This is a genomic window from Streptomyces sp. Ru72 (genome assembly GCF_002920635.1).
Taxonomy (GTDB): domain Bacteria; phylum Actinomycetota; class Actinomycetes; order Streptomycetales; family Streptomycetaceae; genus Streptomyces.
In genome coordinates this window covers 1-54,168 of record NZ_PQSR01000047.1, presented here as the reverse complement: position 1 = coordinate 54,168, position 54,168 = coordinate 1, and the positions used below count along the sequence as shown (strand labels likewise).

The following is a 54,168-nucleotide window of genomic DNA, read 5'->3' as shown; positions in this document are numbered from 1 at the left end:
CTTCCGCCAAGGAGACACCCGGTGAGCGCATCCGACACCTCAGACATCCGCCGGCACATGGAGCGGCTCGCCGCCGAGGGCGTCGACGTGGTCCGGGTGGTTTACCCCGACCTGATCGGCACGGACCGCGCCCGCGAGGTGCTGCTGGACCATCTGCCGTCGGCCTGCGAGCACGGCCTCGCCTTCTGCCGCGCCGTCTACCACACCACACCGCAGGGCGACGTCGTCGCGGTCGCCGGCGGTCTGGACGCCGGTCTGCCGGACGTGACCGTACGCCCCGACCTGTCCACCCTGGCCGTCCTGCCCTGGGAGCCGGGTGTCGCCGCCTGTCTCGGCGAGGTCACCGACCCGGCGACCTCCGCGCCCGCCCCCGAGTCCCCCCGCGACCTGCTGCGCACCGTCCTGGCCCGCTGCGCCGAGCAGGGCCTGCGCCCCGTCGTCGGCCCCGAGCTGGAGTACTTCCTGCTGGAACCCGCCCCCGGCTCGCCCACCGGCTGGCGCCGCTCACCGGAGACCACCGGCGCCGTCTACACCGCGGGCCTGCGCGCCGACCCCGACAACCACCTGCTGCGCACCCTGCGCGCGCTGCGCGACCTGGGGCTGGGTGTCGTCACCGGCAACCACGAGTTCGACGGCGGCCAGTACGAGATCAACCTGACCCACTCCGCCGCCCTCGACGCCGCCGACCGCGCCTTCCGCTTCAAGGCGGCCGTCAAGGAACTGGCCCGCAAGGAGGGCAACCTCGCCACCTTCATGGCCAAGCCTTTCGGCGACGCGGGCGGCTCCGGCTTCCACCTCCACCTGTCGTGCAACGACGCCGATGGTCAGAACGCCTTCGACGACCCGGCGGGCTCGTACGGCCTGTCCGCCACGGCCCGGCACGCCATCGCGGGCATTCTCGCCCACGCGCCCGCGCTCGCAGCCCTGGCCAACCCGACCGTGAACTCGTACAAGCGCTTCGGCCCGGACACCCTCGCGCCCTGGCTGATCGACTGGGGGCTCGACAACCGCAGCGCCATGGTCCGCATCCCGCCGGAGCGCGGTGGCGGGGCGCGGCTGGAGCTGCGGCTGGGGGACGCAAGCGCCAACCCGTACCTGCTGATCGCCGGCACGATCGCCGCCGCTTCGCTCGGCGTCCAGGCCGGCGAGGAACCGCCCGCCCCGCTGGAGGGCTACGGCTACGACACCTCCCGTGCCGCCCTGCTGCCCCAGAGCCTGTCGGCCGCGCTCGACGCGCTGGAGTCGGACACCGCCCTGACCGACCTGCTCGGCAAGGACTTCACCACGTCCTTCCTCACCTACAAGCGGGACGAGCTCGAACGCTTCGGGCGGCACGTCACCGACTGGGAGTTCACCGAGTACGCCTACCACCTGTAAGCCCGCCCCGAAACCCTCGCCCGAAGGACCGCCACATGACCAGCCCCACCGTTCCCGCCGTCCCCACCACCCGGGCCGAGCTGCGCGCAGCCCTCGACGAGCCCCTGCCGCTCGACCGGGTGGACCTCGCCGACCTCGACAACTTCGCCGACGGCATCACCCCGTGGCGCATGTTCCACACCCTGCGCCACCAGGACCCGGTCCACTGGCAGCCCGAAGAGGCCCCCAACTCCGGCTTCTGGGCGGTCACCAGGCACGCCGACATCGCCACCGTCGACCGCGACCCCGAGACCTTCACCTCCACGAGGTTCGTCAATCTCGAAGAACTCGACGACGACCAGATCAAGAAGCGCGCCTCCATCCTGGAGATGGACGGCGTCCGCCACCGCGCCCTGCGCAGCGTGATCCAGCGGCAGTTCGGCGCGAGCGTCATCAACAGCTACAGCGACTTCCTGCGCGGTCTGACCGCCAAGACGCTGGACGCGGCCCTCGCCAAGGGCACCTTCGACTTCGTCGCCGACGTCTCCGCCGACTTCCCGATCAACGTCCTGGCCCGGCTCCTCGACGTCCCGCCGGAGGACAACCAGCAGCTCATCGACTGGGGCAACCGGATCATCGGCAACACCGACCCCGACTATGCGGATGTCCTGCTGCACAGCGAGGAGAGTGAGAAGTACCGCGACCTGCCCTTCCGCTCCCCCGCCTCGATCGAAGTCTTCGAGTACGGCAGGGAGTTGGCGCGGCAGCGGCGCGGCGGCGACGGTACGGACCTGGTCTCGAAGCTGGTCAACACCACGCCGCGCGACGGCGTCCCGCTCTCGGCCCAGGACTTCGACAACTACTTCCTTCTCCTGGTGGTGGCCGGAAACGAGACCACCCGCCACACCATCTCCCACTCCATGCTGGCCCTCCTCCAGCACCCCGAGCAGCTGGCGAAGCTGAAGGACGACCCGTCCCTGATCCCCACGGCGGTCGAGGAGTTCCTGCGCTGGGCCTCCCCCGTCTACCACTTCCGCCGCACCGCCACCCGCGACGTCGAACTCGGCGGCAAGCACATCAAGGAAGGCGACAAGGTCGTCATGTGGTACGCCTCCGGCAACCGCGACGAGGAGGTCTTCGGCAACCCGTACGACTTCGACGTCACCCGGCAGAACAACGACCACGTCACCTTCGGCAAGGGCAGCCCCCACCTGTGCCTGGGCAACCTGCTCGCCCGCACCGAGATCCGCATCATGTTCGAGGAGCTCATCCCGCGCATCGCCGACATCAAGCTCGCCGGCGACGTCCCCCGCGTCCGCTCCAACTTCGTCAACGGCATCAAGAAGCTGCCGGTCGAGGTCACCCTCGCCTGACCGCCGGCCGCAGCCGTCCAGACGGCTGCGGCCACCCCGGGCGCCCCGGCCAGAACGAGCGGCCGCCCCTCACGTCTGCCCACAAACAGGCCCGCCTTGAGGATCGCCACGATGACCACTCCCCGCATGCAGCTCGTCCTGAGCGAGAACTGGACCATGACCGGAGGCCGCGCGGATCTGCCGACCGTGATCCGCTGGGCCCGCGAGGCCGAGGACGCGGGATTCGACTCCGTCATGATCAGCGAACACATCGTGCTCGGCCCCGACGCCGGAGCAGGCGGCGTGATGGGTAACCCCCGCGACTACGCCTGCCGGGCAACCAGGACCCCCACGCCCCGTGGCCCCACTCGCTCATGCTGCTCAGCGCGATCGCCACTGTCACCGAGCGCCTGCGTCTCGCCGCGTCGGCGGTCATCGCTCCCCTGCGCCGTCCCCTGCTCCTGGCTCGCGAGCTCGGCACCCTCGACCTTCTCTCCGAGGGCGTCTGATCGTGCTGCCCAACGTCGGCTGGAGCCGGGACGAGTACGCGGCACTCGGCGTCCCGTTCTCCCGGCGTGGCAAGCTCCTCGACGAGTACCTGGAGATCTGGGCGAAGTTGTGGGGCCCCTCTCCCGTGTCCCACGAGAGCGAGTACTACACCTTCCAGGACGTCTACTTCGAGCCAAGGCATACCGCCCGGACGGCCCCCGACTGTGCTTCGGCGGCGCGGGCATGCACGACGCGATGGTCCGCAGGATCGTCCGGTACGGCCATGCCTTCCAACCCGCTGGGCAAGGTGAAGTCCGAGCACCTGCAGACGCTGAAGACCGCGATGGCCGCCGCGGGCCGCGACATCGCCGACCTGGAGATGATCGGCAGCACTCGCGCCGTGTTCCCCGACGACAACTCCTGCGCGGACCTCGCCAAGGCCCTCGAACCCATCCCCGAGCAGATGGCCCAAGGATTCACCACCTTCTGCGTCAAGCCCTCGCAGTTCACCGGCGACCCGAACGGGGTGGGCGCGTTCTGCCGCGAGGTGATGCGTCGCGTGGAGTTCCTGACCGCCTGACGGCGGCGACCGCTCTCCCGCATCGCGGCCCGAGCAACCCGCCAGCGACGAACGGCACCGGACCACGGAAGAACGAACCGAACGAGCCAAGGACCACAGCATCACGACTCTCGACGGTCAACCATCCGGCCCGGGCACGGCTCGCTGGGATCTGACCTGTGGGAATAAAGCGGCAGACGAGTCGGGCTGTACGCCGGGTTCTGTCCCGAAGGGCCCTCGCGGCCCCCTCGGTGACGGCCATCCATCTAGGACCGGCGTTGCCGCCGGCCTCGTGCGGTCTACCCGCGGACTCGGGCGGGCCGCCCTCGATCGTCCGCGCAGAGCGCCTTTCACAGCGCTCCTTTTGACCTTGCTCCGGGTGGGGTTTACCTAGCTGCCCAGGTCACCCTGGGCACTGGTGGTCTCTTACACCGCCGTTTCACCCTTACCCGGCGCCTGAGCGCCGGGCGGTCTGTTTTCTGTGGCACTGTCCCGCGGGTCACCCCGGGTGGCCGTTAGCCACCACCCTGCCCTGTGGAGCCCGGACGTTCCTCGGGGAGCACCCCGTCAGGGGGACTCCACGCGGCCGTCCGCCCGGCTCGTCTGCCGTGTGGACCATGGTACCGGGCGCGGCGCCCGCTTCGGCGCCGTGGCCGCGGCCGGGCCCGCCGTCGCGAGCACCGAGCCCGCCAGGATCAGGGTGAAGGCGATCAGGATGCCCGCCGTCAGTCGCTCGTCGAGGAACGCCGCGCCCGCCGCGACCGCGACCGCCGGGTTGACGTACGTGATCACCGTCGCACGGGTCGGGCCCGCCTCCTTGATCAGCTCCAGGAAGGCGACGAAGGCGACCGCCGTGCACAGGACGCCCAGGCCGGCCAGCGCGGCCAGGACCTGGGTGGAGGTGACGGTGGTCGGCCAGGTCGCCGCCGCGGCGGGGGCGTAGACCAGCGTCGAGAGCGTCAGGCAGGGTGCGATGAGCTGGAGCGTGGGGACGTCCTTGAGGTGGCGGGCCGCTATCAGCGGTGCGGTCGCGTAGCCGACGACCGTCAGCAGCACCTCCGCCAGGGAACGCGCGTCGCCGCCGGTCAGGTGGGGGGCCGTGAGGACGCCGACGCCGGCCAGGCCCAGCGCCAGTCCCGTCAGCCGTCGTATGCCCAGGCGCTCCGTGTCGCCGAAGAGCCGGGCCGCGACCACGCCCACGATCGGAACGCCCGCGATCAGCAGGCCCGCCGTGGAGCTGGACAGGTGCCGTTCGGCGTCGGTGAGCGTGAACCAGGGGCCGATGATCTCGATGCACGCGAAGGCCAGCATGGGGCGCCAGTGGGTCCGTACGACCTGGGTCAGGTTCCCTTGGCGTATCGCGAACGGGAGCAGGAGCGCGGCGCCCAGTGCGCAGCGCGTGAACACCACCATGGTGGGGGACACCGCGTCCACCGCCACTTTGATCATCAGGTAGGGGATGCCCCAGATCACTCCCATGAGGGAGAAGAGGAACCAGCCGCGTGCAGTCATGCGGTCAGTGTGGGGCCGCCCTCAGGCTGCGTCTTGAACGCTGTTGCGGTACGCCGCCGGGGTCACCCCGAGCACGCGCCGGAACCAGCGTGTGAGGTGGGCCTGGTCGGCGAAGCCGACGAGAGAGGCCACTTGCGCCGGGCGCAGTCCGCTCTCCAGCAGCCCGCGGGCCCGGGTCACGCGGTACTGGGCGAGCCAGGCGTACGGCGGCATGCCCGTCGTCGTGCGGAAGGCGCGCAGGAGTTGGTAACGGGACATGCCGAGGTCGGCGGCCAGGGCGGCCAGGGAGGGCGGGGTGAGTAGTTCGTCGGCGAGCCGGTCTCGGACGGCGCGGGCGACCGTGGCGGCGCCGGGGATCGTGTCGGGCGTCGGGCGGGCCGTGGAGTGGCGGCGGGCCAGCGCCGTCAGCAGCCACGGGAGGCGGGACTCGGCCTCGAGGGGGTCGGGGCAGGCGCTGAGTTCGGTGTGGGTGACGCACAGGGCGGCGACCAGTTCGGGGTCGTCGAGGAGCGGTTCGCGGAAGTGGGGCGGGCCGCCGAGGATGCCGTCGGAGAGGAGGGCGGGGTCCGCGTACAGGGCGCGGTAGGCGTAGCCGTCGGTGGTGGTGGCGGGAGCGCCGGTGTGGGTCTCGCCGGGGTCGAGGACGACGATGGTGCCGGGGCCGGTGCGGATGTGGCCGCCGCGGTAGTCGATGACCTCGGAGCCGCCGACGCAGACGCCGATGGTGAACTCCTCGTGCGCGTGCGGGGCGTAGCGGTGCTGGTCGAACCGGGCGGTGAGGAGGTCTAGGGGCGGGCCGCCGGCGCCGAGCCGTGCCCTGGTCCACGTGGCCTGTTCCCGTACGCCCATCCCGCACCCCCTGGAGTCCCAAGGGGTGCAACGCCGAGTTGCTCAGAGAAAGTCCTCGGTCTCCAGGCTGAAGGCGAAAGGCTCGGGGAGAGGCAGAGGATCAGGCGCCGGACCGCTCGCCCGGCCCTTCCGCGACGTCAGCGCTGCAAAGCCTGGAGGCCCCGCTTCCATGCCGCCTCCAGGGCCGCGTCCTGAGGAAAGCGGCCGTGGATCTCCAGGATCACCATGCCGTGGGCGAAGGCCCAGGTGGCGCGGGCGAGGTCGAGGTCGCCGCCGCAGGCGCGCAGCAGGGGCAGGGCGGCCCGGTCCTCCAGGCCGGGGGGCAGTGCGGCGCGGGGCAGGGGGCGCTCGGTGGTCAGGCAGTACAGGTGGGGGTGGGCGAGGGCGTACGTCCGGTACGCCTCCGCGAGGGTCTGGAGCGAGCCGGGGGCGCGGGTCTCGGCGGCCTCCAGGGCCTCGGCCGTCTCGTCGAGCATCTGGGCGATCAGCTCGACCTCGACGGCGTGTTTGTCGGGGAAGTGCTTGTAGAGGGAGGGGGCCTTGATGCCGAGGTGGTCTGCGAGGGTGCGCATGGTGAGCGCGGTGGGACCGGATTCCTCCAGAAGGGTCCGGGCCGCCGCGACGATCTCGCGGGCGCGGGGCGACAGGTGCGCCCCGGCTGTGGGGGCCGGACGGTCAGCCACGCTGGAAGCCCTCCTTGGTGCGCAGTCCGTAGCCGAAGGCGCGATCGTACGAGATGTGGGCGAGCCAGCCGCACAGGGCCGCGAAGGCGGGGGCCCAGGCGACGGGCGCGACCGTGTACAGCGCCATGAGGGCGAGCGGGACCAGCGCCCGGTGCATGGCGTTGTAGTACGGCACCGCGCGAGGCGCGAGCTGCCCCTTGGCCATGCGGGGCGCCTCGTCGAGGGCGACCAGGAAGGTCAGGTCGGGCAAGACGAGGAAGACCAGGGCGAGGGTGGCGGCGGTCCAGCCGTGGTTCACGGCTTCGAGGACGGCGAAGGCGGACCAGAAGATCGCGTTCGCGAGCCAGGCCGTACGGCGGACGACGGTGACGGCGGAGCGGGTGGAGCGGGTCGATGCGGTGGTGGCCGTACTCATGACTGCCTCCTGGGGCGGGTGGGGCGTATCAGCTAACACCGTTAGCCATGACATGACGGTAAGGCTAACGGTGTTAGCCGTCAAGGCCCCGGTGTGGCAACGGTCTTGACCCTGCCGCGACGTCAACGTCTGCACTGATCTCATGCGGATCGGAGAACTCGCCGCGGTCGCCGGCGTCACCACGCGGACCGTGTGACCCCGCGACCTTGTGACCCCGTAACCTGGCGCAGGCCCCCACCACCCGGTTCAAGGAGAAACCCGTGCTCGTCCTGCTGCCGCCCTCCGAAGGCAAGGCGCCCTCCGGACGCGGTGCCCCGCTGAAGCTGGAGTCGCTGTCCCTGCCGGGGCTGACCGCGGCGCGGGAGGCCGTGCTGGACGAGCTGGTCGAGCTTTGCTCCGGGGACGACGACAAGGCGCGCGAGGTGCTCGGACTGAGCGAGGGGCTGCGCGGGGAGGTCGCGAAGAACGCCGGGCTGCGCAGCGCGGGGGCGCGGCCCGCCGGGGAGATCTACACCGGTGTGCTCTACGACGCCCTGGACCTGGCCTCGCTGGACGCTGCCGCCAAGCGGCGCGCCGCCAGGTCGCTGCTCGTGTTCTCCGGGCTGTGGGGTGCCGTCCGCGTCACGGACCGGATCCCCTCCTACCGCTGCTCGATGGGCGTGAAGCTGCCCGGGCTCGGGGCGCTCGGCTCGTACTGGCGGACGCCGATGGCCTCCGCCCTCCCCGAGGCGGCCGGTGACGGGCTGGTGCTCGATCTGCGGTCCTCCGCCTACGCGGCCGCGTGGAAGCCGAAGGGCGAGGTCGCCGGGCGTACGGCGACCGTGCGGGTACTGCACTCCCAGGTCGTGAACGGGGTGGAGAAGCGGTCGGTCGTGAGCCACTTCAACAAGGCGACCAAGGGGCGGATCGTCCGCGCCCTGCTGGCGGCGGGGGCCGCGCCGAAGGATCCGGCGGAACTGGTGAAGGCGCTGCGGGACCTGGGGTACACGGTGGAGGCCGAGACGCCCGGGCGGACAGGGAAGGCGTGGTCGTTGGATGTGGTGGTGACGGAGATCCACTGATCCCTGACGGGTTCCAGCGAGGCGTTGCATCATATGCAACGACCTTTGCGCAGGGTGTGGTTCATGGGCAGGATGACGGCCATGACCTCGCCCCTGTCCTCGCCGTCCGTCGCGCCCTCCGCCCACCCGGTGCTCGATCTCGCGCCCGTCATCCCCGTGGTCGTCGTCAAGAACGCCGCCGACGCCCTCCCGCTCGCTCGGGCGCTGGTGGCCGGTGGGCTGCCCGCGATCGAGGTGACGCTGCGCACCCCGGCCGGGCTGGAAGCCATCCACGCGATCTCGGCCCAGGTCGCGGGCGCGGTCGTGGGGGCCGGGACCGTCATCACGCCGGAGCAGGTGGCCGACTGCGTGGCGGCGGGGGCGCGTTTCCTGGTCAGCCCCGGGTGGACGGATGGGCTGCTGGCGGCGATGCGGGGCTCCGGAATACCGTTCCTGCCGGGGGTGTCGACGGCCTCGGAGGTCGTGGCGCTCCTCGAGCGCGGCGTGCGGGAGATGAAGTTCTTTCCGGCGCAGGCGGCGGGTGGCACGGCGTTCCTGAAGTCGCTCGCCGGACCGCTCCCCCAGGCCCGCTTCTGCCCGACGGGCGGCATCGGACCGGCGAACGCCCCTGAGTACCTGGCCCTGCCCAACGTCGGCTGCGTCGGCGGTACGTGGATGGTCCCCGAGGACGCGATCGCCGGGCGGGACTGGGCGCGGATCGAGCGCCTTGCCCGGGAGGCGGCGGGACTGAGGCGCCCGGTCAGCGCAGGTGCGACGTGTCGTTGAGGAGGCGGAGGGCGGTGTTGCCGTCGGCGTAGTACGCCACCGCGGACAGGGACGCGGCGGAGAGCTCCATGCGGAACAGGGCCTCGGGCGGTGCGCCGAGAGCGAGCCGGACCAGGGTCTTGATGGGCGTCACGTGGGAGACGACCAGGACGGTGCGGCCCGCGTGGGAGGCGAGCAGCTTGTCCCGCGCCACGGCGACCCGGCGGGCGACGGCCGCGAAGCTCTCGCCGCCGCCGGTGGGTGCGGCCTCGGGATCGGTCAGCCAGGCGTTCATGTCGTCCGGGTACCGCTCGCGGACCTCGCCGAAGGTGAGGCCCTCCCAGGCACCGAAGTCCGTCTCGCGCAGTCCCTCCTCGACACCGACCTCCAGCCCGAGGCGGGCTGCGACGACACCGGCCGTCTCGCGACAGCGGGCGAGGGGTGAGGAGACGACGGTCTGCACGGTTCCGCGCGCGGCCAGCACGCCGGCGACCAGTTCGGCCTGCCGTCGGCCGGCCTCGGAGAGACCCGGGTCGCCGCCCCCACTGCCGGAGAACCGCTTCTGGGGGGTCAGCGGGGTCTCACCGTGCCGCAGCAGTACGAAGGTGGTGGGGGCACCGAGGTCCGGCGGCGCCGAGGCGACGTTGCGAGCGGCCCGGATGTCGGCCGCCTCCCGCACCACCGCGGCTGCGGGACCCTTCGCCGCGGGAGTCTTCGCCGTCCCCGCAGAAGCCTTCTCCGACCCCGCACGAGCCTTCGCCGTCCCCGCTGAGGCCAGGGCCGCCCTCGCCCGCGCCGCGCCCGCGTCCCCCGGCGGACCCGCCGGTTCGGGGACCGTGGTGCCGGCAGCCGGCTCAGCCGTCGACCGGGACGGTTCCCACCGCTCCCCCCGCGCCCCCGCGTCCATCGCCTCGTTGGCGAGACGGTCCGCGTGCTTGTTCTGCTCGCGCGGGATCCACTCGTAGGTGACCTGCCCGGGCGGGAAGACCGCTGCCGCCTCCATCGCCAGGGGTCTCATCGCCGGGTGCTTGATCTTCCAGCGGCCCGACATCTGCTCGACGACCAGCTTGGAGTCCATCCGCACCCGTACCCGCGCACCCGCGTCGAGCTCGCGGGCCGCGCGCAGCCCGGCCAGCAGTCCGCGGTACTCGGCGACGTTGTTCGTGGCCGTGCCGATGTACTCCGCCCGTTCCACGAGCGTCTCGCCGCTCGCCGCGTCGCGCACCACGGAGCCGTAGCCCGCGGGCCCCGGGTTGCCCCGGGAACCGCCGTCCGCCTCGACGATGAACTCCCGCACGCCGTACGCCTCTTGTCGCCTCTGTCGCCTTCAGGGCCTTGGGAAGTCGCCTCTTACAGGCCGGACTCGGCCGTGCGCACGAGGATCCGGCGGCAGTTCTCGCAGCGCACCACCGTGTCGGGCGCCGCCTTGCGGATCTCGTTCAGCTCGGTGATCGCCAGCTCCTGCCGGCAGCCCTGGCAGGTGCGCTGGTACAGCTTGGCCGCGCCGATGCCGCCCTGCTGCTCGCGCAGCTTGTCGTAGAGCTTGAGCAGGTCCGCCGGCACCGACGCCGCGACGACCTCGCGCTCCTTGGTCACCGACGCGACCTCGCCGTCGATCTCCTCGAAGGCGGCGTCCCGGCGGGCCGTGGCGTCGTCGATCTTCGACTGGACGGAGGCGACGCGCTCGGTCAGTTCGTTCACCCGCTCCTGCGCGGACTCGCGGCGCTCCATGACCTCCAGGACGACGTCCTCCAGGTCGCCCTGCCGCTTGGCGAGCGAGGCGATCTCGTGCTGGAGGCTCTCCAGGTCCCTGGGCGAGGTGATCGCACCGGAGTCGAGGCGCTGCTGGTCGCGGGCGGCACGCTGGCGCACCTGGTCCACGTCCTGCTCCGCCTTGGTCTGCTCACGGGCGCAGTCGCTCTCCTCCGTCTGCGCGGCCACCAGCAGGTCGCGCAGCTGGACGTGGTCCTTGGCGAGGGACTCGATCTCGGCGTGCTCGGGCAGGGACCTCCGCCTGTGCGCGAGCTGCTGCAGGCGTACGTCGAGGTCCTGGACGTCGAGGAGGCGGATCTGGTCGGCGGGCGCGGCGTTCAGTTTGGGGCTCCCGTTGAGCTAGAGGTGGTGGTGGACGCCGCGTGGGCGGTCCAGGGGTCGGTGACCGTCTTGGAGACGTGGACGCGCAGGTCCCATCCGTGCCGGTCGGAGATCTCGTCGAGCTGGGCTGCGGCCAGCTCGCACCAGGGCCACTCGGTGGCCCAGTGCGCCGCGTCGAGCAGCGCGAGAGGACTGTGGGCGCGGGCCTCTGAGGCCGGGTGGTGGCGCAGGTCCGCGGTGAGGAAGGCGTCGACACCGGCCGCGCGGACCGCCTCGAAGAGGCTGTCGCCGGAGCCGCCGCTGACGGCGACCGTGTGGACCACGGCCTCGGGGTCGCCGGCGACGCGGATGCCCTGCGCGGTGGCGGGCAGCCGCTCGGCGGCGCGGGCGGCCAGCTCGCGGACGGTGAGCGGGTGGTCCAGCTCGCAGACGCGGCCGAGGCCCCGGCGGCCCTCCGGGTCGGTGGCGTCCGGCACCAGGGGGCGTACGACCCTGAGGTCCAGCGCGCCGGCCAGCGCGTCGCTGACGCCGGGGTCGGCGGTGTCGGCGTTGGTGTGGGCGACGTGCAGCGCGATGTCGTTCTTGATCAGGGTGTGCACGACACGGCCCTTGAAGGTGGAGGCCGCCACCGTCGTCGTACCGCGCAGGTAGAGCGGGTGGTGGCTGACCAGCAGGTCGGCGCCCAGCTTCACCGCCTCGTCGACGATCTCCTGGACCGGGTCGACCGCGAAGAGGACCCGGGAGACGTCCTGGTCGGGGTCGCCGACGACCGTGCCGACCGCGTCCCAGGACTCGGCCCGCTCGGCGGGCCACAGGCTCTCCAGCGCGGCGATGACTTCAGACAGACGGGGCACGGGGAAAAGGCTACCTGGCCCGGGGCGGTGCCCCATCGGTCGCGGGTCGTTCCGGCGGACGGCGGGAGCGGCCCGTACCGGCCGGCTCGCCCGACCGGTACGAGCCGGCTCGCCGTCCAGACGTCGTCCGATTGCCGTCCGGACGTTTTTCCGGTCGTCGTCCGGTCGTCGTCCGGTCGTGCCGAGGTGGTGAGTTGGCCGCACGCGCGCCCCTCGCGCAGCACAGACGCCCCCGTTTATTCACAGGAATCCCGACACCGACACCCTTACGTGTGAAGCGACGGCCCGGGGATGTCACGCCCGTGCGTACGAAAACTAGCTTCTTCGCCGGAGGTGACCGAATGATGACGGCCTGTGCCTTCACATCCGCCACGGCGAACGGCCCCGAAGGGGCGCCCGCGCCCGGATGCGTGATCACCGCGGACGGTTCCTACGCGGCGCGTCTCGCTCTGGACGGCGCGTCCTGGTACCCGGAGCGCTGGACCCTGGACGGCCCGGAACCGTACGCCGTACCGCTGCCCGTCAACCAGCCCGAGGAGCCCGGCACCGAGGTGCAGCCGTTGGCCGACGGGCGGGTGCTCGTCCACCGCGTCGCGGCCGGGCGGCGGCACACGTTCTCGCTGCTGTACCCGACCGGGCCTGGGACCGGGGAGCGGTTGCTGGGCACGGTGGAGTGCCCCACCGGGGAGCCCCGGCTGCGGCTGTTGCCGCCCGCGCCGACGGGGGACCGCGCGTTCGCCCTGGAGGTGGGTGAGGGGGCGAGCGCGGTATGGCTGGTGGCGGGTGGCGCCAGGGGGCCCGAGCGGGTGGCTCAGGTGCCGGGCCGGTGCTCGGGCGGGGTGTGGCTGGACCGCACGTGCCGGCTGCTGGCCGTCGACCGCACGCCGCCGGACGGGGGTCCCACCAAGACGGTGGTGGTCGATCTGGAGCGGGACGGCGAGGTGTCGCCGCTGCTGCAGATCGCGGACGGCAGCAACGACCGGCTGCTGCTCGCCGATCCGGACAGCGGCCTGCTGCTCATCCGCTCGGACGCCCCCTCCCCGGGACAGGAGCGGCTCGGCTGGGGCGTGTTGGGGAGCACCCTGCCGGTACGTTTCCCCGAGTGCCTGCGGCTCGACCGCCCGGTGACGCCGTTCGCCGTTCAGCCGGGGCAGGCGCTGACGCCGGAGAGCTGCGCGGTGGCACTGCGCATCGACGGACCGGCCGGCAGCTGGGTCGGGGTGTGGCGCCCCGCTGACCGCAGGGTGCACCAACTCACCGCGCCGGCCGGCTGGTTGGCGGGGGCCGGGCTGTGGACCCGGGACGGGGTGCTGCGGCTGCCGTACGCGACGGGTGCCGTGCGGTGCGGGGTGGCGCGACTGGAGGTGCCCGGGCCGGCGGCCGCCGCGCCGGCCGTGGAGCCGAAGGAACGGCCGATTCCGCAGCCCCCGGAACCGTCGGTGACGCGACCGGTCACGTTGCAGCAGGCGCTGTCGCCGCGGCGCGCCGAGGCGGCAGCGACCCCCCTCGTGTGGATCCGCAAGAGACAGGCACCGGTGGGGAGTAGGGACGGATTTCCCGGGCACGCGCAGGGCCAGGGCGGCAGCCGCAGCACGACACCACCGGCCCCCGGCACGACTGTCGTTGCCGCCCGTTAGACTCGCCCGGCTGTACGAAGGATCATGTTTTGACGGGGTGGACACTTCCGATGAGCGACACCAGCACCACACAGCCTCTGTCTGCCGAGGCCCAGGAGATCCCGGGGCACGGCAAGCACCGCGGTCCGGTCTCCGCCGAGGACCACGAGGCGGCGCCGCACGGCCGGCACCGCAAGCCGTCCGGCCAGCAGCAACAGACCGGCACGGCGGCCTGAACGGCGTCCGCCGCACCACGTGACGGTCCGTCAGTCGACGTACCCCGTCGGCTGCCGCGTCTCTTCGGCCCCGCCCGCCCCCGCGACGGGCGGGGCCGTCGCACAGAGCCCAGCCTCCCGTGCCGTTTCAGCGATTCCTCAGCCGCCTCCCCGTGCCGTTCCAGCGGCCCCCGGGGCCCCCTCGTGCCGCAGCCGCAGGACCTCCACCGCCGCGAACGTCTCGCCCCGCGGTCGTTCGGCGTAGTGCGGGGTGAGCAGTGCGTCGAGTTCGTCGTACGTGAAAACGTCCTGCTCGGTGTCGAACTTCGCCCGCACCCGTGGCCGTTCGACGATCGCCACCATGCCGCCGTGGACGACGAGGAGCTGCCCGTTGACCTGCGCGGCCGCGGGTGAGGCCAGATAGCCGACGAGGGAGGCGACATGCTCGGGCGCGAGGGGGTCCACGCCGTCGTCGGGTGGTTCGAAGCCGGCGAACACGTCCTCGGTCATACGGGTCCGGGCGCGCGGACAGATCACGTTCGCGGTGACGCCGTACTTGGCGAGCGCGAGCGCCGTCGACGTGGTGAGGCCGACGATGCCGCCCTTGGCCGCCGCGTAGTTGGGCTGTCCGGCCGAGCCCGCCAGGAACGCCTCCGAGGACGTGTTCACGATCCGCCCGTACACCGGTCCGCCCTCCGCCTTCGAGCGGGCCCGCCAGTGCGCGGCGGCGAAGCGGGTGGTGTTGAAGTGGCCTTTGAGGTGGACCCGGATCACCGCGTCCCACTCCTCCTCCGACATCGAGAAGACCATGCGGTCGCGCAGGATGCCCGCGTTGTTGACGAGGATGTCCAGCTTGCCGAACTCCTCGACGGCCGACTCGACCAGCGCACGGGCCTGCTGGAAGTCGGACACGTCCCCGGTTGGGCCGAGGCCCGGCCGCCGGCCGCGCGGATCTCGGCGGCGACCGCCTCGGCGGCAGCCGTGGATTCTTCCCGGTGCCCCCCGGGCTCCCGGCCCCCCTCGAGCAGGGGGTACCCGCATCGCCCCGGCTGCCCGTAGTCGTTGACGACGACGGCCGCGCCGAGCCGGGCGAGTTCCCGTGCCTCGGCCCGGCCGAGTCCGCGTCCGGCGCCGGTGACGATGGCGGACAGCCCCTCGAGTGGCAGTGACATGCGCCGCGTCCTCAGATCTCGATACAGGTACGCAGCGCCGTCCCCGTCCGCATCTGATCCAGCGCTTCGTTGATCTCGGTCAGCGGCACCCGGTGGGTGATCAGCCCCTCCAGGTCGATGCGGCCCGCCCGCCACAGGGCGATGGTGCGCTCGTAGGAACGCAGCACGTCGCCGCCGCCGTACAGGGACGGCAGGATCCGCTTCTCGTCGAAGAACAGCTCGAACATGTTGAGCTGCAGGAAGTCGTCCATGGCGCCCGCGCCTACGATCACGAGCGTGCCGCCGCGCCGGGTGTTCTCGTACGCCGTGCGGGCCGTGGCCGACCTCCCGACGACCTCGAAGACGTAGTCGAAGCCCTCACCGCCGGTGACCTGCTGTTTGGCGTCGGGCAGTTCGTCCGGTGACACGGCCCTGGTGGCGCCGAACCTCAGCGCCGCCTCCCGGCGCGAGGCGACCGGGTCGACGGCGACGATCTCGGCGGCGCCCTTCAGCCGTGCCCCCTGGATCGCGGAGATGCCGACGCCCCCGCAGCCGATGACCGCCACCGACGAACCGGCCTGAAGATCGGCGGTGTTGAGCGCCGCGCCCAGCCCGGTCGTCACCCCGCAGCCGATGAGCGCGGCGATGTCGAACGGCACGTCGTCGGGGATCGGCACCGCGCAGCCCGCGTCGACGACCACCTCCTCGGCGAAGGTGCCGGTGCCCGCGAAGCCGAAGACGTCACCGCCGGGGCGCCTGAAGTTGGGGGTGCCGGCGTTCATGAACCCGGCCAGGCACAGCTCGGTCCGGCCGCGCCGGCAGGCGGGACAGGCCCCGCAGGCCGGCAGCCAGCACACGACCACCCTGTCCCCCGGCTTCACACGGCTCACCCCCTCGCCGACCTCGAGGATCTCCCCCGCGCCCTCGTGGCCGGGCACGAACGGCCCCGGCTGCGGCAGCACGCCGCTCATCGCGGACAGGTCCGAGTGGCACAACCCGGTGGCGCGCACCCGGATCCTGACCCTGCCGGGGCCGAAGCCGGTCCCCTCGACGTCGTCGAGGACCTCCAGCTTGTCCTGGCCGATCTCGTGCAGTACGGCTGCGCGCATGGTGCGGCTCCCCTCGCAGGCTCGGTGACTCAGGAGTGCTTGGACGGCTCGGTCGCCCGGGAGTGCTCGGACGGCTGGGTGGCTCAGGAGTGTTCGACGATCGTGTCGGCGAGGACCGGCGCATCGCCCCGCTCGACCGCGCCCACGGTCACCCGCACCACCCCCTGTGACCCCTGCGCCCCCTGGCGCCACATGCGGATGCGCAGGGTCTCGCCCGGGTACACCACCCCGGCGAACCGCGTGGCGTACGCGCGCACACGGGTCACGTCGCCGCCGAGCAGCGTGTCGACGACCGTCTTGAGCGTCATCCCGTAGGTGCACAGACCGTGCAGGATGGGCCGCTCGAACCCGGCGAGCTTGGCGAACTCCGGGTCGGCGTGCAGGGGGTTCCAGTCGCCGGAGAGGCGGTAGAGGAGGGCCTGGTCCTCACGGATCGGCCGTTCGACGACTCTCGCCGGCTCGCCGGTGGGCGCGGCCGGCCGGGCGGAGGGGCCGCGGTCGCCGCCCCAGCCGCCCTCTCCTCGTACGAAGATCTGTGCGTCGTTGGTCCACAGCGGGCCGTCGGAGTCGGCCGCCTCGGTGCGCATGACGAGGACGGCCGCCTTGCCCTTGTCGTACACGGCGGCGATGCGGGAGGTCGACGTGGCTCTGCCTTCGGCCGGGATCGGGCGGTGGATCGTCAGTGCCTGGCCGCCGTGCAGGACGCGGGCGAGGTCGACGTCCACGCCGGGCATGGACAGACCGCTGATCACGCCCGGGGAGCCCGCGCCGGCGACGGTGGCGAAGCTGGGCAGGACGTGCAGCCGGGACTCGAGGGTGTAGCGCAGTTCGTCGGGGTCGGTGGCGGGGATGCCGGCGCCGATGCCGAGGTGGTAGAGCTGCACGTCCTTGGCGGTCCAGGTGATCTCGCCGGTCCGGGGTTCGGCCGCGAGGGCCGATGCTTCGTCGATGGGCATGGGGCTCCTGACGGTCGAGACCTCGGTGCGGCCGTCCGCACCGTCGGCCGCACCGAGGTCGTCACGGGCAGAACAGGAACGCGTTCCAGTCCGGCGGACCCTGTATAGCCGAGCGGTCCCGCGTTGTGAAGGCTCCTGACGTCGCGTTCTGACGTGACGTCAGCTCGGTCGGCCGGCGACGGGAGCGGGACATTTGTCCTGCCGGATCGCTGACAAACGCATCTGCCGGGCAGTACCGCGCCCCCCATAGCGTCGTACGCATGACGAAGACGGCTGGGACACCACCGGCGGTGTCCTTCACGGGGGCGGTCAGGACCTACGGCGCCGTGCTCCCCCAATCTCTCGGCTCCGCTCGAGCAGGGGCCCCCGCGGCCACCCCGACCCACCGCTTCACCGAGCCGGGCACGGCCGTCGCCGACGGTCACGCCCCGGCCGTCGGCGCGATCCTCGTCCTGGCGGTCTGGCTGCTGGCGTTCGGTTCCTACGCTGTGCTGTCCTACCGCAGGACCGCGGGGAACATCTGATCGGGGGGAACGGGGGAAAGAGGGACATGTCCTGCGTGCGAAACGTCTCGTGCCGTCTCAGTGCCTGGCAGCAGGCGCGGCAGACGTGGAAAGAGGACAAGGAGCGGTTCAAGGCCGAGCAGAAGGCCGCCCGGAAGGCCGGGAGGATGCCCGAGAACCCGGGGCCGCCGCCCACCGGGTTCTCCCTGCTGCCCTGGCTGCTGATGGGGATGGGCGCCTTCTCGAACCTCTTCCAGGGCAGGACCCCCAACCCGTGGATCGGCGGTCTGGGCCTGCTCACCTTCAACTCCTGCTACATCTACGTGGTGTTCCGGGCCTTCCACAAGCGGACCCGTCAGGCCAGGTCCACGCGGGCGGCACTGGTCGTGATGGGTGTGGTGACCTTCGGCCTGGCCATCGGGTACGGCGGCAGCTGGCTGCTGTTCTTCCCGCTGCTCGGCCTCGCGACGGGAGCGGTCGTGCGAGGCCCTCGGCTCGGCAGGACGGGCCTCGCCCTGACCGCGGTCGCGGGTGTCGTCTCCTGCCTGCGCGACGGCTGGGACGGGCTGAACGTCGCCTACGGCACGTTCCTGTCGACGATGGTGACCGCGGCGATCCTGTCCCTCTCCGAGGCCGTACGGGAACTGCGCGCCGCCCGCGAGGAGCTGGCCCACCGCGCCGTGGAGCAGGAGCGCCTGCGCTTCTCCCGCGACCTGCACGACCTGCTCGGCCACACGCTCTCGGTGATCGTGGTGAAGTCGGAGGCGGCCCGCAGGCTGGCGCCGCGTGACATGGAGGCGGCGCTGGCCCAGGTGACGGACATCGAGTCGGTCGGCAGGCAGGCGCTCACCGAGATACGCGAGGCGGTGACCGGCTACCGCGAGGGCAGTCTCGCCACGGAACTGGACCGGGCCCGCTCGGCCATGACCGCCGCCGGCATCGAGCCCGTGGTACGCCGCTCCGGTCCTCCCCTGGCCTCGCAGACCGAGGCCCTGCTCGGCTGGGTGGTGCGCGAGGCGGTCACCAACGCCGTACGGCACAGCGGCGCGACCCGGTGTGAGATCACCGTCGACGGGACCTCGGAGCGCGTCCGGCTGACGGTCACGGACAACGGGAGCGGCGCGCCCGCCGTGCCGGCTCCGGCGGGAATCGGCGGGACCGGTCTGAAGGGCCTGACCGAACGGCTCGCGACGGCGGGCGGCTCCCTGCGGGCCGGCCCGTCGCCGCGGGGCGGATTCACGGTCACCGCCGAACTGCCGGTGGAGTCCGCATCTTCCGCTCAGCCGCTGTCCCCGGCGGTTACGGCGCCCCGGGCCGACTGACCACCCGGCTCACGTCGTTCGCCCATGACGTGGAGCTGTCCCTTGCCGAGCCGACTGGACGGTCGGCCCCACGCCCGGGCCCGGTCAGCGCCCGTACTCTTGGCTCGTGGACGAGATGCCCAGAAGTCACCGGCCGGCGCGATGCATCCGGGTACTGCTTGCCGAGGACCAGGGCATGATGCGCGGCGCCCTCGCCCTGCTGCTCGGCATGGAGGAGGACATCGAGGTCGTCGCGCAGGTCGCGGCGGGTGACGCGATCGTGGACGCCGTGCTCACCCATCGCCCGGACGTGGCGCTGCTGGACATCGAGCTGCCCGGGAAGAGCGGTCTGGACGCGGCGGCCGAGCTGCGGGAGGAGGCTCCCGGCTGCCGGGTGCTGATCCTCACCACCTTCGGGCGCCCCGGCTATCTGCGCCGCGCCCTGGAGGCGGGCGCCGCCGGCTTCCTCGTCAAGGACGGGCCGGTGGAGGAGCTGGCAGCGGCGATCCGGCGGGTGCTCACCGGCGAGACGGTCGTCGACCCGGCCCTGGCCGCGGCGGCCCTGAGCGCCGGCCCCAATCCGCTGACGGCACGCGAGTGCGACGTGCTGAAGGCCTCCGTGGACGGGGCGACGGTCGCCGACATCGCCGCGAGGCTGCACCTCTCGGAGTCGACGGTCCGCAACTACCTCTCCTCCGCCATCGGCAAGACGGGCACCCGCAACCGCATGGAGGCGATGCGCGAGGCCCGGCAGCAGGGGTGGCTGTAGGGCCTGCCGCGAAAGTGGGTCACCCCTGGCCGGTCCGTGTCCGCGGCAACCACGCCAGCATCAGCACGGCGCCCACCAGCAGCACGTACCCGCTCGTCCGGAACGCCTCGGCGTACCCCTCCGTCAGCGCGGCGGCCGAGCCGCGTCCCCCGGTGCGCGTCGCCGCGATCGTGGACATCACCGCGAGGCCGAGCGAACCGCCCATGGTGCGCGAGGTGTTGACGAGCCCCGACACCAGTCCGGCCTCCCCCGGCGCGGCCCCCGATGTCGCGAGCGCGGCGAGCGGGGTGCCCGCCAGGCCGGCGCCCAGCATCATCAGGACGCCCGGGAGCAGGATCACCGTCGTGTACGAGCCGTCCGCCGTCATCCTCGACTGCCAGCCGAACCCGGCAGCCGCGATCAGCGTCCCGAGCACCGCCACGTTCCGCGCCCCCACGCTCCGCATCACCTGCGGCGCGACCTTCGAGCCGAGCACCACGGCCAGCGAGCTGGGCACCAGGGCGAGCCCGGCGTCCAGGGGCGAGTAGCCGAGCACGTTCTGCGCGTACAGCGTCATGAAGAACCACATGCAGAACATCGCGGAGCCCGAGACGAACATGGCGGCGTTCGCGGAGGACACCGAGCGCACCCGCAGCAGCTTCAGCGGCATCAGGGGCGCCTTGGCCCGCGCCTCGACGGCCAGGAACAGGCCGATGAGCGCGAGTCCGGCGGCGAGCGGCACCAGCGTCGCCGCCGCCGTCCAGCCCTCTGCCTCCGTCTGCAGGATCCCGTAGGCGAGCGTGCCGAGCCCCGCCGTCACCAGCAGGGCGCCCGGCAGGTCCAGACGCCGCCCGTCCCCCGCCCGGCTCTCCGCGAGCCTCCCCCAAGCTCTCGACTTCGCTCGAGCAGGGGGGACCCACATCGCCGACCCGGCCAGGACGACCGCGCCGACCGGCACGTTGATCAGCAGCACCCAGCGCCACGACAGCCCGTCCACCAGCACTCCCCCGACGAGCCCGCCCGCCGCGCCGCCGCCGGCTCCCACCGCGGTCCAGGTCGCGATGGCCCGGGCCCGTGCGGCGCCCTCCGGGACCGCCGCGGTGAGCAGCGTCAGCGTCGAGGGTGCGAGCACCGCCGCCCCGAGCCCCTGTACGGCCCGGCCGGCCAGCAGTTCCCAGTCGTGCCGAGCCAGCCCGCCGGCGAGGGAGGCCAGCGTGAACAGGGCGAGCCCTATGAGGAACATCCGCTTGCGCCCGTAGAGGTCCCCGGCCCGCCCGCCGAGCAGCATGAACCCGGCGAAGGCGATCGCGTACGCGTTCACCACCCACTGCAGTCCCGTCGCGCTCAGCCCCAGGTCGGCCCGCATCGACGGCAGCGCCACATTGACCACGGACACGTCGAGCACGACGAGGAACTGCCCGGCACACGCGAGCGCGACCACCACCCAGGTGGGCGGCGCGGTACGACGGGTGGGCACGGTGTCTTCGGCGGCTCGCAGCATGCGCGCCATGCTCCCAACCCGGCCCCGCCGTCCGCATCGGGATTTCGCCCCACGCCGCCTCCGCCCTGGGACGTACGACATCCCCTGACGCGCCGTCAGCACTCCGCCTCCTGACGTCGGATCAGAAACCCATGAATCGGTCAAGGATTCGTTAGTACGCCAAAGCATCGGAATAGTTGCCTGCGCATACATGGTTCACCCAGCACGTGTCCGCCCGGCTCACCCTGTCCCGAGCGGCCCGTTCCGCAGACACCGACCAGGCCCGGAGGCCCCGATCCATGACGCACCCAACCACCGACCAGCCCGCACCGAAGCCGTCCGGCGCGATCGTGCCGGTGCTCGCCTTCGCGGGCATCGTGGTCGCGGTGATGCAGACGCTGCTCGTCCCGGTCATCAAGGATCTGCCCCAGCTGCTGCACACCACGCCCAGCAACGCCACCTGGGTCCTGACCTCCACCCTCCTCTCGGGCGCCGTCGCCACCCCGATCATGGGCCGTCTCGGCGACCTGTACGGCAAGCGGCGCATGCTGCTGACCAGCCTGGCCGTGATGGTGGTCGGCGCCCTGATCAGCGCCGTCACCAGCACCCTGATGCCCATGATCGTCGGCCGTACGCTCCAGGGCTTCGCGATGGGCGCGATCCCGCTCGGCATCGGCCTGATGCGTGACATGCTGCCCCGCGAGCGGCTCGGCTCGGCGATGGCCCTGATGAGCTCCTCGATCGGCGTCGGCGGCGGCCTGGCGCTGCCCGCCGCCGCCCTGGTCGCCCAGCACACGAACTGGCACGCCCTGTTCTACGGCTCCGCCGGACTCGGCGCCCTCTCGATCGTCCTCACCCTCCTCGCCGTACCGGAGTCCCCGATGCGCGCGAAGGGCTCCTTCGACCTGCTGGGCGCGCTCGGCCTGTCCGCCGGCCTGGTGCTGCTCCTGCTGCCCATCACCAAGGGCAGCGACTGGGGCTGGTCCTCCGCCACCACGCTCGGCCTGTTCGGCGCGTCCGTCGTGGTCCTTCTGCTGTGGGGCCTGCTCGAACTGCGCGTCAGCGCCCCGCTGGTGGACCTGCGCACCACCGCCCGCCGCGAGGTGCTGCTCACAAACCTCGCCTCCATCATGGTCGGCGTCAGCTTCTACGTCGTCTCGCTCGTCCTGCCGCAGCTGCTCCAGCTGCCCACCGCGACCGGCTACGGCCTCGGCCAGTCGATGGTCGTCGCGGGCCTGTGCGTGGCACCGCTGGGCCTGACGATGATGTTCACCGCCCCGGTCTACGCCCGTCTGTCCGCCCGCTACGGACCGAAGGTCACCCTGATCATCGGCCTGCTCGTCATCGCCCTCGGCTACGGCGGCGGCCTCGGCCTGATGGACGCCGCATGGCAGACCGTGATCACCTCGGTGGTCCTGGGCGCCGGCATCGGCCTCGCCTACTCCTCGCTGCCCGCCCTGATCGTCGGTGCCGTCCCCGCCTCGGAGACGGGCGCGGCCAACGGCCTGAACACCCTGATGCGGTCCATCGGCACCTCGGTGTCGAGTGCCGTCATCGGCATGGTGCTGGCGAACACGGCGAACCACGTGAACGGTCTGGCCGTCCCGACCATGCACGGCTTCCGGGTCTCCTTCCTGATCGCGACGGCCGCGGTCGCCCTCGGTCTGCTGCTCGCCCTCTTCCTGCCCGGCCGCCGCCCCGCGGCCCGGCCCCAGCTGCGCGCGAGCAGCGAGGAGGACGCGAACCTGGAGCGCGCCGAGGAGGTGCTGCGGGGCTTCCGCGGCCGTGTCCTGGACGCCGAGGGCGGTCCGGTCGCCCGCGCCAAGGTCACACTGATCGACCGCCGGGGCCGCCAGGCGGGCGCCACCCTGTCCGCGGCGGACGGCAGCTACACGCTCACGGTGCCGGCCGAGGGCCCGTACGTCCTGGCCGCCAGGGCCGCGGGCCACGCCCCGGTCGCCTCGTCGGCCACCCACTCGGGCGGCGACCGCCCGGTGGACCTGGACCTGTCCCTTCCGGGCGGGCCGGTCCCGGTGGCGGAGGCCTGAGCAGCCCGCTGTCCACGCCGCACACGCCACCCGCACCCCCCGTCGCCACACCGCCGGGGGGTGCGGCAGCATGGGGCGTCCATACGCTCGTACGACCGAAAGGACGCCCCATGCCCGCGGCGCCCAAGCCCGAGATCCTGGCCGCGTTCGAGGCCGCGAAGGGGTTCATGCCACGGCACGAGGGGCTCGCCCTGTACGAGGCCGCCGTCGAAGCCGGGCGGCTCGGGCTGCCGCTGCTGGAGGTCGGCACGTACTGCGGCCGGTCCACGATCCTGCTCGCCGACGCGGCCCGCTCCGCCGGGGTCCCCGCGCTCACGGTCGACCACCACCGCGGCAGCGAGGAGCAGCAGCCGGGCTGGGACTACCACGACCCGGAGACGGTCGACCCCGAGGTCGGCCTGATGGACACGCTGCCCACCTTCCGGCGCACCCTGCACAGGGCGGGCCTGGAGGACCACGTGATCGCACTCGTGGGCCGTTCGCCGCAGGTGGCCAGGGTGTGGAACACCCCGCTCGGCCTGGTGTTCATCGACGGCGGCCACACCGACGAGCACGCGAACGCCGACTACGAGGGCTGGGCCCCCCATGTGGCCCAGGACGGCCTCCTCGTCATCCACGACGTGTTCCCCGAGCCGGAGGACGAGTTCACCGGCCAGGCCCCGTACCGCGTCTACCTGAGGGCGCTTCAGACCGGAGAGTTCACGGAGGTCTCGGCGACCGACTCGCTGCGCGTCCTGCGGCGAACGCGGGCGAGGAGCGAATCGTCCCGTTAGGGTCGCAGGCATGTCGTACGTTGGACCGGACTTCGATGCCCCCGAACCACGCCGCCGTCGGCGCGGACCGCTGACGGTGGCGGTGGCCGTGCTGGTACCGGCGGCGCTCCTCGGCTGGCTGGTCTACGAGGCGGTGGCCGACACCGGCGGTGGCTCGGCGGGCGGGGCGCCCACGACCAGGTCCGCGGGGGCGGCGCCGTCCGTCGCCGCCCCGGGCTCTCCGGCCTCCCCGGCCGGTGGCGCGGACAGCGGCGGGCAGCCGGACACGTCACCCACCTCACGGTCCGGTTCCGGGCCGCTCGCGGGCAAGGTCGTCGTCGTCGACCCCGGACACAACCCCGGCAACGTCCACCACACGGCCGAGATCAACCGCAAGGTCGACATCGGCACCAACTCCAAGGAGTGCGACACCACCGGCACGTCCACCAACTCGGGTTACACCGAGGCCCAGTTCACCCTGGACGTGGCGCGCCGGCTGCGCACGCTCCTGGAGCGTCAGGGTGCCACGGTGAAGTTCACGCAGGACGGCGACCGGCCGTGGGGGCCGTGCGTGGACGAGCGGGCGCGGATCGGCAACGAGGCGCACGCGGACGCGGCGATCTCCATCCACGCCGACGGCGCGGCCCAGGGCGCTCGCGGCTTCCACGTCATCCTGCCGGCCTCGGTGCACAAGGGTGCGGCGGACACCCGTCGCATCGTCGGCCCCTCCCGCGACCTCGGCGAGCGCGTCGCGGGCGACTTCGTCCGCGTCACCGGCAGCGCACCCTCCAACTACGTGGGCGACGGCACCGGCCTCGTCGTACGGAGCGATCTCGGCGGTCTCAATCTGTCAACGGTTCCCAAGGTCTTCATCGAGTGCGGCAACATGCGCGACACCAAGGACGCGGCGCAGCTGACCAGCGGCTCGTGGCGGCAGAAGGCGGCGCAGGGAATCTCTGAGGGAATCGTGAGTTTCCTGCGCGGGTAGCGATCACCGTCTCCGGCCCGGCGGACACCCAGGCCGGGCTGACGATAGGGTCTTCCTACGATGAGGGGTCACCCCCGCGCTTCGCACCGCGGCCCGAGGTCGACATGGTGACAGCGACGCCTCCACCGACGACGAGACGACAGACGAAGGACCCGAAGTGAATATCCGCTCCCTCACGAGAGGCGACGGCGTGGTGATCGGAGCAGCGGTATTGCTGTTCATCGCGTCGTTCCTCGACATCTACTCGATCGACGGGGCGCCCAGCAGCGCGGACATCCCCAGCGCCTGGGCCAGCGGACCGCTCCTGCTGAGCGTCTTCCTGGCCGGCATCATCGGCGCCGCGCTGGTCGTCGTCGCCCACGGCCTGCCGCAGGTGCCCAAGGTCGCCGGTCTCGACCTCGGGCAGTTCGGCGCCGCCTTCACGGTCTTCGCCGCCTGGAGCGCGCTCGGCAACGTCTTCGACCCGATCGGCGGTGTCGACAACCTCGGTGGCGGCGGCAGCGTCAGCGCCGGCACCGGCCTGATCCTCGGCCTCGTCGCCACGGTCGTCATGGCCGCTGCGGCGATCGCCGCACCGCTGGTCCCCGCTCTGCAGGCCGCCCTCGTGCCGGCCCCCAAGCCCGCCGCCCCGCAGCCCTACGGCGGGCAGCCGCAGGGCGGGTACGGCTACCCGGGCGCGCAGCAGTCGCCGTACGGTCACCCGCAGCAGGGGCAGCCGTTCGGCGGGCAGCAGCCGCAGCAGACGGCTCCCGCCGCGGACTTCTCGCCGTTCTGGTTCGCGGTGCCGGTGCCGCGCCCGCTGTTCCCTGAGGACGGCTCGCCCACCCCGATCGCCGAACTGGCGCCCGGCACCTGGTACCTGGCCGTCGAGCAGCGTGGCCCCGCCCTGGTGGCGCAGACGCAGGACGGCCGCCGCGGTGTGCTGCAGGACACGAGCGGCATCCAGCGCGGCTGAACCCACCCCGTCCGCACGGCCCCTCGCCCCTTCCGGGCGGGGGGCCGTCGTCGTACAGTCACAGACGCTCCTGGCAACTGATGACCCGTCAGACACGCGGAGGCGGCATGCGGCTCGGACTCGCGCTCGGCTACTGGGGGCGGGGTCCCTCGGCGGACCACGTCATGCTGGCGCGGGAGGCGGTGCTCGCCGTGCCGGACGCCTTCGCGGACGAGATCTCGCTCGTCGGGCCGCGTGAACGCATCGCGGAGCGGCTGGAGTCGTGGCGCAAGGGGCCGGTGACGGACCTGCTCGCGCTGGCACCCGACCCGCACACGCTGCGGGTGCTGGCCGAGCTGAACTGAACCACAAGTGGGTAGGGCACCGCCGCGGAGCGCTGCACGGCGGTGCCCCGTTGGCCCCGTCAGCCGCGTGCGAGCTGCGCGGCGGACGGGAGCTGGTCGCGGACGGGGACGCCCGCGTTCTTGGCCGCGGCCTTCACCTTGTCGACGAGACCGGCGTAGGACGCCGCGGCCGACTCGTCGCCCTTGCTCAGGCGGGACGGCAGGTCCCCCAGCCTCTCGATGCCCGGCACGAGCGGGGCCAGGCCCCTGGCCAGCGCGGGGTCGCCCTGGGCGTTGCGTGCGGCGGCTCCGAGCCGGTTGTGGGCGAAGGTGCCGGCGAGCCCGGCCTTGGCCAGGGCGGTCCTGCGTCCCTTGGCGCCCTTCTTGAACGTACCGGCCTTCCATGGCTTCACGATCCACTCGTGGACCGCCCCGGCCGCGAGCCCCGCGTTCGCCACGAACCGCGCCCTGGCGAGCTTCTGCCGCTCCGCCGCGGTGGTCGGGGTCGGCGTGGGGACCGCTATGTAGGCGGCGGCCCGCTGCGCGGCGCTCCCGGCACCGCAGGCGGCGGCACCGGCGAACAGCGCGGAGCAGAGGGCGAGCGCCACGGCGAGTGGGGGCGCCCCCTGCTCGAAGAGCTTGGGGGAGCGTATCGGTGCGGGCACGGGAGCCTCCGGGACCGGGAAGCCGACTGATCCACCGACAGCTTCACCCGCACCGCCCGTTCTTGCCGCCCGGGCGCGGCGATCGGGTGACCCGGGCCGCGCACGGTCGTCCCGGGACCTCCATGAGTTTGACCGGGAAGCGCCGGGCAACCCGGAGGGCATGTCCCCTCGATATCGCAACGGTGCGAATCAGGCCGGTACGGTCATCGCCGTGATCGCGGACATCATGGCCGTCATCCTGGGCCTGTGGATCCTGATGTACCTGCTGAACGCGAACCCCGGCAACGATCTGGTGCAGTTCGTCCACAACGCGGCGGCGTGGCTGGCCGGCTGGTCCCACGACCTGTTCACGTTCCACGAGGCGTGGGCACGGGTGGTCGCGGGCTACGGCCTCGCCGCGGTGGTCTACCTCTTCGTGGGCCACGCGATCGCCAACCGTATCCACCGCCACTGAGGCGCCACCGCTGAGCGTCACAGCCCCGGGGCACCCCCGGTCGGCACCGAGCAGTCCGCGGAGCTATGCGCAGCAGTCGGTGTCCAGGCCCCGGGGCAGCTGTTCGCCCCCGAAGACCGTGCAGGTGGGTTCGTCGCCGCCCAGGGCGGCCACGGCGAGCAGCAGCGAGCCGGCCGTCCAGGTGGTGAGTTCCTCGGGCCAGACCACGCCGTCCTCGAAGACGAAGCCCGTCCAGTAGAGGCCCGTCTTCGCATCCCGCAGGTGCTGGATCGACTGGAGGATCTCCAGGGCGCGGTCGGACTCGCCCATCACCCACAGGGTCAGGGCGAGTTCGGCCGACTCGCCGCCGGTCACCCACGGGTTGGGGACGACGCAGCGCACGCCGACGCCGGGGACGACGAAACGGTCCCAGTCCGCCTCGATGCGCTCCTTGGCCTCGGCGCCCGTCAGCGCGCCGCCGAGCACCGGGTAGTACCAGTCCATCGAGTAGCGGTCCTTGTCCAGGAACCGTTCCGGGTGCCGGCGTATGGCGTGCCTGAGCGCGCCCACCGCCAACTCCCAGTCCGGCTGCGGCTCCTCGCGCTGCTCGGCGATGGCGAGGGCGCAGCGCAGCGCGTGGTGGATGGACGAGCAGCCGGTCAGCAGCGCGTCCGTGACGTCGGTGCCGTCGTCCTCCCGCTTCCAGCCGACCTGCCCGCCCGGCTGCTGCAACCGCAGCACGAACTCGACCGCCGCGTACACCGTCGGCCACATGCGGTCCAGGAACGCGTCGTCGCCGGTGGCGAGGTAGTGGTGCCAGACGCCGACGGCCACGTATGCCACGAAGTTCGTCTCGCGGCCGCGGTCGGTGATCTGCTCCGGGTCGCCGTCGGCGTAGGCCGCGTACCAGGACCCGTCCTCGTTCTGGTGGCGGGCCAGCCAGTCGTAGGCCCGCTCGGCCGCCGTGTGCTCGCCCGCCGCGTCCAGGGCCATCGCCGCCTCGACGTGGTCCCACGGGTCCAGGTGGTGCCCGCGGAACCACGGTATGGCGCCGTCCTCCCGCTGCACGGCGAGGATCCCGGCGACGGTCGCGGCGGCCTGCTCGGCGGTGAGGACCCCGGGCAGGACGAGGTGTTCTGTCCGGGGGGTGGTCACTTGGCGGCCACCTCGGGGGTCTCGGCGGTCCTGGTGTCCTCCGCGAGAGGCGGCAGGTGCGGCTTGGTCGCGTACGCCACGAAGCTCTTGCCGATCAGCGGGTTCAGCGCCTGCTCGGCGACCCGGGTGGCGAGCGGCTTCTTCATGATGTCCCAGACGAGCAGCTTGTGGTACGCGCGCACCGGCAGCGCCTTGTCGTTGTCGACGCCGAACGCGCACTTCAGCCACCAGTACGGCGAGTGCAGCGCGTGCGCGTGGTGCGTGCCGTACGGCTTCAGGCCCGCCTCCCGCATCTTCGCCAGGAGTTCGTCGGCCTTGTAGATGCGGATGTGGCCGCCCTCGACCTCGTGGTAGGCGTCGGACAGAGCCCAGCAGACCTTCTCGGGGCCGTAGCGCGGCACGGTGACGGCGATACGGCCGCCCGGCTTGAGCACCCGGACCATCTCGGCGAGGACGCCCTTGTCGTCTGGGATGTGCTCCATGACCTCGGAGATGATCACGACGTCGAAGGACTCGTCGGGGAAGGGCAGGGCGAGCGCGTCGCCCTCCATCGCCGTGGCGGTGGCGCCGGCCGGGGCCTCGCCCGCCTCCTTCATCGCCGCGAACCACCTGGCGACCTCGCGGATCTCCTCGCCGTTCCGGTCCAGAGCCACGACCTGCGCGCCGCGCCGGTAGCACTCGAACGCGTGCCGTCCGGCCCCGCAGCCGAGGTCCAGGACGCGGTCGCCCGGGGCGAGCGGGAACCGGGAGAAGTCGACGGTCAGCACGTGGCCCTGCTTTCGCGGTTGGGTACGACGATGTCTTCGGCGGCGACCGCCGGGGCGGCGACTGTTCCGGCGGGGGCGCCCCCGAGCGAGCCGTGCCGGGCCTCGGTGAGGGCGACGGCCTCGCGGTACCGCGCCACCGTCCCCTCCGCCGCCTTCGCCCAGGTGAAGTGCCGCAGCACCCGTTCGCGGCCCGCCGCGCCGAGCCGCGCCCTCAGCTCCGGGTCCGCCAGCAGCCGGCTCAGCCCGGCGGCCAGCGCCCCGGCGTCACCGGGCGGGACCGCCAGGCAGGTCTCCCCGTCGCGGCCCGTGACCTCCGGTATGGCACCGCCGGTGGTGGCCACCAACGGCGTCCCGGTCGCCATCGCCTCGGCCGCCGGCAGCGAGAACCCCTCGTACAGCGACGGCACGCACGCCACCTCGGCCGACCGCACCAGGTCGACCAGTTCCGCGTCGGAGATGCCCTTCACGAACTCGACGGCGCCCTCGAGCCCGTACCGCTCGATGGCCTGCGCGACGGGCCCGTCCTCGGCGCGCCTGCCGACCACGACGAGATGCGCCCCGGGGTGCTCGGTCCGCACCTTGGCGAGCGCCTCGACGAGGAAGACGAGGCCCTTGAGCGGCACGTCCGCGCTGGAGGTGGTGACGATCCGGCCCGGCACCTGCGGCACCGACGCATCCGGCGAGAACAGGTCGGTGTCGGCGCCGATGTGCACGACGTGGACGCGGTCCCGGTCGACGCCCAGGTGGTCCACGATCTCCTGGCGGGAGGTGCCGGAGACGGTGAGCACCGACGGCAGCCGGCGCGCGACCCGCTTCTGCATGCGCGTGAACGCGTACCAGCGCCGGACGGACAGCCGTCGTTTCCAGCCCTCGGCCGCGTCCAGCTCCAACTGCCGGTCCACGGTGATGGGGTGGTGGATGGTGGTCACCAGCGGCGCGCCCACATCGCCCAGCAGGCCGTAGCCGAGCGTCTGGTTGTCGTGCACGACGTCGAAGTCGCCGCGGCGGGCGCGCAGATGGCGGCGGGCCCGCAGGGAGAACGTCAGCGGCTCGGGGAAGCCACCGGTCCACATCGTGGCGACCTCGAGGGCGTCGATCCAGTCCCGGTACTCCTCGCGCTTGGGGGTGCGGAAGGGGTCGGGCTGGCGGTACAGGTCGAGGCTGGGCAGTTCGGTGAGGGACAGGCCCTGAAGGCCCTCGCCCTCGTCGAGCACCGGGTAGGGCTGCGCGCCGATGACCTCGACCCGGTGACCGAGCCGGACCAGCTCACGGGAGAGGTGCCGCACGTACACGCCCTGACCGCCGCAGAACGGGTTCCCTTTGTAAGTCAGGAGCGCGATGCGCAGCGGCCGGCGGCCATCGGCGGCGGAACCCCCCTCGGGACCCGCCTCCCTGCCCTCAGCGGTCACTCTCGGCCCCTTCTTCCCTGCAGCTTCCCGCGAGACTACGCCGGGACGGTAATCTAGAACAAGTTACAGACTTGATCGTTCAAGAGCCTCTGAATCTACCGGCAGGTAGCCACGTTGTGAGCGACGGATCGGGTGATTCGCGCCACGACCGACGCCCCTGCCGTGCTGTCCGACCGCCGCCCCCCTCACCGACCTGATCATCACCTTCACCGACTGTCACGGAACGGGACCCATGCCTGCGGAAGCCAAGGTGCCATCCAGTACCGCGCGACCGGCGGCGCAGCCGGCTTCATCTCCACTCACCGAGCGGCAGGAGGCGCGCCGCCGCAGGATCCTGCACACGAGCGCGCAGCTGGCGAGCCGGGGTGGTTTCGACGCGGTGCAGATGCGGGAGGTCGCGGAGTCCTCGCAGGTGGCGCTGGGCACGCTGTACCGCTACTTCCCCTCCAAGGTGCACCTGCTGGTCGCGACCATGCAGGACCAGCTGGAGCGCATGCACGGCACACTGAGGAAGAAGCCGCCGGCCGGCCGGACCGCGGCCGAGCGGGTGGCGGAGACCCTGATGCGCGCCTTCCGCGCCCTTCAGCGCGAGCCGCACCTGGCCGACGCCATGGTCCGCGCGCTCACCTTCGCGGACCGCAGCGTCTCCCCCGAGGTGGACCAGGTCTCCCGGCAGACGACGGCGATCATCCTGGACGCGATGGGCCTGGACGGCGACCCGACGCCGGACCAGCTCTCGGCGGTGCGGGTCATCGAGCACACCTGGCACTCGGCTCTGATCACCTGGCTCTCCGGCCGCGCCTCCATCGCCCAGGTGAGGATCGACATAGAGACGGTGTGCCGGCTGATCGACCTCACGGACACCCGGGAGCGGGACTAGGGCACAGGCGAGAGCACTGGAGCAGGGCGCGAGCAGACCGGGGGACCGGGGCGCAAAAAAAGACCTACGAGACGGGTTCCGGTCGGCCTTCAGGTCTTTCGACCTTCCGGCCTGTCGACCGTCGATGTCGGCCACAGCGGAAGCCGAAGCTTCACGCCCCAGTCGGCATCTCCGGTCAAGTTCCTTCACTCGCCTCGTAGGCAACTTCTAGATTAGGACTTCTACGGCCAAATGGAAGGCCCCGAACCATGATTTTTTATTTTTTTCCGGGCATATCGCCCATCCGTGGCTGCACCCGGGCCTACTCCTCCGGCGGGAACACCGGCTCCCCACTCCCCGCCAGCGTGATCGCGATGGCCTCCACCGGGCAGTTCTCCGCCGCCTGAAGGATCCGCTCCCCCGCGTCGGCGTCCGGCGCGACGGGACGGGACTGGCGGGCGGAGTCGAGGCGGAGCGACCGTGATCGCCGCGTCCCACACCATCATCGCGCCGAGCGCCTGCGCGAGGACGCTCCAGGAGTACGGGGAGCCGTTCTCGCAGGAGATCACGCGGGCGATCTCCTCGTGCCGAACCGCGATCGCGTCCTTGACCCTCGCGACGATCCCGATCCGCTCGTCGAGCGTCATCCGCGGCCAGGGTCCCTCGTCGAAGGCGCGGCGCGCCACCGCGACGGCCCGGTCGACGTCCTCCCGCGAGGCGTGCGGCACCCGCCCGATGACCTCCTCCGTGTGCGGGGAGACCACCTCGATGACGTCCTCACCCAGGGGGTCGGTCAATTCCCCGCCGATGAACAGCTGTCCGTGTTCCACGAGTTCGGTCATGGCGACTGCCTCCTGCGGAGCCGGCGGTACCGTTTCCTGACGGCATCTCAGAACTGATACCAGTTCTAGTCGAACTAAGCCAGGGCCGGGGCCGAACAGGCTCCCACCAGCGGATTTGCCGTTGGTGGGGGTGCCGTCATGCCGCGCAGGCGCACTCGGATCCCATGTCTCAGGAGACTCGCCAAGACCGGCGAGACAGGCGGCGCCATCTCGGATCTCGTGCCTGGGCGGCGCACTCCGGCGTGGTCCGGGCGGCCGGGCGCACGGCGGAAGGGCCCACTAGGCTTGGGCGCGCCGAAGGGCGGTCGCCCGCCGCCCGGCGCGGGGTACGGCACTCGTGCGGCTGCCCCGAACCACCACACCCAAGGACGGCAACCGAGTGTCTTTCTTCACCATCGGCCACCGCGGTGTCATGGCCGCCGAGCCTGAGAACACCCTGCGCTCCTTCCTGCGGGCCGAGCGCGAGGGGCTGGACGGCATCGAACTGGACCTGCACCTGAGCAAGGACGGCGAGCTGGTCGTCATGCACGACGACACCCTGGACCGCACGACGAACGGCTCAGGACCGATCGCCGACCAGAAGCTCAGGAAGCTCAGGAAGCTCGACGCCGGCCTCGGCGAGCGCATCCCCACCTTCGGGGAGGTGCTGGACGCCGTCAGACCGACGCTGCCGATCCAGGCGGAGATCAAGGACGTGGCCGCCGCCCGGTCGCTGGCCAAGGTGCTCACCGACCGCGACCTGCTGGACCGGGTCTCGGTGCTGTCCTTCCACGACGTGGCGCTGATCGAGATCCACAACCTGCTGCCGCAGGCCCGCACCGTGCTGGTGGCAGGCCCCAGCGCGCACCGCGACACCTTCGTCGGCCGCGCCCAGAGGGTCGGTTGCACCCTGGTCAGCGTGGAGCTGCGCCAGCTGAACCGGGCCATCGTGGAGAAGTGCGGCGCCGCCGGCATCGACGTGATGGCCTGGACCGTCAACGACGAGCGCGACCTCGCGCTGGCCCGGGCGCTCGGCCTGGTGGGCTGTGTGACCGACCAGCCCGGCATGAAGCGGCTGGTCGAGGCCACGGCCTGACCTCCTGGGTTCCGGACCCGGCGGGAGGAGACCTGGGACGGACTCCCGGGTGTCCTCGCATTTCGAGGTGGGCCGCCGGGCCGTCCGTGGGCCGTCCAAGGGCGGCCGACGACGACCGGCAGCCACCGACAGCCACCGACAGCCACCGACAGCCACCGACAGCCACCGACAAGGCGCTTCCCCAGCTGGTCGGCGCAGGCCGGGACGGAGCTTCGTCCGGCCGCCTTTCCGTGAAACCGGTTCTAGTTATAGTGGGCGATGGCCGAGGGCGGGGCGGAGGCGCGATGACGACGAGCCAGGGCGGGGAGCCGGTCCACAGGCGCACGACCACGGCGGGGGCGTACGGTCCTTCAGGGTCGCCATTCCGGACACCCCCTCGGCCACACCCTCGTCCATCTCGTCGACACCGCCCGCGGCCCGGTGCTGATCGACACCGGCTGGGACGACCCGGACTCCTGGGACGCACTCGTGCAGGGCCTCGCGGCGTGCGGCACCTCACCCACCGAGGTCCACGGCGTCGTCATCACCCACCACCACCCCGACCACCACGGCCTGTCCGGCAGGGTCCGCGAGGTGTCCGGCGCTTGGGTGGCGATGCACGCGGCGGACACCGAGTCGTACGGCGAACCCGCGAGACCCGCCCCGAGCACTGGTACGCGTACATGGCCGACAAGCTGGCCGCGGCCGGCGCTCCCGAGGAGCACCTCGCCCCGCTGCGCGCCGCGCACGGCCGCCGGGACCTGCCGGGCCTCACCTCCGCGCTGCCCGACCGCGAGATCGTCCCCGGGGAACTCCTCGACCTTCCCGGGCGTCGCCTGCGCGCCATCTGGACGCCGGGACACACACCCGGCCACGTCTGCCTCCACCTGGAGGAGGACCACCCCGCCGGACTGCCCGGCCACGGCCGCCTGTTCTCGGGCGACCACCTGCTCCCCGAGATCACCCCGCACATCGGCCTGTACGAGGACCCGGACGACACCACCGCGACCGACCCCCTCGGCGACTACCTCGACTCCCTCGAGCGCGTCGGCCGTCTCGAGCCCGCCGAGGTGCTGCCGGCCCATCAGCACCCGTTCACCGACGCGCCAGGCCGCGTACGGGAGTTGCTGGCGCACCACCGGGAGCGGCTGACCGGGCTGCTGACCCTGCTGTCCGACCCCCTCACCCCTTGGCAGCTCGCCGAGCGCATGGAGTGGAACCGCCCCTGGGAGCAGATCCCGTACGGCTCACGGCACATCGCCGTCGCGGAGGCCGAGGCCCATCTGCGCCGGCTGGTGAAGCTGGGCCGGGCGGAGGCGGTGGCGGGGAGCGACCCGGTGGCCTATGCGGCCACGTGAGGTCTCGCGCGGGAGCAGGGCGGACGCGACAGGTCTCGCGCGGCCGCCGCGCACGGATCGCGCCTGCGACGCCGGTCACATCACCACTCCGGTTCGTGCGGCGCGGGTCACAACGTCCGATTCCGCACCGTATGCCCGCTATTAGCGGTACGTGACGCAAACCGTGACGAGCCCCACGTGACCACCGTCACCTACGATGCCCGGCCGTAGATCCATCGCCATGACATGGCTGCGCCAATTACCCGCGCGACCTGCGGTGTGAGAGCCAGGTCACACTCGAGACTTTTCCGGCCGATGCGACCACAACTAGTAAAAGGGGTCATTGCGGACACCTCGTCGGCCTGCTTCTCTGGATGACGTCGCCAGGCGCCGACGAGCCCACCCGGGTCGCGGCGCCGACGCATGCCCCCCACCGCGTCCCACGTGGTTCCGGCATGCACACGGCCCCATGTCCCCGACGAAAAAGGTTTCCTGTGACCGTCTCCTTCATCCGCCGCATCGCTTCCCCGAAGAAGGCCATCGCCGCCACCGCCGTCGCCGCGGCCGCCACCGGCGCGCTGCTCACCTCGGCGCCCGCCCAGGCCGCCACTCCGGCCTCGGCACCCGGCTCGGCCTCTTCCGCCCAGGCGATCGCGCACCAGATGATCCCGGACCCGGCGCAGTACGAAGCGTTCAGCAAGATCGTCTCGCATGAGAGCGGTTGGAACCCCCACGCCACCAACGCGTCCTCCGGTGCCTACGGCCTGGTCCAGGCGCTGCCCGCCTCGAAGATGGCGTCCGCCGGTTCCGACTGGAAGACCAACCCGGCGACCCAGATCAAGTGGGGCCTGGACTACATGAACTCCCGCTACGGCAGCCCCGTCGCGGCGTGGAACTTCTGGTCCACCCACCACTGGTACTGATCGAGCCGGTCCACGCGACCCCGCAGGTCCGAGGACCAGACGGTCCCACGCGACCGCGAAGGCGGCGGCCCCCGAATCCCGGGGCCGCCGCCTTCGGCGTGTCCGTCAGCGGCGCACCGAGTCGAAGTACCGCACCACCTGCGGCGCCGACACGGCGAACGACCCGAAGTGGTCCACCTGGCCCTGGTTCACGAGCCGCACCCGCCCGCCGTGCCCGGTCAGTCCGGCGGCGCAGCTGCGCGCGTTCCCGATCGGCACGTCGGCGTCGGCCGCCCCCGCGTACAGCCGCACCGGCACCTCGGGCCTCCAGTCGCAGGTGCCGTCGGCCGCACGCATGGCGGCCCGCAGCGCACCGCTCGGATGCCGCATTCGCTAGAAAGCGGGCGTGAGCAGCTCGCTCACGCCGGGCGCCAGCGCCTTGACGGTGGCGGCGAGTCCGCGTCCGGCCGTCCAACTCGTATGGTTCTCTTGGCGTTTGTGTGTGTCCTCACTCATGATCCGAGGCTATGGGGCGCCCCGTTCGCCCGGACATCCGAACATCCCCCGCGTCCGGGGTGTATCCGAGTACACCGCGCCCGTCCCACTGCCCGGAGGCCCGTATGAGCACCGACACACCGGTGGAGGAACCCGGAACGCGCGGACTGCGCCTGGTCCCCGCGCTGCTCGTCATGACCGTGATCAGCGGGATCGTCGACGCGGTGAGCTACCTCGGGCTCGGGCACGTCTTCACGGCGAACATGACCGGCAACGTGGTGGTGCTCGGCTTCGCCGCCGCCGGGGCGCCCGGCTTCTCCACCTCGCACGCGGTGACCTCGCTGGGGTCGTTCCTGGTGGGCGCGGTGGCGGCTGGGCGCGCGGGCCGGCGGTACGGCGGCGGGTCGCGGCGCGCCTGGGCCCGGCTGGCGCTCGCGGTCGAGGCGGTGCTGCTCGGGACATCGGCGGCGGTCGCGTTCATCGCGCCGGGCACCGCCACCACCAGGTACACGCTGATCGCGATGACGGCCTTCGCGATGGGGGTGCGCAACGCGACGGTACGGAAGCTGGCCGTGCCCGACCTGACCACGACCACCGTCCTCACCTCGACCCTGACCGGGCTCGCCTCCGACTCCCGGCTCGGCGGGGGTACGGGCAGGCGCTCCCGGCGGCGCGCGGCCTCGGCGATCTCCCTGCTGGCGGGCGCAGTCCTGGGCGGCTGGCTGGTCATCCACCACGGCCTGGGCTGGCCCCTGCTGCTCACGGCCGTGGCGACGGCCGTGCTGGCGGTGGTCGCGTCCGGGCGGGAGTGACGGCGCCCCTCCGCCAGACCGCCGAGGCGGCTGCGCCGCGCGGGTCTCGGGGGAGGCAGGGGCCGGGCGCAGGGATGATGCCCCTGCCTCCCTCGGGGCGGGCCGGCGGCGCCGGGAGGCCGGCGGCCCGGGTCCGTCAGCCCACGATGACCGGGAGCTCCTTCACGCCGTTGATCCAGGCGGAGCGCAGGCGGCGCGGGTCGCCGACCGGTTTGATTTCCGGCATGGCGTCGGCGAGCGCGTCGAAGATGAGGTCGATCTCCAGGACGGCCAGGGACTTGCCGAGGCAGTAGTGCGGGCCCCCGCCGCCGAAGCCGAGGTGCGGGTCGGGGTCGCGGGTGATGTCGAAGAGGTCCGGGTGGTCGAAGACCTCGGGGTCATGGTTGGCGGAGGAGTAGAAGAGCCCCACGCGGTCGCCTTTCCTGATCTGCTTGCCGCCGAGCTCGGTGTCCTGGGTGGCGGTGCGCTGGAAGGCGTTGACCGGGGTCGCCCAGCGGATGATCTCCTCGGCGGCGGTGCGGGGGCGCTCCCTCTTGCCGGGGTGGGTGAGGAAGGCGTGCATGCCGTGCGTGATGGCGTTGCGGGTGGTCTCGTTGCCGGCGACGGCCAGCATCAGCACGAAGAACCCGAACTCGCCGGAGCTGAGGTTCCCCTCGTCCTCGGCGGCCACCAGTGTCGTCACGATGTCCTTCGCCGGGCACTGCTTGCGGTCAGCGGCCATGTTCATGGCGTACGCGATGATCTCGGTGGCCGACCGGGCGCCGACCTCCTCGGTGACGGCGTACCCGGGATCGTCACGCCGTGCAGGTGCCGACGACGGAGGAGGAACAGCGGGCCGGCCAGGGCATGTGGCGGCTGGTCGACCGGGACGAGGGCCTGCGTGACACGTCGGTGGAGGCGCTGTCCCGTCTGAAGCCGATCATGCCGACGGCGGTGCACACGGCGGGCAACTCCTCACAGATCTCGGACGGCGCGGCCGCCATCATGTGGGCGTCGAAACGGATGGCACGCGCCCTGAAGCTGCGCCCGCGGGCCCGCATCGTGGCCCAGGCCCTGGTGGGTGCCGACCCGCACTTCCACCTGGACGGCCCGATCGACGCGACCAAGGCGGTGCTGGGGAAGGCCGGGATGTCCCTGGGAGACATCGACCTGGTGGAGATCAACGAGGCGTTCACGTCCGTGGTCCTGAGCTGGGCTCAGGTCTTCGACCAGGACCTGGAGAAGGTGAACGTGAACGGGGGCGCGATCGCGCTGGGTCACCCGGTGGGAGCCACCGGGGCCCGGCTCATCACGACGGCACTGCACGAACTGGAGCGTGTGGACAAGGAGTTCGCGCTGGTGACGATGTGCGCCGGGGGTGGGCTGGCGACCGGGACGATCATTCAGCGGTTGTAGCCGCCCAGGAGACGAACGCCGAGAAGGCGGCGGGCGCGAGGGTGAGCACCGGTCCGGCGGGGGTCTTGGAGTCGCGTACGGCTACGGTGGTGCTGGGGGTTTCGGCGATCTCTACGCAGTTGCCACCCTGGTCGCCGCTGTAGCTGGACTTACGCCACTGGATTTCTGTCGGCTTCGCCTTGCTCTCCATAGCGTTCCTCCATTACGCGCCGGATCAGCGTCGCCGAGTCCTTTAGGGACAGTGCGGCGGCCTGAAGATGATCGTAACGGAGCGAGCAGTCTTTGACCGTGTCCGGATTGGCGGTTGGGTGCCCACTGCCGTACCCCTCGGTGTAGACGATGGCCGGATCGCTCGCGAAACGATAGACGTCGAATGGGCCCTGAAGCCCCGCGTGCGCTCCGGCCGAAAAAGGCAGCACCTGGATGTTGATCCTAGGGTTGTTCTCGAAGGACAACAGGTGGCCCAGTTGCTCCCGCATGGTCTCAGGGCAATCGATTTCCAGGTGCAGGGCGGCCTCGGAAAGGACCAGCCAGTAGACCGGCGGTTCCTCTTTCTCAAAGATGCGCTGACGGTCCAGCCGTACGACGGTGCGGTCATCGAGGTCGGTCCGGTCCAGGGCACCGAGCACGGCACGGGCGTAGGCCCTGGTTTGCAGCAGGCCAGGCACCATGTGCGTCTCGAAGGCGTAGATCCCTGCGGCCCGCGCTTGCAACTCAGCCACCTGTTGGAACCAGGCTGGCAGTTGACTGCGCATCACCAGTGCAACAAGCCGCGACAGCAACCCGCCCGTCCCCAGCGCCGCATCCACCCGTTCGCTGAACTCCGGTGTAGGCAACTTCCGCGCAGTCTCGATCTGCCCCACCAACGACCCGGTGTAGTTGACGATGTCCCCGAGCTGCTTCTGCGTCAGCCCGGCGGCCTCCCGGTGCCTGCGCAGTTCGAAACCGTAGTAGTCGAGCGGTGAGGCGCCCGGGTCGAGGATGTTGATGTGGGTCACGCACGGCCCCCTTCCACGCAACGCGGCCCACAGCGGGACCCGTTGTATCCGATCCGTAGCCGAGGGTAGTCGGGCGAGGTCAAGCTCGTCGTGTGAACGACTACATTCCCGTCGCCCTCCTGGGCCCCCTCCCCACCCAGTACCGCATGCGCCTCACCGTCGGCGAGCACTCGGCGCGGCACATCCGCCGTATCGTCCGCTCGTTCCTCCAGGAATGGGGGATGGCGGAGCCGGCGGACGCCGCCGAGCTGGCCGTGACCGAGCTGGTCGCCAACGTCGTACGACACGTTCCCGACCGGCGCTGCACCCTGCGGGTGGTACGGCAGACGACGAGCGTCCGGGTCGAGGTGACCGACAGCTCGCCCGAACTCCCCTCCGTGCCCACCGACTTGTCACCGGAGGCGGAGTGCGGGCGGGGCCTCCTCCTGCTCGACGCGGTGGTCGACAAGTGGGGCGTGGAACCGCACGGCTCGGACGGCAAGACGGTGTGGTTCCAGTGCGAGGCCGGGACCGGTGCCTGAAGCGCATGAGCGCCGGGCGGCTGCCACTCAGCGTGTGGGGCGGTGTCACATCCGATGGCCGCCGGCATTGCCGTCAAAGCCTTGAGGACGGTTGCTACTTCAGGTGCTCTTCTCGCCGCTGCGGAGCCGGTGTTCTTCGATCAGCCGGTCTGGGACCGGGGGCTGGAGCTGACCGGCGCACTGCGCTGTTCGACGTCGGCTCAGCACGGAGGGAGACGCCGGTTTCTCTGCACTTCGCTTCAGGCGCAGTGCTGTTTCCGCCACGCGAAGAACCGGTCAGCGGTGTTGGTGATGACGCCGTCGACGCCCCACGACGTCGCGGTCCGCCATTTGCTGTCGCCGTCGACCGTCCACACGAACGTCTGGACACCGGCCGCGTGGAGCCGGCGCACCGCGTCGGGGTGCCCCTTGAGGCTGTTGAAGTTCACCGCGTAGGCGGCCAGGGAGAACTTCCGCGCGGTCGCCACGGGGTCCGCGTCGAGCTTGTCCCGCAGCAGTGCCAGTTTGATCTTGTACGGGGAGGCCGCCGCGTGCAGGACGATGCTCTCGTCGAAGGACTGGACCACGGTGCGGTCGGTCATTCCGGCCTCGGAGACCAATCGCAGGACCTGGTCGACCGCCGCGGGCGTCTGTGGCCCCTTGATCTCCAGGAGGAACCGGACCGGAAGCGCTTTGACGGCGGACAGCGCCTGGCGCAGGGTCGGGACGCGCCCGCCGCCCTTCACCGTCAGCCGGGACACCTGCTGCGCGGTGAGCTGATCGATGCGGCCGGTTCCGTCGGTCGTGCGGTCCACGGTGGCGTCGTGCATGATGACCGGCTCGCCGTCCTTGGTGACCTGCACATCGGTTTCCACGTAGTCGGCCCCGTGAGCCGCCGCCGCCTGGAAGGAGGCGATCGTGTTCTCCGGCGCGCGCCGGGGAGAGCCGCGGTGCCCGATGACACGGGTGCCGGAGCAGTCGGCGGTGGGGCTCTTCTGCGGTACGCGAGCCGCGGGTGTCCCGTGCGTCCGGCCGGTCAGTGCGGCAACGCCCAAGGTCGCGACCACGGCCGTCGTCACCCCGATGGGCAGCACGTATTTTCTGCCACGCGGTTTCGGACGGGCCGAACCGGGCGTAGCGCGCCGTCCCATGTACGCAATCCCCCGTGGAAGCCCGTTGAGTCGAGTGAAGCGATGAACCCGGCGATCTTACTCGACGGTTCGCGGGCGGCCGGTCCGGTTCCCGTTCGGTACGCGAGATGGATCACAGAATGACCGGCGGACTGCGGGTCACAGTGCGTCCGTCGCTCCTGGCCACGGCACCTTTCCGCGCTCTGCGCGCCGATCCGGTTACGGTCCGCTATGGGGGCAAGTGCCCTTATGGTCGTTTTTCGGCTCGCCTTTGTGGCAAGTCTTGTTCCTGTAGCTGGTCCTGGCCCATCGCCGTGCCAGACCCTGGGCCCAGCCCGTGGCCGGACCAACCGGCCCCAGCCGGTGGCCGGACTGCCGGCCGTCGGACGCCGGTCTCTCGGCCCGTCCCGCGGTCCTGCGGCCCAGCCCTGACCGGCAGCGGCCGGCCTCTGCGGCCGACCCACCGGTCCGCCGTACGAGACGCAGCAGACGCACGCCCCGTACTACGGCGGGCCCCGCCCCTGTCCCCGTCGAAAGGTAGGCGAGCGAACTCTTGTCGGCTGCCACAGTTGCCGCTTCCCGCTCCACACCCTCCCCCAAGCCCTCCGACGCCACCGTCACCGACTCCGCACTCGTCAAGCGCGCCGTACAGGCAGCCGCGCTCGGCAACGCCATGGAGTGGTTCGACTTCGGCGTCTACAGCTACATCGCGGTCACGCTGGGCAAGGTGTTCTTCCCGTCCGGCGACTCCACCGCTCAGCTGCTGTCCACCTTCGGCGCGTTCGCCGCGGCCTTCCTGGTCCGCCCGCTCGGCGGCATGGTCTTCGGGCCGCTCGGCGACCGTGTCGGGCGCCAGAAGGTGCTCGCCGTCACCATGATCATGATGGCGATCGGCACGTTCTCGATCGGTCTGATCCCGTCGTACGCGTCGATCGGCGTCGGCGCGCCGGTCCTGCTGCTCGTGGCCCGGCTGGTGCAGGGCTTCTCCACCGGTGGCGAGTACGCGGGCGCGTCCACGTTCATCGCCGAGTACGCGCCGGACAAGAAGCGCGGCTTCCTCGGGAGCTGGCTCGAGTTCGGCACGCTCGCCGGATACATCGGCGGCGCCGGCCTGGTCACCCTGATGACGGCCCTGCTGTCCTCCGAGGACCTGGTGTCCTGGGGCTGGCGGATCCCGTTCCTGATCGCCGGCCCGATGGGCGTCATCGGGCTCTACCTGCGACTGCGCCTGGAGGAGACCCCGGCGTTCGCGGCCGAGGTGGACAAGGCCGAGGCCGAGCGGCCCCGGGTGCCGCTGCGCGAGATGATCGCCGGCCAGTGGAAGGCGCTGCTGCTCTGCATCGGGCTGGTGCTCGTCTTCAACGTCACCGACTACATGCTGCTGTCGTACATGCCGAGCTATCTGACCAGTGAGCTGAAGTACGACGAGACGCACGGGCTGCTGGTCGTGCTCGCCGTCATGGCGCTCATGATGATCGTGCAGCCCTTCCTGGGCGCCCTGTCCGACCGGGTCGGCCGGCGCCCGGTGATCGCCGCGGGCTGTGCGGGCTTCCTGTTCCTGTCCGTCCCGGCGATCCTGCTGATCCGCCAGGGCAGCCTGCTCGCGGTGGGGCTCGGCATGGGCGCGCTGGGTCTGCTGCTGGTCTGCTTCACGGCGGCCATGCCGTCCGCCCTGCCGGCCCTCTTCCCGACCCGGGTCCGCTACGGGTCGCTGTCGATCGGCTTCAACGTCTCGGTGTCGCTGTTCGGCGGCACGACCCCGCTGGTGGTCACGGCGCTGATCGGCGCGACGGGGAACATGATGATGCCCGCCTACTACATGATGGCGGCGGCCGTGATCGGCGGTGCCGCGGTGTGGTTCATGACGGAGTCGGCGGGCCGCCCGCTGCCGGGTTCCGCACCGTCGCTGGAGCGTGGCGCGAAGCGCTGATCCGGTCCGCCCGCGCCGACTCCCGGGTGATGTGCCGCTCGACGGGCGGCACGTCACCCGGCTGGTGGAAACCGGCTGACACGGCACCCTGCCCTGGCTATATTCATTAGCGAGCCTAGTTAGGTGATCTAACCAGCCATATGAAAGGCATGGTGCATGAGCACAGCGCAACAGCTCTGGGACGACGTCGACGCCTACTTCACGGACCTGCTCGCCCCCGAGGACGAGGCGCTCACCGCGGCCCTGCGGGACAGCGACGCCGCGGGCCTGCCGCACATCAACGTGGCGCCGAACCAGGGCAAGCTGCTCCAGCTCCTGGCCCGTGTCCAGGGCGCGCGCCGCATCCTGGAGATCGGCACGCTCGGCGGGTACAGCACGATCTGGCTGGGCCGCGCCCTGCTCCCGGACGGCCGGCTGATCACACTCGAGTACCAGGCCAAGCACGCGGAGGTCGCCCGCCGGAACCTCGAACGAGCGGGCCTCGCCGGGATCACGGAGGTGCGCGTCGGCCCGGCGCTCGAGTCGCTGCCCAAGCTCGCCGAGCAGCGGCCGGAGCCGTTCGACCTGGTGTTCATCGACGCTGACAAGGTCAACAACGCCCACTACGTCGAGTGGGCGCTGAAGCTGACCCGGCCCGGCAGCCTGATCGTCCTCGACAACGTGGTGCGCGGCGGCCAGGTCACCGACGCCGGCAGCGAGGACCCGAGCGTACGGGGGACCCGGGCCGCGCTGGAACTGATGGCCTCGAACCCGAAGTTGAGCGCGACGGCGGTGCAGACGGTGGGCAGCAAGGGGCACGACGGGTTCGCGCTGGCCCGGGTGGTGGGCTGACCACCCGGGCGGTCCTCAGGCCTCGTGGTAGAAGCCCACGTTGACGCTGCGCGGGGCGGTGCGGTCCTGGATGACCAGCTCACCGGAGGCGCCCTGCGGAAGCTGGGCAGCCCCGCCGTAGGGCAGGGGCTGCGCGGGGTGTCCGGCGAGGGTGAGCATGACCTCGGAGGAGGGGTCGGGCTGGGAGCCGCGCAACCAGGTGACGTGCCAGACGCCGTCGGGGCCGCACTGGAACTCCAGGTGGACGCGGGAGACGAACAGCCAGTCGTCGGGCGTCGCCAGCCGGCACACGGACCTGTCCCGGCCCACCCTCAGCACGGTGCCCGGGTCGCTGGGCGCGTCGGCCATCTGCATGCCGGCCGTCGCCCCGGCATCCGCCGCGGAGACCGAGGCCATGGTGAGTTCGAGCACGTGCGCTCCTTCGGGTGCGGCGGTTCAGGTGTGCTGCGGTCCGGCCGGATTGGCGTGCCGCGCCGGAATGATAATTCGCCCGATCGCCCCCTCGGGTGACGTCGCGCACAATGAACCCATGACCGAGCGCAAGCCACCCGGTGTCAGCTTCGAGTCGTTCGCCGACAAGCAGATCCGCGACGCCCAGGCACGAGGAGAGTTCGCGAACCTCCCCGGTGCGGGTGAGCCGTCACCGGCCGTCAGCGACACTGCGTACGACGAGCTGTGGTGGATCAAGCGCAAGATGGCGCGCGAGGGGATCTCTGTCCTGCCGCCGACACTGGCCCTGCGCAAGGAGGCTGAGGACACGCTGGCGGCGGCCGCCCAGGCGCCGTCGGAGCGGGTGGCACGGCGACTGGTCGAGCAGCTGAACGTGAAGATCCGCGACATGATGTTCAAGCCGCCGCCGGGCCCGCCGCTGGGCCTGAAGCCGTACGACGTGGAGGCGGTCGTCGAGGAGTGGCGCGAACGCCATCGGGGGCGCTCGGGAGCGGACTGAGCGCCCGGGAGTGGGTCAGGGAGGCGACAGGCCGCCCACAGCGGCCGCCGGGAAGGCCGATCACAACGGTCGCCGGGCCGAGCGCGGCCGTCGGGCCGGCGCGGTGACACAGCGAGCGGGGCCGGCCCGGATGTCTCGTCCGGGCCGGCCCCGCTCGCTGTGTCCCATGGGCCGCTCACATGTTCAGCAGCCGCTCCGCCGTCGCCCGGTAGTCCCGGAGCGCCAGCCGCAGCTGTTCCGTGTCGCCCGTCGGGTGGGCGGCGTCGCCCGTCTCCTGCCAGGACGCCTTCAGGGTGCGGCGCCGGGAGGACACGGCCTCCGCGAGGCGCGAGGCGACCTCCTGGACCACCTGGTCCGCTTCCTCCACGGCCTCCTTGGGCCGGTCGACGAACCTGCCGACCGCGTGCTGCAACCGCAGCTCGAACTTGTCGCACTCGTCGCGCGGCAGCAACCGGGGTTCCCGGGAGGAGCCCGCCGCGGCCGACCGGGACTCGCCGGTATCGGGCCGGAACTCAGCCCCCGTCCGGGGCTCACCCGTCCCGGAGCCGTACTCGCCCGTGACCCGGGGCTCGCCTGCCTCCGGCCGGAACCGCGCGCCCGACCGGCTCTCACCCGTCTCGGGCCGGAACTCCGCCGCCGACCGGGGCTCTCCTGTGTCGGGCCGACGCCCCGTCGCTTCCGGACGTTCGGCTGCGCCGCCCGGTGTCCATTCCGTCATCACCCTCAACTCCCCTTCACATGCTGCCTGTGGAACGCCCACGGCAGACGAAGGTGCCCGGCGTTGCCGGCGGCGTGCCGGGGCGTCTTCTCCGTGGGGCCGGCCGACTGCCGGCGCGGGGGTGCCACCAGGTCCTCGAAGAGCGCACGCGCCTCCAGCATGGCCTCGCGCATCTCCTCCGTGTCCGAGCCGTCCGCGGAGATGCCGGTGTCCGGGGCGTGGGCGGCCCGGTGCAGCCGACGGTAGCCGTGGACGTGCTGGGCATGGTGCACGGACAGCGCGTCGAGCTGCTCCTCGTGGCGTGCACCGTCCGGGAAGCCCCGCACGCCCGCCAGCTCGGCGAGCAGCCGGTCCGCCTCGGCCACCGCCTCACCCGGGGAGTCGACGAAGCGCTCCTGCGCGGCCGCCCAGCGCGCCGCGTACCGTTCGCGCTCGGCGGGCTCCAGCGGGTGCTCGTTCAACGCGCCGTACCTGTTCAGCCGCTCGGTCAGTTCGCGCTCCGCGGCCTTGGTGTCGCCGTCGTGGCGGGCCACGGTCCGCTCGTACTCGGGTCCGAAGCGGCGCTTCAGGCTCCGACCGCCGACCGCGCCGCGGGCCCGCGGGGACACGGCCGCCGCGCCCGCGAGGGCGGCCGCCACGATCACGATCACGATCAGAGCGATGATCCAGCCTGTGGACATGGGTGCCTTCCGGGGTCGCCTTCAGGTCTTACGGCCCGGCGGGCCGTCTCCCGCCCGGGTTGCCCGGACGGCCGCCCCCAAACGAGCCGCCCGGCCCCGTGCCGCCGGAGAGCCCGGGAGGGGCGCGCGTAATTCGTTTGCGCGTCCCTCCCGGGCCCTCCCGAGAATGTCCCGCATGAGCTGGACCCTCGCCCCCGAACCCTTCGACTCCCCGGTCGCCGCCGCACTGTGGCGGGCGTACTACACGGAGGTCAGCGACCGCTGGTCCTGCTGCACGAGGGGCGTCGCACGGACCCCGGCGAACTGGAGCGCGAGATAGCCGCCGACAGGGGCGACTATCTGGCGCCGCCCGGCGGGGTGCTGCTCGTCGCACGCCACGACGGCCGCCCGGCGGGCACTGCGGGCGTCCGGCTGATGGATCCGGCGACGGCCGAACTCAAACGGGTCTTCGTGCACCCGGACGTGCGTGGCAAGGGCGGCGCCCCGCTCCTCGTGACCGCTGCCGAGGACGCGGCCCGCGCGCTGGGCGCCATAGGGGTCTCCCCTGTTCGAGCGAAGTCGAGAACTTGGGGAAGGATGGTGCTCGACACCCGCAACGATCTGGTGGAGGCCCGCACCCTGTACGCGCGCCTGGGATACGAGGAGACGGCGCCGTACAACGACAGCGAGTACGCCGAGCACTGGTTCGCCAAGCAGCTGACCTGAGCAACAGGCCCTAGACGGCCCGGCCGAGCTGTCGTGGCGTCGTCGAGCCGTTGTGCGGGCGTTCCGCGTCAGAGCCGCACAGTTCCGCGTTCAGTTCCTGGACCAGCTTGATCAGGTCGGTCGGGCGGTCGGGGCCCCACCAGTCGCCGAGCAGTTCGGCCAGGGACTCCTCGCGCGCCTTTGCGAGGCGGTCGGCGACCTCGCGGCCCTGGGCGGTCAGGACCAGGTCGAGCCCTTCGCGGGCCCCGAGGCGACGCTCCTCCACCTGGCGGGCGGCGGCGATGATGACGGGCAGCGGGACCGAGCTGCGCTCGGCGAGCAGCGCCGGTTCCGCCCAGCCGTACTTCTTGATCCGCAGCAGCAGCCAGCTCGTCGCGGGCAGCAGGTCGTACCCGGCCCGCCTGGTGATCTTCTCGTAGATCTGCCGGCGCCCCTCCCGGGAGCCGAGCAGGGACAGCGCGCGACTGGCCTCCTCGTACGACGAGCGGTGCACCGGGTTGCTCGCCAGGGTCTCCGACACGTCCGGTGCGGTGACCGAGCCGCGCAGCTTGTCCTCGCGCAGGTACCAGGCCAGGACGAAGCCGAGGAGGGCGACCGGGGCTGCGTAGAGGAAGACGTCGGTGATGGAGGAGGAGAACGCGTGCAGCACGGAGGGCCGGACGGTGGGCGGCAGGGCCGCGATACCGCGCGGGTCGGCCTTCAGGGCGGCCGGGGTGACGCCCGGCGGGAGCGAATGCCCGGCGAGCGCGGCCACGAGCTTGTCGGCGAGGCGGCCCGCGAAGATCGTGCCGAAGACGGCCACGCCGAACGAGGCGCCGATCGAGCGGAAGAAGGTGGCGCCGGAGGTGGCGACGCCCAGGTCCTCGTAGGCGACGGCGTTCTGCACGATCAGCACCAGCACCTGCATGACGAGACCGAGGCCGAGGCCGAAGACGAAGAAGTAGCCGCTCATCTCGGCGGTGCTGCTGTGCTCGGTGAGCCGGTGCAGCAGGAGCAGGCCGATGGTGGTGACGGCGGTGCCCGCGATCGGGAACACCTTCCAGCGGCCGGTGCGGCTGACGATCTGGCCGGAGGCGGTGGAGGACAGCAGCATGCCTACCACCATCGGCAGCATGTGCACACCGGACAGGGTGGGGCTGATGCCGTGGACGATCTGCAGGAACGTCGGCAGGTACGTCATCGCGCCGAACATCGCGAAGCCGACGATGAAGCTGATGACGGCGGAGAGCGTGAAGGTGCGGACGCGGAAGAGCTTCAGCGGCAGGACGGGTTCGGCGGCGCGGCGTTCGACGAGGAGGAACGCCACGAGCAGCGCGGCGCCGAGTGCGGCCAGGCCGGCCGTCTGCGGTGAGCCCCAGGCCCAGGTGGTGCCGCCGAGCGAGGCGACGAGGACCAGGCAGGTGGCGACGGAGGCGATGAGGAGGGTGCCGAGGTAGTCGATGACGTGCCGTTCGGCCTTCCGTGGGATGCGCAGGGCCGTGGCGATCACGGCGAGGGCGACCACGCCGACGGGCAGGTTGACGTAGAAGACCCAGCGCCAGCTGAGGTGCTGGGTGAACAGGCCGCCGAGCAGCGGGCCGAGGACGCTGGTCGCGCCGAAGACCGCACCGAAGAGGCCCTGGTAGCGGCCCCGCTCCCGGGGCGGGACGATGTCGCCGACGATGGCCATCGACAGCACGATGAGCCCGCCGCCGCCGAGGCCCTGCAAGGCGCGGAAGCCGATCAACTCGGGCATGTTGCGCGCCATGCCGCACAGCGCGGAGCCGATCAGGAAGAGCACGATCGCGGCCTGGAACAGCTTCTTGCGCCCGTACTGGTCGCCGAGTTTGCCCCACAGGGGCGTGGCCGCGGTGGAGGCGAGCAGATAGGCGGTGACCACCCAGGACAGATGCTCCAGACCGCCGAGGTCGCTGACGATGGTGGGCAGCGCGGTGGAGACGATGGTCTGGTCGAGGGCGGCCAGCAGCATGCCGAGCAGCAGTGCGCCGATGGACACGAGGACGCCGCCGTGCACGCCGTCGCCGCCGGGCGCGTGGCGTGCGGCGACGGAGCCGCCGGTGCCCGCACCGGTGGCGGTGCCGGGTATGGCCGGTTCCGTGGGACGCGCGCCTTCCCCCGCCGCCCTGCCCTGGGTGTCATCGGTCATGAAGGCCTCCCGTGGACGGTCGTACGACCTCCGTGCGCTGTCGTCCATCGTGCACTCTCATCGTGGTGGGTGTGACCCGTTATGGCCTGTTGAGTCCTGATGGGAGGGAGGAATTCCGGGGGCTGCCGGGAGATTCCGTGAGGGAGATCTGCATAATCTCTGGAATTCGGCGGGGAGGGGGCCCACGCGTGAACGGACCGAACGGACAGGCCTGTCCCGAGTGCGCGGCACCGCGGCGAGGGGACGGCACACCGTCGTGCGGATGCACCCGGCGGGCGGCCGAGGCACTCCGCGAGGCGCGCACGGCTGAGGCGGCAGCGGCGGAGGACTTCGATCCGCTGCGCATCAGGCCGTATGTGGAGCTGGGGACCGGGACGGTACGACTCGGGGCGGTACCGCAGGAGCCGGATGAGACGGTGCGGCTGGGCGCCGTGTCGGACGAGGCGGACGCGAGGGTGCGGTCGGCTGCCGCACCTGACGTGACGACGGCTCTCCCGGCGGTGCCCGACGTGGAGGACCGGGCCGAACCCGCGGCCACGGGCGCCGAGCCGCGGCCCCGGCGCCTGCGGCGCACCGTGCTGCTGGCCACCGGGGGTGCCGTGGTCGCGGTCGTGGCGGCGGCAGGCTACGCGAGCGGGCTGTTCTCCTACGACCCTCCGAAGCGGGACGGTGCGCTGCCGCAGGAGATACGGGCCGGCGTGCCGGAGGCGTCGTCGCCGGCCGGCACGTCGGCACCGGCCGAGGCGGTGTCCGTGGCGGCGCCCCCGCCGAGCAGGAAGCCGTCGCCGACTGCGAGCCCGTCGCCGTCACCGTCGAGCCCGTCCCCCACGCCGTCCACGTCGCCGAGCCCGAGCGGCACTCCGACGACCGCGCCGGCCACCGCGACTGCGTCTCACAGCCCGCAGGCCCATCCCCGCCAGAGCGCTGTGGTCCTGCGCGTCGGAGACAAGGGCCCCGAGGTCAGGGAACTGCAGCTCCGCCTGCGTCAACTGGGCCTGTACCTGGGCCCCTCGAACGGCACCTACGACGCCCAGGTGGAGAGCGCGGTCCGCAACTACCAGATCGGCCGGGGCATCACACAGGACGAGCCGGGAGTGTACGGCGCGGCAACGAGAGCAAGGCTGGAATCGGAGACGACGCGCCCTTAGAGCCCCGACTTCCACCGCGCGGCCCGCCCTCTTGTCGGACCTCCCGCGCGTAAGCGGACCGTCAGGCGAGGCCGACCGTCAGGCGAGGTGGAGCCGTATCATGCCGTCCCCGGCGGTGTCCATCCGCACCCCGGTCAGGTCCCGCACCAGTGCGTCGGGTCCGTGCAGCCCCGCGCGGGGGCCGACCCCCACCACGCGCATCCCCGCGGCGCGTCCCGCCGCGATGCCCGCGCCCGAGTCCTCGAAGACCACGCAGTCCTCCGGGGCCACACCCAGTTCCGCGGCACCCTTCAGGAAGCCCTCGGGGTCGGGCTTGCTCGCACCGACCGACTCGGCGGTGATCCGTACCGGCGGCAGTTCCAGACCCGCCGCCGCCATCCGCGCGGTCGACAGGGGCACGTCGGCCGAGGTCACGAGCGCGTGCGGCAGCCCTCGCAGCGCGTCCAGGAACTCCCGGGCCCCGGGGATCGCCACGACACCGTCCATGTCCGATGTCTCCTCGGCGAGCATGCGGGCGTTGTCCGCCAGGTTCTGCTCGACGGGCCGGTCGGGCAGCAGCAGTGCCATCGAGGCGTGGCCCTGCCGACCGTGCACCACCTTTATCACCTCGTCGCCGTCCAGGCCGTGGCCGGCGGCCCAGCGGCGCCAGATCCGCTCCACGACGGCGTCGGAGTTGACGAGGGTGCCGTCCATGTCCAGCAGGAGGGCGCGGGCGGTGAGCACGGTGGTGGCCGTCATCGGCAGCTCCAAGACACGGCGGAGGGGCCGTCCGTGCGGGCCCCACGGGACAAGGCGGCCCCGCCCGCCGGTCAGGGGAAGCGAGCGGGAGCCACTTTGTTCCTCCACGGTACAAAACCGTGGGCGATCCCGCCAGGGCTCCGGCCAAGACGTCACCAGCCGTTCGCCGCCCGGCCGCCCCCGCCGGGCTCCCCGGCCTCACCCGGCCACGGCCTCGTAGAGGGTCCACGCCCCGAGCGTCAGCATCACCAGCGCCGCGATCTTCGTGATCAGCCCCAGCGGCACCCGCTTCATCAGCGCCTTGCCGCCCACGATGCCGAGTCCGGCGACGGCCCAGAGCCCCAGCACCGCGCCGAGGCCCACGGACAGCGGGTCGTCGTAGCGGGCCGCCAGGTTCGCCGTCATGATCTGGGTCAGGTCGCCGAACTCCGCGACCAGGATGAGCATGAAGCCGGTCCCGGCCACCTTCCAGAAGGACTGGTCCTGCGGCCTGCGGACCTCCTCGTCCTCGTCCCCCTTCTTCAGCAGCAGCATCGCGGCACCGCCCAGGAAGAGCACACCCGTCAGTGCGTGCACGAGCCGCTGCGGCAGCAGGGTCAGCGCACTGCCCGCCGCGACGGCGAGCACCACGTGCAGCGTGAAGGCGGCGGCGACGCCGGCGAAGACGTAGGAGGCGCGGTACCGGGTACCGAGGACGAGCCCGGCAAGAGCCGTCTTGTCCGGCAGCTCGGCCAGGAAGATGACGCCGAAGACGAGCGCCAGGACGGTGATGCTGATCAAGGTTCCTCAATCGGTCGGGGCCGCCCCACCGAGAGTGCTGTGAACGCTTCGACACCTCGGCACGGCAGCACACGGATCGCCCGCTGCCGTACGGCACGGGCGTGCACTGCTTGCCGAAGGTCTCGCTGGCCGACCCTGATCGAGTCCGCCTCCGGGCGCCGGCTCAGCGGAACTGAGCAGTGTGTCGACGGTCCGGCGAAGAGCTACTCCCCTTCTGCGCCAGCCATGGTACGGGAGGGCGCAACCCACACCAAAGGGCGCCGGTCACACGACCGGTTCCGACGCACCCCTTGTCGTGTCATGTTCACGTCATTAGTTTCTTACCAAACACACGCCTGGAGGCAACGCGCCCCCGCGAGCATTCCCTGGCTCGCATCTGAACGTCCCCACACGACAAGGAAGTTGGCATGCCCAAGGTCTACGCGCGTCGACGCGTCAGCATACTCGCCGCTCTTACCGGACTCATAGCCTCTGCCGGACTCTTCAACGGTCCGGCCGCCTCCGCCGCCCTCCCCACCCCGGTCAGCGCCACCACCGCCCGCAGCTACCTCGCCTCGCTCACGGTGGCCACCGAGAACCGCACCGGCTACAGCCGCGACCTCTTCCCGACCTGGATCACCATCAGCGGCACCTGCAACACCCGCGAGTACATCCTCAAGCGCGACGGCTCCAACGTCGTCACCGACTCCTCCTGCGCCGCCACCAGCGGCAGCTGGTACTCCCCGTACGACGGCGCGACCTGGTACGCCGCCTCCGACGTCGACATCGACCACCTGGTCCCGCTCGCCGAGGCCTGGGACTCCGGCGCGAGCAGGTGGACGACGTCCCAGCGCCAGGCCTTCGCCAACGACATCACCCGTCCACAGCTGCTCGCGGTCACCGACAACGTCAACCAGGCCAAGGGCGACCAGGATCCGGCCACCTGGGTCCCGTCCCGGTCGTCCTACGTCTGCACCTATGTCCGCGCCTGGGTGCAGGTGAAGTACTACTACGACCTCTCCGTCGACTCCGCCGAGAAGAGCGCGCTGCAGAACTACCTCGCGAGCTGCTGAGCCGCTTCGCGGGCGACCGAGCCGCCTTGCAGGCGCCGAGCCCGGCGGGCCGCCGGCGCGCCGGGAACGCGGAGCCACCGCCCCGCCCCCGGCCGCGCCGAGCGGGCGCCCCGGCGGTCCGGCGACCGGCGACCACACCTGACTCATCATCAAAAGTGCGCTGGCCCCCGCGCGTTGAGCGACACGATCGCGACAGCATGCGAAACCGATCGGCCATCGGTCAGAAGTTGAAGTTGCAAGCACTGATTAGGGCCTAACCTGGGGGCTCACTCGGTTTCCGTCCCCCAACCGGTCCCTTCGCGGACCGGACCCGACCGAAGGAGCCCCCCACATGACCGCACGCCTCAACCAGGCGCAGCCCTACGCCCTCGGACTGTTCCGTATCGTCGTCGGCCTGCTCTTCGCCTGCCACGGCGCCGCCTCGCTGTTCGGCGTACTCGGCGGCGCGGCGGGCACCAAAGGCGGCACCGTCCCGGCCGGGACGTGGCCCTTCTGGTACGCCGCGGTGATCCAGCTGGTCGCCGGCGCCCTGATCCTGGTCGGTCTCGGCACCCGTGCTGCCGCGTTCATGGCGTCCGGCTCGATGGCGTACGCGTACTTCGACGTACACCAGCCCAACGCCCTGTGGCCGATCCAGAACGGCGGCGAGCCGCCCGTGCTGTTCTGCTGGGCCTTCCTCCTGTTGGTCTTCACCGGCTCTGGGGCGCTCGGTCTCGACCGACTGTTCGCTTCCAGGTCGGCGACCGACGAGAAGAAGCGGGCGTCGGAACCCGTCGCGGCCTGATCGAGTTCCGTTCATGAGGACGGCAGGTCCGCATGTGCGGCGACCGCTTCGGGCGCGCCGTACGCCGGCGACGACCGTCTCAACAGCCCCCTGCGCACCGCCAGTCACACCGGCGGCGTACGCTGTACGGCTGTCGAAGGCCGCTCCTGCCGCTCCCCCGCCACATCGCGGCACGTGGTTGCCGCTGGGGAGTCGTACGGGGAGTTCCGGTGATGGAGAGCGTGGGGTCGCTGGCCGGTGGCCCCTGGATCTACCCCCTGGTGGCCGTGTCGGTCCTGCTGGACGTCTTCCTGCCGCTGCTGCCGAGCGGCGTGCTGGTGATCACCGCGGCCACGGCGGCGGCCGCCGGTTCCGACGTCGCGCGGATACCGGACATCGTCGGGCTCACGTTGTGCGCGGCCACGGCGTCGGTCCTCGGCGACCTGGTGGCGTACGGCCTGGCCTGGCGCGGCGGTGAGCGCCTGGACCGCGCCATCGCCCGCTCCCGCCGCCTGACGCTCGCACAGGAACGCCTCGGTGCGGCACTCGCGCGCGGCGGCGGTGCGCTGGTGGTCGTCGCCCGGTTCGCGCCCGCGGGCCGCTCACTGGTCTCGCTCGGCGCGGGCGCCGCCCACCGCCGCGCCCGTGAGTTCCTGCCCTGGTCGGCCCTGGCGGGCGTCGCCTGGGCCGTCTACAGCGTGGCCCTCGGCTACCTGGGCGCCCAGTGGCTGGGCGCGACCTGGCTGGCGACCGGTGTCTCGGTCGCGGCCCTGTTCGCGGCGGGCGCGGGCGCGGCCCACCTCATGCGCGGCCCGGCGTCGTCGAAGTAGCCTGCCGGGCGTGCCCGCCACGGACCTCGAGG

49 protein-coding genes, 1 other RNA gene and 11 pseudogenes are annotated in these 54,168 nt (G+C 71.9%); 31 read left to right on the top strand and 30 right to left on the bottom strand.

Going from position 1 to position 54,168, the window contains the following annotated elements:
• Window positions 1-21: 21 nt before the first annotated feature.
• The 3 genes and pseudogenes from C3488_RS21835 to C3488_RS41715 all read left to right on the top strand — a co-directional run bounded on the left by C3488_RS21835 (window position 22) and on the right by C3488_RS41715 (window position 3,777).
• Window positions 22-1,377: a glutamine synthetase family protein gene (locus tag C3488_RS21835; protein WP_103841894.1), complete on the top strand. Its 1,356-nt coding sequence runs from the start codon at window positions 22-24 to the stop codon at window positions 1,375-1,377.
• Window positions 1,378-1,412: 35 nt separating this feature from the next.
• Complete coding sequence (locus C3488_RS21830; protein ID WP_103841892.1) at window positions 1,413-2,729, top strand: cytochrome P450; 1,317 nt, start codon at window positions 1,413-1,415, stop codon at window positions 2,727-2,729.
• A gap of 353 nt (window positions 2,730-3,082) precedes the next feature.
• A pseudogene (locus tag C3488_RS41715) lies at window positions 3,083-3,777 on the top strand (LLM class flavin-dependent oxidoreductase).
• 173 nt (window positions 3,778-3,950) lie between these two features.
• Here C3488_RS41715 and rnpB read toward each other — a convergent pair.
• From rnpB to C3488_RS21795, 5 genes and pseudogenes are all read right to left on the bottom strand, one after another.
• Window positions 3,951-4,358: RNase P RNA component class A (gene rnpB, locus C3488_RS21820), an RNA gene on the bottom strand.
• Window positions 4,359-4,488: 130 nt separating this feature from the next.
• Window positions 4,489-5,205, bottom strand: a pseudogene (locus C3488_RS42650) (DMT family transporter); the annotation flags it as partial.
• Window positions 5,206-5,289: 84 nt separating this feature from the next.
• Window positions 5,290-6,117: an AraC family transcriptional regulator gene (locus C3488_RS21805; RefSeq protein ID WP_103841888.1), complete on the bottom strand. Its 828-nt coding sequence runs from the start codon at window positions 6,115-6,117 to the stop codon at window positions 5,290-5,292.
• 137 nt (window positions 6,118-6,254) lie between these two features.
• Entirely contained in the window at window positions 6,255-6,764 is a 510-nt protein-coding gene (locus tag C3488_RS21800; protein WP_103841910.1) for a TetR/AcrR family transcriptional regulator, read from the bottom strand.
• 28 nt (window positions 6,765-6,792) lie between these two features.
• Window positions 6,793-7,215: a DUF4260 family protein gene (locus tag C3488_RS21795; RefSeq protein WP_103841886.1), complete on the bottom strand. Its 423-nt coding sequence runs from the start codon at window positions 7,213-7,215 to the stop codon at window positions 6,793-6,795.
• A gap of 260 nt (window positions 7,216-7,475) precedes the next feature.
• On the opposite strand from C3488_RS21795, the gene yaaA reads away from it, so the two are divergent.
• Entirely contained in the window at window positions 7,476-8,276 is an 801-nt protein-coding gene (gene yaaA / locus C3488_RS21790) for a peroxide stress protein YaaA (protein ID WP_103841884.1), read from the top strand.
• 81 nt (window positions 8,277-8,357) lie between these two features.
• Window positions 8,358-9,041: a bifunctional 4-hydroxy-2-oxoglutarate aldolase/2-dehydro-3-deoxy-phosphogluconate aldolase gene (locus C3488_RS21785; RefSeq protein WP_181139131.1), complete on the top strand. Its 684-nt coding sequence runs from the start codon at window positions 8,358-8,360 to the stop codon at window positions 9,039-9,041.
• On the opposite strand, the gene C3488_RS21780 is transcribed toward C3488_RS21785, so the two are convergent.
• Genes C3488_RS21780 through C3488_RS21770 form a run of 3 tightly spaced genes read right to left on the bottom strand, consistent with a single transcriptional unit; the run spans window position 9,016 to window position 11,968 of the window.
• Window positions 9,016-10,317 carry a bifunctional RNase H/acid phosphatase gene (locus C3488_RS21780; protein ID WP_103841882.1) on the bottom strand — a complete coding sequence of 434 codons (1,302 nt, stop codon included), beginning with the start codon at window positions 10,315-10,317 and terminating at the stop codon, window positions 9,016-9,018. The two genes, C3488_RS21785 and C3488_RS21780, sit on opposite strands and share 26 nt — an antisense overlap.
• A gap of 53 nt (window positions 10,318-10,370) precedes the next feature.
• Window positions 10,371-11,114 carry a zinc ribbon domain-containing protein gene (locus C3488_RS21775; RefSeq protein WP_103841880.1) on the bottom strand — a complete coding sequence of 248 codons (744 nt, stop codon included), beginning with the start codon at window positions 11,112-11,114 and terminating at the stop codon, window positions 10,371-10,373.
• The gene (locus C3488_RS21770) at window positions 11,111-11,968 is read right to left on the bottom strand and encodes a Nif3-like dinuclear metal center hexameric protein (protein WP_103841878.1); all 858 of its coding nucleotides are present in this window, start codon (window positions 11,966-11,968) and stop codon (window positions 11,111-11,113) included. The genes C3488_RS21775 and C3488_RS21770 overlap by 4 nt, the downstream gene beginning before the upstream one ends.
• 344 nt (window positions 11,969-12,312) lie before the next feature.
• On the opposite strand from C3488_RS21770, the gene C3488_RS21765 reads away from it, so the two are divergent.
• Both C3488_RS21765 and C3488_RS40665 read left to right on the top strand, forming a co-directional pair.
• The gene (locus C3488_RS21765; protein ID WP_103841906.1) at window positions 12,313-13,605 is read left to right on the top strand and encodes a hypothetical protein; all 1,293 of its coding nucleotides are present in this window, start codon (window positions 12,313-12,315) and stop codon (window positions 13,603-13,605) included.
• Window positions 13,606-13,655: 50 nt separating this feature from the next.
• Window positions 13,656-13,820 (top strand): hypothetical protein, encoded by a 165-nt coding sequence (locus tag C3488_RS40665; protein WP_181139130.1) that lies wholly within the window; start codon window positions 13,656-13,658, stop codon window positions 13,818-13,820.
• 138 nt (window positions 13,821-13,958) lie between these two features.
• Here C3488_RS40665 and C3488_RS21760 read toward each other — a convergent pair.
• The 3 genes and pseudogenes from C3488_RS21760 to C3488_RS21750 form a co-directional block, all read right to left on the bottom strand.
• Window positions 13,959-14,971 (bottom strand): annotated as a pseudogene (locus C3488_RS21760) (3-oxoacyl-ACP reductase).
• 11 nt (window positions 14,972-14,982) lie between these two features.
• A complete protein-coding gene (locus C3488_RS21755; RefSeq protein ID WP_103841876.1) occupies window positions 14,983-16,059 on the bottom strand; it encodes a Zn-dependent alcohol dehydrogenase in 1,077 nt (358 codons plus the stop codon).
• Between the two features lie 83 nt (window positions 16,060-16,142).
• Complete coding sequence (locus C3488_RS21750; RefSeq protein ID WP_103841874.1) at window positions 16,143-17,015, bottom strand: MaoC/PaaZ C-terminal domain-containing protein; 873 nt, start codon at window positions 17,013-17,015, stop codon at window positions 16,143-16,145.
• 368 nt (window positions 17,016-17,383) lie between these two features.
• Here C3488_RS21750 and C3488_RS21745 point away from each other — a divergent pair.
• The 3 genes and pseudogenes from C3488_RS21745 to C3488_RS21735 all read left to right on the top strand — a co-directional run.
• Window positions 17,384-17,539 (top strand): annotated as a pseudogene (locus tag C3488_RS21745) (ABC transporter permease); the annotation flags it as partial.
• 26 nt (window positions 17,540-17,565) lie between these two features.
• Window positions 17,566-18,840 (top strand): sensor histidine kinase, encoded by a 1,275-nt coding sequence (locus C3488_RS21740; RefSeq protein ID WP_103841872.1) that lies wholly within the window; start codon window positions 17,566-17,568, stop codon window positions 18,838-18,840.
• A gap of 115 nt (window positions 18,841-18,955) precedes the next feature.
• Window positions 18,956-19,588, top strand: coding sequence for a response regulator transcription factor (locus tag C3488_RS21735; RefSeq protein ID WP_103841870.1), 633 nt, complete (start codon window positions 18,956-18,958; stop codon window positions 19,586-19,588).
• Between the two features lie 19 nt (window positions 19,589-19,607).
• Here the strand turns inward: C3488_RS21735 and C3488_RS21730 are convergent, their stop codons facing one another.
• Window positions 19,608-21,068 carry an MFS transporter gene (locus tag C3488_RS21730; RefSeq protein WP_103841868.1) on the bottom strand — a complete coding sequence of 487 codons (1,461 nt, stop codon included), beginning with the start codon at window positions 21,066-21,068 and terminating at the stop codon, window positions 19,608-19,610.
• A gap of 278 nt (window positions 21,069-21,346) precedes the next feature.
• On the opposite strand from C3488_RS21730, the gene C3488_RS21725 reads away from it, so the two are divergent.
• The 5 genes and pseudogenes from C3488_RS21725 to C3488_RS21705 all read left to right on the top strand — a co-directional run.
• A complete protein-coding gene (locus tag C3488_RS21725) occupies window positions 21,347-23,095 on the top strand; it encodes an MFS transporter (RefSeq protein ID WP_103841867.1) in 1,749 nt (582 codons plus the stop codon).
• Between the two features lie 110 nt (window positions 23,096-23,205).
• On the top strand, window positions 23,206-23,868 hold the full coding sequence (locus C3488_RS21720; RefSeq protein WP_103841865.1) for a class I SAM-dependent methyltransferase: 663 nt from the start codon (window positions 23,206-23,208) through the stop codon (window positions 23,866-23,868).
• A gap of 10 nt (window positions 23,869-23,878) precedes the next feature.
• A complete protein-coding gene (locus C3488_RS21715; protein WP_103841863.1) occupies window positions 23,879-24,835 on the top strand; it encodes an N-acetylmuramoyl-L-alanine amidase in 957 nt (318 codons plus the stop codon).
• Between the two features lie 157 nt (window positions 24,836-24,992).
• Window positions 24,993-25,790 carry a DUF5336 domain-containing protein gene (locus C3488_RS21710; protein ID WP_103841861.1) on the top strand — a complete coding sequence of 266 codons (798 nt, stop codon included), beginning with the start codon at window positions 24,993-24,995 and terminating at the stop codon, window positions 25,788-25,790.
• 176 nt (window positions 25,791-25,966) lie between these two features.
• A pseudogene (locus C3488_RS21705) lies at window positions 25,967-26,134 on the top strand (LLM class F420-dependent oxidoreductase); the annotation flags it as partial.
• A gap of 59 nt (window positions 26,135-26,193) precedes the next feature.
• On the opposite strand, the gene C3488_RS21700 reads toward C3488_RS21705, so the two are convergent.
• Window positions 26,194-26,778, bottom strand: coding sequence for a hypothetical protein (locus tag C3488_RS21700; protein ID WP_258053565.1), 585 nt, complete (start codon window positions 26,776-26,778; stop codon window positions 26,194-26,196).
• A gap of 160 nt (window positions 26,779-26,938) precedes the next feature.
• Here C3488_RS21700 and C3488_RS21695 point away from each other — a divergent pair, with 160 nt between their 5' ends.
• Window positions 26,939-27,232 carry a hypothetical protein gene (locus C3488_RS21695; RefSeq protein ID WP_103841859.1) on the top strand — a complete coding sequence of 98 codons (294 nt, stop codon included), beginning with the start codon at window positions 26,939-26,941 and terminating at the stop codon, window positions 27,230-27,232.
• A gap of 63 nt (window positions 27,233-27,295) precedes the next feature.
• Here the strand turns inward: C3488_RS21695 and C3488_RS21690 are convergent, their stop codons facing one another.
• Genes C3488_RS21690 through C3488_RS21680 form a run of 3 tightly spaced genes read right to left on the bottom strand, consistent with a single transcriptional unit; the run spans window position 27,296 to window position 30,542 of the window.
• Entirely contained in the window at window positions 27,296-28,366 is a 1,071-nt protein-coding gene (locus C3488_RS21690; RefSeq protein WP_103841858.1) for a prenyltransferase/squalene oxidase repeat-containing protein, read from the bottom strand.
• Window positions 28,363-29,133, bottom strand: coding sequence for a class I SAM-dependent methyltransferase (locus tag C3488_RS21685; RefSeq protein ID WP_103841856.1), 771 nt, complete (start codon window positions 29,131-29,133; stop codon window positions 28,363-28,365). Before C3488_RS21685 ends, C3488_RS21690 begins: the two co-directional genes overlap by 4 nt.
• A complete protein-coding gene (locus tag C3488_RS21680) occupies window positions 29,127-30,542 on the bottom strand; it encodes a glycosyltransferase family 4 protein (protein ID WP_103841854.1) in 1,416 nt (471 codons plus the stop codon). Before C3488_RS21680 ends, C3488_RS21685 begins: the two co-directional genes overlap by 7 nt.
• 232 nt (window positions 30,543-30,774) lie before the next feature.
• Here C3488_RS21680 and C3488_RS21675 point away from each other — a divergent pair, with 232 nt between their 5' ends.
• Window positions 30,775-31,422, top strand: coding sequence for a TetR family transcriptional regulator (locus C3488_RS21675; protein ID WP_103841852.1), 648 nt, complete (start codon window positions 30,775-30,777; stop codon window positions 31,420-31,422).
• A gap of 301 nt (window positions 31,423-31,723) precedes the next feature.
• Here the strand turns inward: C3488_RS21675 and C3488_RS41705 are convergent.
• Both C3488_RS41705 and C3488_RS21665 read right to left on the bottom strand, forming a co-directional pair.
• A pseudogene (locus C3488_RS41705) lies at window positions 31,724-31,876 on the bottom strand (ferredoxin); the annotation flags it as partial.
• Window positions 31,875-32,243, bottom strand: a pseudogene (locus C3488_RS21665) (aldehyde dehydrogenase family protein); the annotation flags it as partial. The pseudogenes C3488_RS41705 and C3488_RS21665, both read right to left, overlap by 2 nt.
• Window positions 32,244-32,622: 379 nt before the next feature.
• Here C3488_RS21665 and C3488_RS21660 point away from each other — a divergent pair.
• The 3 genes and pseudogenes from C3488_RS21660 (at window position 32,623) to C3488_RS21650 (ending at window position 35,557) form a co-directional block, all read left to right on the top strand.
• The gene (locus C3488_RS21660) at window positions 32,623-33,318 is read left to right on the top strand and encodes a glycerophosphodiester phosphodiesterase family protein (RefSeq protein ID WP_181139129.1); all 696 of its coding nucleotides are present in this window, start codon (window positions 32,623-32,625) and stop codon (window positions 33,316-33,318) included.
• A 361-nt stretch (window positions 33,319-33,679) separates the two neighbouring features.
• Window positions 33,680-34,655: pseudogene (locus C3488_RS21655) on the top strand (MBL fold metallo-hydrolase).
• Between the two features lie 473 nt (window positions 34,656-35,128).
• Window positions 35,129-35,557 (top strand): transglycosylase SLT domain-containing protein, encoded by a 429-nt coding sequence (locus C3488_RS21650; RefSeq protein WP_103841848.1) that lies wholly within the window; start codon window positions 35,129-35,131, stop codon window positions 35,555-35,557.
• A gap of 105 nt (window positions 35,558-35,662) precedes the next feature.
• Here the strand turns inward: C3488_RS21650 and C3488_RS21645 are convergent, their stop codons facing one another.
• Window positions 35,663-35,926, bottom strand: a complete 264-nt coding sequence (locus tag C3488_RS21645) for a lipase family protein (protein WP_181139128.1) — start codon at window positions 35,924-35,926, stop codon at window positions 35,663-35,665.
• A gap of 3 nt (window positions 35,927-35,929) precedes the next feature.
• The gene (locus tag C3488_RS41700; RefSeq protein WP_258053564.1) at window positions 35,930-36,052 is read right to left on the bottom strand and encodes a hypothetical protein; all 123 of its coding nucleotides are present in this window, start codon (window positions 36,050-36,052) and stop codon (window positions 35,930-35,932) included.
• Between the two features lie 104 nt (window positions 36,053-36,156).
• On the opposite strand from C3488_RS41700, the gene C3488_RS21640 reads away from it, so the two are divergent.
• A complete protein-coding gene (locus C3488_RS21640; protein ID WP_103841846.1) occupies window positions 36,157-36,843 on the top strand; it encodes a YoaK family protein in 687 nt (228 codons plus the stop codon).
• Between the two features lie 136 nt (window positions 36,844-36,979).
• Here the strand turns inward: C3488_RS21640 and C3488_RS21635 are convergent.
• Window positions 36,980-37,639: pseudogene (locus C3488_RS21635) on the bottom strand (cytochrome P450); the annotation flags it as partial.
• On the opposite strand from C3488_RS21635, the pseudogene C3488_RS21630 reads away from it, so the two are divergent.
• Window positions 37,636-38,238: pseudogene (locus C3488_RS21630) on the top strand (steroid 3-ketoacyl-CoA thiolase); the annotation flags it as partial. The pseudogenes C3488_RS21635 and C3488_RS21630 sit on opposite strands and share 4 nt — an antisense overlap.
• Here the strand turns inward: C3488_RS21630 and C3488_RS21625 are convergent.
• Both C3488_RS21625 and C3488_RS21620 read right to left on the bottom strand, forming a co-directional pair.
• Window positions 38,222-38,428, bottom strand: coding sequence for a DUF397 domain-containing protein (locus tag C3488_RS21625; protein WP_103841844.1), 207 nt, complete (start codon window positions 38,426-38,428; stop codon window positions 38,222-38,224). The pseudogene C3488_RS21630 and the gene C3488_RS21625 overlap by 17 nt on opposite strands.
• Window positions 38,388-39,236 (bottom strand): helix-turn-helix transcriptional regulator, encoded by an 849-nt coding sequence (locus C3488_RS21620; protein WP_103841842.1) that lies wholly within the window; start codon window positions 39,234-39,236, stop codon window positions 38,388-38,390. Before C3488_RS21620 ends, C3488_RS21625 begins: the two co-directional genes overlap by 41 nt.
• A gap of 92 nt (window positions 39,237-39,328) precedes the next feature.
• Between C3488_RS21620 and C3488_RS21615 the strand changes: the two genes are divergently transcribed.
• On the top strand, window positions 39,329-39,757 hold the full coding sequence (locus C3488_RS21615; RefSeq protein ID WP_374955446.1) for an ATP-binding protein: 429 nt from the start codon (window positions 39,329-39,331) through the stop codon (window positions 39,755-39,757).
• Window positions 39,758-39,996: 239 nt separating this feature from the next.
• Here C3488_RS21615 and C3488_RS21610 read toward each other — a convergent pair whose 3' ends face one another.
• Window positions 39,997-40,830 carry a glycerophosphodiester phosphodiesterase gene (locus tag C3488_RS21610; RefSeq protein WP_181139127.1) on the bottom strand — a complete coding sequence of 278 codons (834 nt, stop codon included), beginning with the start codon at window positions 40,828-40,830 and terminating at the stop codon, window positions 39,997-39,999.
• A 589-nt stretch (window positions 40,831-41,419) separates the two neighbouring features.
• On the opposite strand from C3488_RS21610, the gene proP reads away from it, so the two are divergent.
• Together proP and C3488_RS21600 are read left to right on the top strand one after the other, a co-directional pair.
• Complete coding sequence (gene proP, locus C3488_RS21605) at window positions 41,420-42,796, top strand: glycine betaine/L-proline transporter ProP (RefSeq protein ID WP_103841838.1); 1,377 nt, start codon at window positions 41,420-41,422, stop codon at window positions 42,794-42,796.
• A 156-nt stretch (window positions 42,797-42,952) separates the two neighbouring features.
• A complete protein-coding gene (locus C3488_RS21600; RefSeq protein WP_103841836.1) occupies window positions 42,953-43,627 on the top strand; it encodes an O-methyltransferase in 675 nt (224 codons plus the stop codon).
• A 15-nt stretch (window positions 43,628-43,642) separates the two neighbouring features.
• On the opposite strand, the gene C3488_RS21595 is transcribed toward C3488_RS21600, so the two are convergent.
• Window positions 43,643-44,038 (bottom strand): FHA domain-containing protein, encoded by a 396-nt coding sequence (locus C3488_RS21595; protein WP_103841834.1) that lies wholly within the window; start codon window positions 44,036-44,038, stop codon window positions 43,643-43,645.
• 118 nt (window positions 44,039-44,156) lie between these two features.
• On the opposite strand from C3488_RS21595, the gene C3488_RS21590 reads away from it, so the two are divergent.
• Complete coding sequence (locus tag C3488_RS21590) at window positions 44,157-44,576, top strand: DUF1992 domain-containing protein (protein WP_103841832.1); 420 nt, start codon at window positions 44,157-44,159, stop codon at window positions 44,574-44,576.
• 175 nt (window positions 44,577-44,751) lie between these two features.
• Here the strand turns inward: C3488_RS21590 and C3488_RS21585 are convergent, their stop codons facing one another.
• Both C3488_RS21585 and C3488_RS21580 read right to left on the bottom strand, forming a co-directional pair.
• The gene (locus C3488_RS21585) at window positions 44,752-45,294 is read right to left on the bottom strand and encodes a hypothetical protein (RefSeq protein ID WP_103841901.1); all 543 of its coding nucleotides are present in this window, start codon (window positions 45,292-45,294) and stop codon (window positions 44,752-44,754) included.
• A 5-nt stretch (window positions 45,295-45,299) separates the two neighbouring features.
• Window positions 45,300-45,974, bottom strand: a complete 675-nt coding sequence (locus C3488_RS21580; RefSeq protein WP_103841830.1) for a hypothetical protein — start codon at window positions 45,972-45,974, stop codon at window positions 45,300-45,302.
• Between the two features lie 175 nt (window positions 45,975-46,149).
• Here C3488_RS21580 and C3488_RS21575 point away from each other — a divergent pair.
• Window positions 46,150-46,679: pseudogene (locus C3488_RS21575) on the top strand (GNAT family N-acetyltransferase).
• A 10-nt stretch (window positions 46,680-46,689) separates the two neighbouring features.
• Here the strand turns inward: C3488_RS21575 and C3488_RS21570 are convergent.
• Complete coding sequence (locus C3488_RS21570; RefSeq protein WP_103841898.1) at window positions 46,690-48,825, bottom strand: MDR family MFS transporter; 2,136 nt, start codon at window positions 48,823-48,825, stop codon at window positions 46,690-46,692.
• Between the two features lie 188 nt (window positions 48,826-49,013).
• Between C3488_RS21570 and C3488_RS21565 the strand changes: the two genes are divergently transcribed.
• On the top strand, window positions 49,014-49,973 hold the full coding sequence (locus C3488_RS21565) for a peptidoglycan-binding protein (protein WP_103841828.1): 960 nt from the start codon (window positions 49,014-49,016) through the stop codon (window positions 49,971-49,973).
• 78 nt (window positions 49,974-50,051) lie between these two features.
• Here C3488_RS21565 and C3488_RS21560 read toward each other — a convergent pair whose 3' ends face one another.
• Both C3488_RS21560 and C3488_RS21555 read right to left on the bottom strand, forming a co-directional pair.
• On the bottom strand, window positions 50,052-50,711 hold the full coding sequence (locus C3488_RS21560; RefSeq protein WP_181139126.1) for an HAD-IA family hydrolase: 660 nt from the start codon (window positions 50,709-50,711) through the stop codon (window positions 50,052-50,054).
• A gap of 198 nt (window positions 50,712-50,909) precedes the next feature.
• Window positions 50,910-51,491 carry a TMEM165/GDT1 family protein gene (locus tag C3488_RS21555; protein ID WP_103841826.1) on the bottom strand — a complete coding sequence of 194 codons (582 nt, stop codon included), beginning with the start codon at window positions 51,489-51,491 and terminating at the stop codon, window positions 50,910-50,912.
• 407 nt (window positions 51,492-51,898) lie between these two features.
• Between C3488_RS21555 and C3488_RS21550 the strand changes: the two genes are divergently transcribed.
• From C3488_RS21550 to C3488_RS21540, 3 genes are all read left to right on the top strand, one after another.
• Complete coding sequence (locus C3488_RS21550; protein ID WP_103841824.1) at window positions 51,899-52,543, top strand: HNH endonuclease family protein; 645 nt, start codon at window positions 51,899-51,901, stop codon at window positions 52,541-52,543.
• A gap of 331 nt (window positions 52,544-52,874) precedes the next feature.
• The gene (locus C3488_RS21545) at window positions 52,875-53,327 is read left to right on the top strand and encodes a DoxX family protein (protein ID WP_103841822.1); all 453 of its coding nucleotides are present in this window, start codon (window positions 52,875-52,877) and stop codon (window positions 53,325-53,327) included.
• A gap of 209 nt (window positions 53,328-53,536) precedes the next feature.
• Window positions 53,537-54,136 carry a DedA family protein gene (locus tag C3488_RS21540; protein ID WP_103841821.1) on the top strand — a complete coding sequence of 200 codons (600 nt, stop codon included), beginning with the start codon at window positions 53,537-53,539 and terminating at the stop codon, window positions 54,134-54,136.
• The last annotated feature ends 32 nt before the right edge of the window (window positions 54,137-54,168 follow it).

Excerpts from the sequence above, each read along its gene's own strand:
- C3488_RS21830 (WP_103841892.1), top strand. The coding sequence starts at position 1,413 with ATGACCAGCCCCACCGTTCCCGCCGTCCCCACCACCCGGGCCGAGCTG.
- C3488_RS21805 (WP_103841888.1), bottom strand. The coding sequence starts at position 6,117 with ATGGGCGTACGGGAACAGGCCACGTGGACCAGGGCACGGCTCGGCGCC.
- C3488_RS21795 (WP_103841886.1), bottom strand. The coding sequence starts at position 7,215 with ATGAGTACGGCCACCACCGCATCGACCCGCTCCACCCGCTCCGCCGTC.
- C3488_RS21785 (WP_181139131.1), top strand. The coding sequence starts at position 8,358 with ATGACCTCGCCCCTGTCCTCGCCGTCCGTCGCGCCCTCCGCCCACCCG.
- C3488_RS21765 (WP_103841906.1), top strand. The coding sequence starts at position 12,313 with ATGACGGCCTGTGCCTTCACATCCGCCACGGCGAACGGCCCCGAAGGG.
- C3488_RS40665 (WP_181139130.1), top strand. The coding sequence starts at position 13,656 with ATGAGCGACACCAGCACCACACAGCCTCTGTCTGCCGAGGCCCAGGAG.
- C3488_RS21755 (WP_103841876.1), bottom strand. The coding sequence starts at position 16,059 with ATGCGCGCAGCCGTACTGCACGAGATCGGCCAGGACAAGCTGGAGGTC.
- C3488_RS21750 (WP_103841874.1), bottom strand. The coding sequence starts at position 17,015 with ATGCCCATCGACGAAGCATCGGCCCTCGCGGCCGAACCCCGGACCGGC.
- C3488_RS21740 (WP_103841872.1), top strand. The coding sequence starts at position 17,566 with ATGTCCTGCGTGCGAAACGTCTCGTGCCGTCTCAGTGCCTGGCAGCAG.
- C3488_RS21735 (WP_103841870.1), top strand. The coding sequence starts at position 18,956 with ATGCCCAGAAGTCACCGGCCGGCGCGATGCATCCGGGTACTGCTTGCC.
- C3488_RS21730 (WP_103841868.1), bottom strand. The coding sequence starts at position 21,068 with ATGCTGCGAGCCGCCGAAGACACCGTGCCCACCCGTCGTACCGCGCCG.
- C3488_RS21725 (WP_103841867.1), top strand. The coding sequence starts at position 21,347 with ATGACGCACCCAACCACCGACCAGCCCGCACCGAAGCCGTCCGGCGCG.
- C3488_RS21720 (WP_103841865.1), top strand. The coding sequence starts at position 23,206 with ATGCCCGCGGCGCCCAAGCCCGAGATCCTGGCCGCGTTCGAGGCCGCG.
- C3488_RS21715 (WP_103841863.1), top strand. The coding sequence starts at position 23,879 with ATGTCGTACGTTGGACCGGACTTCGATGCCCCCGAACCACGCCGCCGT.
- C3488_RS21695 (WP_103841859.1), top strand. The coding sequence starts at position 26,939 with ATGTCCCCTCGATATCGCAACGGTGCGAATCAGGCCGGTACGGTCATC.
- C3488_RS21675 (WP_103841852.1), top strand. The coding sequence starts at position 30,775 with ATGCCTGCGGAAGCCAAGGTGCCATCCAGTACCGCGCGACCGGCGGCG.
- C3488_RS21645 (WP_181139128.1), bottom strand. The coding sequence starts at position 35,926 with ATGCGGCATCCGAGCGGTGCGCTGCGGGCCGCCATGCGTGCGGCCGAC.
- C3488_RS41700 (WP_258053564.1), bottom strand. The coding sequence starts at position 36,052 with ATGAGTGAGGACACACACAAACGCCAAGAGAACCATACGAGTTGGACG.
- C3488_RS21640 (WP_103841846.1), top strand. The coding sequence starts at position 36,157 with ATGAGCACCGACACACCGGTGGAGGAACCCGGAACGCGCGGACTGCGC.
- C3488_RS21625 (WP_103841844.1), bottom strand. The coding sequence starts at position 38,428 with ATGGAGAGCAAGGCGAAGCCGACAGAAATCCAGTGGCGTAAGTCCAGC.
- C3488_RS21600 (WP_103841836.1), top strand. The coding sequence starts at position 42,953 with ATGAGCACAGCGCAACAGCTCTGGGACGACGTCGACGCCTACTTCACG.
- C3488_RS21590 (WP_103841832.1), top strand. The coding sequence starts at position 44,157 with ATGACCGAGCGCAAGCCACCCGGTGTCAGCTTCGAGTCGTTCGCCGAC.
- C3488_RS21585 (WP_103841901.1), bottom strand. The coding sequence starts at position 45,294 with ATGACGGAATGGACACCGGGCGGCGCAGCCGAACGTCCGGAAGCGACG.
- C3488_RS21580 (WP_103841830.1), bottom strand. The coding sequence starts at position 45,974 with ATGTCCACAGGCTGGATCATCGCTCTGATCGTGATCGTGATCGTGGCG.
- C3488_RS21570 (WP_103841898.1), bottom strand. The coding sequence starts at position 48,825 with ATGACCGATGACACCCAGGGCAGGGCGGCGGGGGAAGGCGCGCGTCCC.
- C3488_RS21560 (WP_181139126.1), bottom strand. The coding sequence starts at position 50,711 with ATGACGGCCACCACCGTGCTCACCGCCCGCGCCCTCCTGCTGGACATG.
- C3488_RS21550 (WP_103841824.1), top strand. The coding sequence starts at position 51,899 with ATGCCCAAGGTCTACGCGCGTCGACGCGTCAGCATACTCGCCGCTCTT.
- C3488_RS21545 (WP_103841822.1), top strand. The coding sequence starts at position 52,875 with ATGACCGCACGCCTCAACCAGGCGCAGCCCTACGCCCTCGGACTGTTC.